Source organism: Gilliamella sp. Nev3-1 (assembly GCF_001690435.1).
GTDB classification, from domain to species: domain Bacteria; phylum Pseudomonadota; class Gammaproteobacteria; order Enterobacterales; family Orbaceae; genus Gilliamella; species Gilliamella apicola_C.
In genome coordinates, this window is the sequence record NZ_LZHN01000018.1 from 1 (window position 1) to 57,671 (window position 57,671).

Annotated in this window: 51 protein-coding genes, 1 tRNA gene, 1 other RNA gene, 3 pseudogenes and 1 riboswitch (1 of these 57 running past the window's edge); of the genes and pseudogenes, 25 read left to right on the top strand and 31 right to left on the bottom strand. The window is 35.8% G+C overall.

The window, feature by feature from the left end:
• The 4 genes and pseudogenes from A9G40_RS03445 to A9G40_RS14150 all read right to left on the bottom strand — a co-directional run.
• Positions 1-230: pseudogene (locus tag A9G40_RS03445) on the bottom strand (IS3 family transposase); the annotation flags it as partial.
• On the bottom strand, positions 230-487 hold the full coding sequence (locus A9G40_RS03450; protein ID WP_065581549.1) for a transposase: 258 nt from the start codon (positions 485-487) through the stop codon (positions 230-232). The pseudogene A9G40_RS03445 and the gene A9G40_RS03450, both read right to left, overlap by 1 nt.
• A gap of 57 nt (positions 488-544) precedes the next feature.
• A complete protein-coding gene (locus A9G40_RS03455) occupies positions 545-826 on the bottom strand; it encodes a hypothetical protein (RefSeq protein ID WP_065581911.1) in 282 nt (93 codons plus the stop codon).
• Positions 826-972: pseudogene (locus A9G40_RS14150) on the bottom strand (transposase); the annotation flags it as partial. The gene A9G40_RS03455 and the pseudogene A9G40_RS14150, both read right to left, overlap by 1 nt.
• Before the next feature lie 285 nt (positions 973-1,257).
• Here A9G40_RS14150 and A9G40_RS03465 point away from each other — a divergent pair.
• From A9G40_RS03465 to A9G40_RS03475, 3 genes are all read left to right on the top strand, one after another.
• Positions 1,258-1,683 carry a hypothetical protein gene (locus A9G40_RS03465; protein WP_065581912.1) on the top strand — a complete coding sequence of 142 codons (426 nt, stop codon included), beginning with the start codon at positions 1,258-1,260 and terminating at the stop codon, positions 1,681-1,683.
• Between the two features lie 31 nt (positions 1,684-1,714).
• The gene (locus A9G40_RS03470; protein WP_141675182.1) at positions 1,715-1,963 is read left to right on the top strand and encodes a hypothetical protein; all 249 of its coding nucleotides are present in this window, start codon (positions 1,715-1,717) and stop codon (positions 1,961-1,963) included.
• A 127-nt stretch (positions 1,964-2,090) separates the two neighbouring features.
• The gene (locus A9G40_RS03475) at positions 2,091-2,366 is read left to right on the top strand and encodes a DUF7710 domain-containing protein (protein WP_065581914.1); all 276 of its coding nucleotides are present in this window, start codon (positions 2,091-2,093) and stop codon (positions 2,364-2,366) included.
• A 340-nt stretch (positions 2,367-2,706) separates the two neighbouring features.
• Here A9G40_RS03475 and pbpC read toward each other — a convergent pair whose 3' ends face one another.
• The 4 genes from pbpC to queD form a co-directional block, all read right to left on the bottom strand.
• On the bottom strand, positions 2,707-5,067 hold the full coding sequence (gene pbpC / locus A9G40_RS03480; protein WP_065581915.1) for a penicillin-binding protein 1C: 2,361 nt from the start codon (positions 5,065-5,067) through the stop codon (positions 2,707-2,709).
• A gap of 76 nt (positions 5,068-5,143) precedes the next feature.
• Positions 5,144-6,877, bottom strand: a complete 1,734-nt coding sequence (gene argS / locus A9G40_RS03485) for an arginine--tRNA ligase (protein WP_065581916.1) — start codon at positions 6,875-6,877, stop codon at positions 5,144-5,146.
• A gap of 501 nt (positions 6,878-7,378) precedes the next feature.
• Entirely contained in the window at positions 7,379-7,993 is a 615-nt protein-coding gene (locus A9G40_RS03490; RefSeq protein ID WP_065581917.1) for a 7-carboxy-7-deazaguanine synthase QueE, read from the bottom strand.
• Positions 7,990-8,418 (bottom strand): 6-carboxytetrahydropterin synthase QueD, encoded by a 429-nt coding sequence (queD, locus tag A9G40_RS03495; protein ID WP_065581918.1) that lies wholly within the window; start codon positions 8,416-8,418, stop codon positions 7,990-7,992. Before queD ends, A9G40_RS03490 begins: the two co-directional genes overlap by 4 nt.
• Positions 8,419-8,421: 3 nt before the next feature.
• Positions 8,422-8,467, bottom strand: a riboswitch (PreQ1 riboswitch).
• 271 nt (positions 8,468-8,738) lie between these two features.
• Between queD and clpB the strand changes: the two genes are divergently transcribed.
• Positions 8,739-11,309 carry an ATP-dependent chaperone ClpB gene (gene clpB / locus A9G40_RS03500; RefSeq protein ID WP_065581919.1) on the top strand — a complete coding sequence of 857 codons (2,571 nt, stop codon included), beginning with the start codon at positions 8,739-8,741 and terminating at the stop codon, positions 11,307-11,309.
• Positions 11,310-11,814: 505 nt separating this feature from the next.
• On the opposite strand, the gene A9G40_RS03505 is transcribed toward clpB, so the two are convergent.
• From A9G40_RS03505 to A9G40_RS03565, 13 genes are all read right to left on the bottom strand, one after another.
• On the bottom strand, positions 11,815-12,360 hold the full coding sequence (locus tag A9G40_RS03505; RefSeq protein ID WP_065581920.1) for a 5-formyltetrahydrofolate cyclo-ligase: 546 nt from the start codon (positions 12,358-12,360) through the stop codon (positions 11,815-11,817).
• Between the two features lie 29 nt (positions 12,361-12,389).
• A non-coding RNA gene (gene ssrS / locus A9G40_RS03510) (6S RNA) lies at positions 12,390-12,571 on the bottom strand.
• Between the two features lie 65 nt (positions 12,572-12,636).
• Positions 12,637-12,921 carry a cell division protein ZapA gene (gene zapA, locus A9G40_RS03515; RefSeq protein WP_065566746.1) on the bottom strand — a complete coding sequence of 95 codons (285 nt, stop codon included), beginning with the start codon at positions 12,919-12,921 and terminating at the stop codon, positions 12,637-12,639.
• Positions 12,922-12,928: 7 nt separating this feature from the next.
• On the bottom strand, positions 12,929-14,785 hold the full coding sequence (gene dxs, locus A9G40_RS03520; RefSeq protein ID WP_065581921.1) for a 1-deoxy-D-xylulose-5-phosphate synthase: 1,857 nt from the start codon (positions 14,783-14,785) through the stop codon (positions 12,929-12,931).
• Positions 14,786-14,807: 22 nt separating this feature from the next.
• The gene (gene ispA / locus A9G40_RS03525; RefSeq protein WP_065581922.1) at positions 14,808-15,686 is read right to left on the bottom strand and encodes a (2E,6E)-farnesyl diphosphate synthase; all 879 of its coding nucleotides are present in this window, start codon (positions 15,684-15,686) and stop codon (positions 14,808-14,810) included.
• Entirely contained in the window at positions 15,670-15,915 is a 246-nt protein-coding gene (gene xseB, locus A9G40_RS03530; RefSeq protein ID WP_065581923.1) for an exodeoxyribonuclease VII small subunit, read from the bottom strand. Before xseB ends, ispA begins: the two co-directional genes overlap by 17 nt.
• Before the next feature lie 100 nt (positions 15,916-16,015).
• Positions 16,016-17,371 carry a DNA recombination protein RmuC gene (gene rmuC / locus A9G40_RS03535; protein WP_065581924.1) on the bottom strand — a complete coding sequence of 452 codons (1,356 nt, stop codon included), beginning with the start codon at positions 17,369-17,371 and terminating at the stop codon, positions 16,016-16,018.
• Between the two features lie 2 nt (positions 17,372-17,373).
• Positions 17,374-18,348 (bottom strand): elongation factor P--(R)-beta-lysine ligase, encoded by a 975-nt coding sequence (gene epmA, locus A9G40_RS03540; protein WP_218057931.1) that lies wholly within the window; start codon positions 18,346-18,348, stop codon positions 17,374-17,376.
• A gap of 63 nt (positions 18,349-18,411) precedes the next feature.
• Positions 18,412-20,772 (bottom strand): glucans biosynthesis glucosyltransferase MdoH, encoded by a 2,361-nt coding sequence (gene mdoH, locus A9G40_RS03545; protein WP_065581926.1) that lies wholly within the window; start codon positions 20,770-20,772, stop codon positions 18,412-18,414.
• 21 nt (positions 20,773-20,793) lie between these two features.
• Complete coding sequence (locus A9G40_RS03550; RefSeq protein ID WP_065581927.1) at positions 20,794-22,296, bottom strand: glucan biosynthesis protein G; 1,503 nt, start codon at positions 22,294-22,296, stop codon at positions 20,794-20,796.
• Positions 22,297-22,370: 74 nt separating this feature from the next.
• Positions 22,371-23,033 (bottom strand): hypothetical protein, encoded by a 663-nt coding sequence (locus tag A9G40_RS03555; RefSeq protein WP_065581928.1) that lies wholly within the window; start codon positions 23,031-23,033, stop codon positions 22,371-22,373.
• A 223-nt stretch (positions 23,034-23,256) separates the two neighbouring features.
• Positions 23,257-23,496, bottom strand: coding sequence for a YecH family metal-binding protein (locus A9G40_RS03560; RefSeq protein WP_065581929.1), 240 nt, complete (start codon positions 23,494-23,496; stop codon positions 23,257-23,259).
• Between the two features lie 203 nt (positions 23,497-23,699).
• Positions 23,700-25,643: an exoribonuclease II gene (locus A9G40_RS03565; RefSeq protein ID WP_065581930.1), complete on the bottom strand. Its 1,944-nt coding sequence runs from the start codon at positions 25,641-25,643 to the stop codon at positions 23,700-23,702.
• Positions 25,644-25,779: 136 nt separating this feature from the next.
• Between A9G40_RS03565 and A9G40_RS03570 the strand changes: the two genes are divergently transcribed.
• On the top strand, positions 25,780-26,529 hold the full coding sequence (locus tag A9G40_RS03570) for an alpha/beta fold hydrolase (protein WP_065581931.1): 750 nt from the start codon (positions 25,780-25,782) through the stop codon (positions 26,527-26,529).
• A gap of 21 nt (positions 26,530-26,550) precedes the next feature.
• On the opposite strand, the gene A9G40_RS03575 is transcribed toward A9G40_RS03570, so the two are convergent.
• The 4 genes from A9G40_RS03575 to A9G40_RS03590 are packed head-to-tail and all read right to left on the bottom strand — an operon-like array spanning position 26,551 to position 28,324.
• Positions 26,551-26,880, bottom strand: coding sequence for a prepilin-type N-terminal cleavage/methylation domain-containing protein (locus A9G40_RS03575; protein WP_065581932.1), 330 nt, complete (start codon positions 26,878-26,880; stop codon positions 26,551-26,553).
• The gene (locus A9G40_RS03580; protein WP_065581933.1) at positions 26,873-27,307 is read right to left on the bottom strand and encodes a DUF2509 family protein; all 435 of its coding nucleotides are present in this window, start codon (positions 27,305-27,307) and stop codon (positions 26,873-26,875) included. Before A9G40_RS03580 ends, A9G40_RS03575 begins: the two co-directional genes overlap by 8 nt.
• Positions 27,291-27,854, bottom strand: a complete 564-nt coding sequence (locus A9G40_RS03585) for a prepilin peptidase-dependent protein (protein ID WP_065581934.1) — start codon at positions 27,852-27,854, stop codon at positions 27,291-27,293. Before A9G40_RS03585 ends, A9G40_RS03580 begins: the two co-directional genes overlap by 17 nt.
• Entirely contained in the window at positions 27,848-28,324 is a 477-nt protein-coding gene (locus A9G40_RS03590; RefSeq protein WP_065581935.1) for a prepilin-type N-terminal cleavage/methylation domain-containing protein, read from the bottom strand. Before A9G40_RS03590 ends, A9G40_RS03585 begins: the two co-directional genes overlap by 7 nt.
• Positions 28,325-28,659: 335 nt before the next feature.
• On the opposite strand from A9G40_RS03590, the gene dapD reads away from it, so the two are divergent.
• From dapD to yqfB, 5 genes and pseudogenes are all read left to right on the top strand, one after another.
• Positions 28,660-29,484, top strand: coding sequence for a 2,3,4,5-tetrahydropyridine-2,6-dicarboxylate N-succinyltransferase (gene dapD / locus A9G40_RS03595; protein WP_065581936.1), 825 nt, complete (start codon positions 28,660-28,662; stop codon positions 29,482-29,484).
• Positions 29,485-29,587: 103 nt separating this feature from the next.
• Positions 29,588-30,079: a YajQ family cyclic di-GMP-binding protein gene (locus A9G40_RS03600; RefSeq protein ID WP_065581937.1), complete on the top strand. Its 492-nt coding sequence runs from the start codon at positions 29,588-29,590 to the stop codon at positions 30,077-30,079.
• 236 nt (positions 30,080-30,315) lie between these two features.
• The gene (gene bglX, locus A9G40_RS03605) at positions 30,316-32,589 is read left to right on the top strand and encodes a beta-glucosidase BglX (RefSeq protein WP_081302139.1); all 2,274 of its coding nucleotides are present in this window, start codon (positions 30,316-30,318) and stop codon (positions 32,587-32,589) included.
• A gap of 62 nt (positions 32,590-32,651) precedes the next feature.
• Positions 32,652-32,834, top strand: a pseudogene (locus A9G40_RS15705) (hypothetical protein); the annotation flags it as partial.
• 736 nt (positions 32,835-33,570) lie between these two features.
• Positions 33,571-33,879 carry a N(4)-acetylcytidine aminohydrolase gene (yqfB, locus tag A9G40_RS03610; protein ID WP_065581938.1) on the top strand — a complete coding sequence of 103 codons (309 nt, stop codon included), beginning with the start codon at positions 33,571-33,573 and terminating at the stop codon, positions 33,877-33,879.
• Positions 33,880-33,937: 58 nt separating this feature from the next.
• Here yqfB and A9G40_RS03615 read toward each other — a convergent pair whose 3' ends face one another.
• Both A9G40_RS03615 and A9G40_RS03620 read right to left on the bottom strand, forming a co-directional pair.
• Entirely contained in the window at positions 33,938-34,405 is a 468-nt protein-coding gene (locus A9G40_RS03615) for an NfeD family protein (protein WP_218057933.1), read from the bottom strand.
• A gap of 105 nt (positions 34,406-34,510) precedes the next feature.
• Positions 34,511-35,419, bottom strand: coding sequence for an SPFH domain-containing protein (locus tag A9G40_RS03620; protein ID WP_065581939.1), 909 nt, complete (start codon positions 35,417-35,419; stop codon positions 34,511-34,513).
• A 612-nt stretch (positions 35,420-36,031) separates the two neighbouring features.
• Here A9G40_RS03620 and A9G40_RS03630 point away from each other — a divergent pair.
• The 11 genes from A9G40_RS03630 (at position 36,032) to truB (ending at position 49,135) form a co-directional block, all read left to right on the top strand.
• A complete protein-coding gene (locus tag A9G40_RS03630) occupies positions 36,032-37,594 on the top strand; it encodes an anthranilate synthase component 1 (RefSeq protein WP_065581941.1) in 1,563 nt (520 codons plus the stop codon).
• Complete coding sequence (gene trpD / locus A9G40_RS03635; protein WP_065581942.1) at positions 37,594-39,225, top strand: bifunctional anthranilate synthase glutamate amidotransferase component TrpG/anthranilate phosphoribosyltransferase TrpD; 1,632 nt, start codon at positions 37,594-37,596, stop codon at positions 39,223-39,225. The genes A9G40_RS03630 and trpD overlap by 1 nt, the downstream gene beginning before the upstream one ends.
• A gap of 15 nt (positions 39,226-39,240) precedes the next feature.
• Positions 39,241-40,656 carry a bifunctional indole-3-glycerol-phosphate synthase TrpC/phosphoribosylanthranilate isomerase TrpF gene (gene trpCF, locus A9G40_RS03640; protein ID WP_065581943.1) on the top strand — a complete coding sequence of 472 codons (1,416 nt, stop codon included), beginning with the start codon at positions 39,241-39,243 and terminating at the stop codon, positions 40,654-40,656.
• Positions 40,649-41,842, top strand: coding sequence for a tryptophan synthase subunit beta (gene trpB, locus A9G40_RS03645; RefSeq protein WP_065581944.1), 1,194 nt, complete (start codon positions 40,649-40,651; stop codon positions 41,840-41,842). Before trpCF ends, trpB begins: the two co-directional genes overlap by 8 nt.
• On the top strand, positions 41,839-42,651 hold the full coding sequence (gene trpA / locus A9G40_RS03650; RefSeq protein WP_065581945.1) for a tryptophan synthase subunit alpha: 813 nt from the start codon (positions 41,839-41,841) through the stop codon (positions 42,649-42,651). Before trpB ends, trpA begins: the two co-directional genes overlap by 4 nt.
• 201 nt (positions 42,652-42,852) lie before the next feature.
• Positions 42,853-42,929, top strand: a tRNA-Met gene (locus A9G40_RS03655).
• Positions 42,930-43,120: 191 nt separating this feature from the next.
• Positions 43,121-43,582 carry a ribosome maturation factor RimP gene (gene rimP / locus A9G40_RS03660; RefSeq protein WP_065581946.1) on the top strand — a complete coding sequence of 154 codons (462 nt, stop codon included), beginning with the start codon at positions 43,121-43,123 and terminating at the stop codon, positions 43,580-43,582.
• A gap of 16 nt (positions 43,583-43,598) precedes the next feature.
• Positions 43,599-45,074 (top strand): transcription termination factor NusA, encoded by a 1,476-nt coding sequence (gene nusA, locus A9G40_RS03665; RefSeq protein ID WP_065581947.1) that lies wholly within the window; start codon positions 43,599-43,601, stop codon positions 45,072-45,074.
• A 17-nt stretch (positions 45,075-45,091) separates the two neighbouring features.
• Positions 45,092-47,728 carry a translation initiation factor IF-2 gene (gene infB, locus A9G40_RS03670; RefSeq protein WP_065581948.1) on the top strand — a complete coding sequence of 879 codons (2,637 nt, stop codon included), beginning with the start codon at positions 45,092-45,094 and terminating at the stop codon, positions 47,726-47,728.
• 65 nt (positions 47,729-47,793) lie between these two features.
• On the top strand, positions 47,794-48,171 hold the full coding sequence (gene rbfA / locus A9G40_RS03675) for a 30S ribosome-binding factor RbfA (protein ID WP_065566718.1): 378 nt from the start codon (positions 47,794-47,796) through the stop codon (positions 48,169-48,171).
• Between the two features lie 61 nt (positions 48,172-48,232).
• Positions 48,233-49,135, top strand: a complete 903-nt coding sequence (truB, locus tag A9G40_RS03680) for a tRNA pseudouridine(55) synthase TruB (RefSeq protein ID WP_065581949.1) — start codon at positions 48,233-48,235, stop codon at positions 49,133-49,135.
• A gap of 78 nt (positions 49,136-49,213) precedes the next feature.
• On the opposite strand, the gene A9G40_RS03685 is transcribed toward truB, so the two are convergent.
• The gene (locus A9G40_RS03685; protein ID WP_065581950.1) at positions 49,214-50,260 is read right to left on the bottom strand and encodes a LacI family DNA-binding transcriptional regulator; all 1,047 of its coding nucleotides are present in this window, start codon (positions 50,258-50,260) and stop codon (positions 49,214-49,216) included.
• A 391-nt stretch (positions 50,261-50,651) separates the two neighbouring features.
• Here A9G40_RS03685 and A9G40_RS03690 point away from each other — a divergent pair, with 391 nt between their 5' ends.
• The 4 genes from A9G40_RS03690 (at position 50,652) to dnaB (ending at position 55,205) form a co-directional block, all read left to right on the top strand.
• On the top strand, positions 50,652-51,662 hold the full coding sequence (locus A9G40_RS03690; protein ID WP_065581951.1) for a hypothetical protein: 1,011 nt from the start codon (positions 50,652-50,654) through the stop codon (positions 51,660-51,662).
• A 266-nt stretch (positions 51,663-51,928) separates the two neighbouring features.
• On the top strand, positions 51,929-52,948 hold the full coding sequence (locus A9G40_RS03695; RefSeq protein WP_065581952.1) for an aspartate-semialdehyde dehydrogenase: 1,020 nt from the start codon (positions 51,929-51,931) through the stop codon (positions 52,946-52,948).
• Positions 52,935-53,726, top strand: coding sequence for a tRNA pseudouridine(38-40) synthase TruA (gene truA / locus A9G40_RS03700; protein WP_065581953.1), 792 nt, complete (start codon positions 52,935-52,937; stop codon positions 53,724-53,726). The genes A9G40_RS03695 and truA overlap by 14 nt, the downstream gene beginning before the upstream one ends.
• A 54-nt stretch (positions 53,727-53,780) precedes the next feature.
• Positions 53,781-55,205: a replicative DNA helicase gene (dnaB, locus tag A9G40_RS03705; RefSeq protein ID WP_065582005.1), complete on the top strand. Its 1,425-nt coding sequence runs from the start codon at positions 53,781-53,783 to the stop codon at positions 55,203-55,205.
• A 97-nt stretch (positions 55,206-55,302) separates the two neighbouring features.
• On the opposite strand, the gene A9G40_RS03710 is transcribed toward dnaB, so the two are convergent.
• The 3 genes in view from A9G40_RS03710 to A9G40_RS03720 are tightly spaced (at most 3 nt apart) and all read right to left on the bottom strand, a layout consistent with a single transcriptional unit that may run on beyond the window.
• A complete protein-coding gene (locus A9G40_RS03710) occupies positions 55,303-56,139 on the bottom strand; it encodes a metal ABC transporter permease (protein ID WP_065581954.1) in 837 nt (278 codons plus the stop codon).
• Positions 56,136-57,002: a metal ABC transporter permease gene (locus A9G40_RS03715; protein ID WP_065581955.1), complete on the bottom strand. Its 867-nt coding sequence runs from the start codon at positions 57,000-57,002 to the stop codon at positions 56,136-56,138. Before A9G40_RS03715 ends, A9G40_RS03710 begins: the two co-directional genes overlap by 4 nt.
• A 3-nt stretch (positions 57,003-57,005) precedes the next feature.
• On the bottom strand, positions 57,006-57,671 hold the 3' portion of the coding sequence (locus A9G40_RS03720; RefSeq protein ID WP_065581956.1) for a manganese/iron ABC transporter ATP-binding protein. The gene runs 228 nt beyond the window's last position; 666 of the gene's 894 nt are visible here — the last part of the coding sequence; the start codon falls outside the window, past its right edge; it ends in the stop codon at positions 57,006-57,008.

Genomic DNA, 57,671 nt, shown 5'->3' on the forward strand with positions numbered 1-57,671 from the left:
CATTGATAGCCAAGCTTTCTGATGCGATTAAAACATTTGGGAAAGCCCCAGCGTAAATGCCGGTCTGTGATAGCATTCAACACCGAAATAATCACCGAATCATCCAGTAACTTAGGTTGATAATAGTAAGCACAACGGCTTAAGCCAACAATGGCACAACTCATAGCAATAGTAACTGAATGATTTTGTTGTAGTTGCTGTGCCCACGTTTTACGTGCTTTTGTGGGCACTAAAGCTTTTTTATGATTTCTTCCTGAAGCTGGGATTTTAAGCTCAGTTCGGCAAACATCTGTTTAAGCTTACGGTTTTCAGCCTCAAGCTCCTTTAAACGTTTAATATCAGAGGTTTCCATACCACCGTATTTATCACGCCATTTATAGAAAGTTGAATTTGCCATGCCATATTTACGGCACAGTTCTTTAACGGGAATACCCGCTTCAGCTTCTTTTAAAATAGCGACGATTTGATGTTCAGTCATTTTTTTCATAATTAAATCCCCTTTACTTTTATCATAGAGAATTTTCTACTTTTTTGCTGTACTATTTTAGGGGATAGTTACAAATTCACAATACACCCGATATACCCGTTTATGATTCCATTGATAGCCGAGCTTTCTGATACGATTAAAAAATTTAGGAAAGCCCCAGCGTAAATGCCGGTCTGTGATAGCATTCAACACCGAAATAATCACCGAATCATCCAGTAACTTAGGTTGATAATAGTAAGCACAACGGCTTAAGCCAACAATGGCACAACTCATAGCAATAGTAACTGAATGATTTTGTTGTAGTTGCTGTGCCCACGTTTTACGTGCCCCAGTTGGCACTAAAGCTTTTTTATGATTTCTTCCTGAAGCTGGGATTTTAAGCTCAGTTCGGCAAACATCTGCTTAAGCTTACGATTTTCAGCCTCAAGCTCCTTTAAGCGTTTGATATCCGACGTTTCCATACCGCCATATTTTCCCCGCCATTTATAAAAAGTTGAATTACCATGCCATCTTTACGACAGAGCTCCTTGACGGAATACCCGCTTCAGCTTCTTTTAAAATAGCGACGATTTGATGTTCAGTCATTTTTTTCATAATTGAATCCTCTTTTACTTTTATCATAGAGAATTTTCTACTTTTTTGCTGTACTATTTTAGGGGGTAGCTACATGCTACATATAGAAGAAATACAGCTCAGAAGTGCGAATAATAAGCTCTGAAGTTATATTAAACATGGCGCTTTTGGAGGCAAATAGTTTAGGAGATAAATATATGACTGAATGGACAGGTGTTATGTATGGGTTTTATACTAATAAGACGATAGATGATGTGTTTTCTTCATTGATCAAAAAAATAGCATCTATTAATTATAAATATAAACGAGATAGTTTTCGAGATGAAGAGTTTCTATTTTTCTATAAAAATGATGAAATGCAAGATTCTCATCTTGAGAATGGCTATAATTTGGATATTAATGGTGAAGGTTGCTTTGGAATCGAGGCAAAAAATACAACGTTGAATGGGATCGCTACACTATTTGAATTCGATAATGATTCGGATTTTGAGCCTTATGATATAAATTTGCATTTTGATAATGTATTTTATTATGTACTTGTATTACCTGAACTAATTGAAAATTCAGTTTTTTGCCAGAATATACATAATTTATTTATTAATATTCTTCATGAGAAAAAATAGAATAAATACCTATCTAGCTACAGGTTTTACCTTGTTAATCTCGATTGGGCTGTTAGATGGATTTAATCTGTATCAGTATGCGTCTAATGGATTGACTTTAGTCGATCCGTGGAGGTTACATGCTAGCTCAACTTTTCCTTCTACTATAATAGTTAAAGATAGTGATATTATCATTGAGTACTATTATCATGGTAGGGGGCACCCTCTAGCACATGCTCACGTAAAAGGTGAAGGTGGAATGATAAGGGTTAGAGCTAATCAGAAACCAGTAAAAAGCTAACCTGAGTTAAATAAACAACGGCGCAGTGTTGTTGATCGAAATATATCAAAATTGGAAAGGGTTTAAATACAATTAAACGTTGGCTTAAATATAAAAATCATCGTAGTAGGGTATGAGGGAAAAAATAATGCAATCGTTTATATGGATTTTTCATGGAAATGAAGCTCAGTTTTGCTCAGGTGTTTATGAGGAGTTAAAACAGGCAGAAGACTTTATAAAAAGATATTGTTTAAGTGGGATTTTAACAAAGATGCCTCTAAATAAAAGTGTATATGAATGGACTATTGAAAAAGGTTTTTTTGAACCTAAAAAGCATTATCAACATAGTGGCAAGTTTATTCAAAATTTTACTAGTGCTTATTTGGTTCATTACCATTATCAAAATGGCGAGAGGATGGAATAAAAATGCTAATGACTTTGGGCTTTGTGTATTCAATATCTTCTCGATTAAGTAAAAACTCATACAGCTTATTGAACTCACGCCAAAGAAAACGACATAAGTTTAAAAGCCCTGCCTCCTTTTATTCTAAGGCGTTAAGACCAATTGCACTTCATGGTGTAATCTAGGTGGGCTTAGTTGTAGGCAGTTGATCCGCATAATGCGGTATTTTATTTTATTGAATTTGTCAACTAAACTAAAAATCATATTAATGAATTAGTAATTAATACAGTTAAATAATTAATATAATTTAAATTCCCATTATGATCCTACGCCATTTAAAGTTAGCTATCATCATAATCGATTAATCAAAAAGTTCGATTTTAATTTTTCTAGAATTGCTTCGTCCCAAATCATCCATCACTAATATTTTGAATGTGCCACTTTGTGTTGGGATCCAGTTAATTGCATTTCTTGGATCTGTTTGCCCAATAAAATTATTATTAACAAACCAGTAAAGTGTTTTTACATTGCCATCACTGGTAGCAGTAAAACTGATTTGTTCATTTTTTTGTTTTGTTGATCTAAATTGATAAACCACATTTTTAAGTGGTGAAGTTATTTTGGGTGGTTCACCTAAATAGTTTTGCGATGAACGGCAATGCTTGGTTGATGGTGGTGTTTTTTTAGGAATGCCTGCGCTTGCAAAAATAGCAGCTAAATCTGAAGGCCAGTATTCAAAAACGGCTAAGTGAGACGTTGTTAAGTCATAAGGCGGGCAAACTGCTTTACCTGTTTGGTTATCGATCATAACGGGTCTAAAAATAGTATCGGGGTTAATTGGTGACACACCCGGAATAAACCACGTTTTACCTTTTGCCTTGCACCATTGAGTAAAAAGATTACCACTGGTTAGGCAAATATCAATACGCTTTAAATTAGGCGGTAATGGGCGATTCGGTTTATGCAAGTTAGGATAATAAGCATTTATACTATCAACAATATTAAAAAAAAGTGGCGTAGCAGCATCTACACCTACAAAAGCATTATTGCCACTACCATCAAAATTACCAAGCCAAACGACCATAGCGTAATGGCCAAAAGTTCCTGCTGTCCAAGCATCACGAAATCCCCATGATGTACCCGTCTTCCATGCAACAGGAATTATTTTATTTTGCATTTTACTAAGAACATCTTGTGGGCGAGTATTTTGTTTCAGCATATCAATTGTCATAAATGCCGCTTGAGGGCTTAACAATTGTTGCGGTTCGGGTAACGTATGTTGTGGCTTGGGTAATATCGTTGGTTCCGTAAATTTTAATGGTTGCCAACGCCCTTCATTAGCTAACATGGCATACAGTCCAACTAATTCTTGCGCACTAATTTCACCGCCGCCGAGAACTAGAGATAAACCATAATGTGATTCATCAGCAAGTTTTTGAATGTGGGCATTAACTAAGAATTGATAAAAAGAGGGATTATGTAATTTAGAAGCAACCGTTACTGCAGGTATATTACGGCTATGAATTAATGCATCGGTTGCTGAGATAGGACCACGAAAGTTACGATCAAAATTTTCAGGAGTATATGCCCCAAAATCGGTGGCAACATCCTTTAGAATAGTACGAGGATGCAAAACGCCTTGATCAATGCCTAGCGCATAAATAAACGGTTTAAGTGTAGAGCCAGGTGAGCGTTTGGCAAGCGTGCCGTTAACTTGACCTTGAATAGAATTACCAAAGTAATTTGCCGATCCTAACAGCGCCTTAACCTGCATGGTTTGTGTATCAACCAAAATCACCGATGCATTATTAATGTTTTTTAAACGGCTTCGTTCAATAAACAAATTAACTTGCCGACTAATGATTTTTTGCAAATTACTATCTAACGTCGTTTTAACTTCTTGAGCATCGCTATGGTGTTGTTGAATTATCTGATTAACAAAATGAGGCGCACCAAAAGGCATTTGTTCAGGTTGACGTAAAACTAATTTTTGCAAAAAAAGAGCGGCAATATTGCTATCTACATCATATTTTTCTTGCCAGCGTTCAAATAATTGATTTCTGGCTTTTACTAATGCTTTACCTGCAAATCCCGTTTTACGATCAATACGGTATGTTGGAGATTGAGGTAGAACCACTAGCGTTAATGCTTCAGGTAAATTCACTTGCAATGGCGGCTTATTAAAATAGATTAACGATGCTGCACCAATACTCTCAATATTGCGCCCGAAAGGCGCATAATTTAAATAAGCCTCTAAAATATCATGCTTAGAATACATCAACTCTAATTGTATCGCTCGGGCAATTTGATGCAATTTACCGCCAATATTTTTAGTATTTAACTGCCAACGCATTCGTGCTAACTGCATGGTAATGGTTGATGCACCTTGACGGTTACCCCCACCCAAATAGGTTGCGCCAAAAGCTCTAGCTAAACTAAATGGATTAATACCGATATGATAATAAAACCACTGATCTTCGTGTAATAGTAATCCATTAATAATATCGGGTGAAACATCCTCTAAAGGTGTCCATAAACGATACCGATCATCCTTGGCTAATGTCATTCGAATGAGTTGGTTATTGTCATCATAATAGCGTTTTGAAAAAGTTAGTGGTTCACAAAGAGGTGGATGTGGATACAAACGAATCACAAGGATAGCAATAAATAATAGCAACAAAGCCATTAGCTTATTTTGATGACGAACAATAAATCCAATCATATTTAGTTATAAAAATTAAAATGTAATATATTTAAGCAAAAATGCCACTTATGCATTAGCATAGGTGGCGACTTAACTACATTTTATCAACCGTCTTAATACCCAACATGTCAAGACCAGTTTTAAGTGTTTTCGCTGTTAAAGAGGCTAATTTTAAACGGCTTTGTTTTAAACTTTCGCTTTCGGCTGCTAAAATAGGGCAGTTTTCATAAAAGCTTGAAAACAGCGTTGCAATTTCATAAAGATAAGCACAAAGCACATGAGGTGTTCCTTCACTAGCTACAATTGAAATAGTTTCATCAAACTGAATTAAACGCATTGCTAAAGCTCGTTCTTTGTCTGTGTCTAAACTAATTTTGCCTGTTAAACTGTCTTCGTTAATATTTTCTTTTTTAAATATGGACAGTACTCGAGTGTAAGCATATTGCAAATAAGGTGCGGTATTACCTTCAAATGACAACATATTATCCCAATCAAACACATAATCGGTAGTACGATTTTTTGAAAGATCGGCATATTTAACAGCACCAATAGCGACAGCATCAACTATTTGGGCAAGCTCACTGTCAGATAATTCAGGATTTTTGCTACGAATTAACGTTGTTGCACGTTCACACGCTTCATCTAACAAATCATTTAATTTAACGGTATCACCAGAGCGAGTTTTAAATGGCTTGCCATCTTTACCCAACATCATACCAAACATATGGTGTTCTAGTTTTAATGATTCAGGCACATACTTCGCTTTATGAACAATTGTCCAAACTTGCTCTAAATGTTGATGTTGGCGGGAATCAGTATAATAAAGTACACGATCGGCATGTAATGTTTCGTAACGGTATTTAGCGCAAGCAATATCGGTCGTTGCATAAAGGTAGCCACCATCACGTTTTTGGATAATAACACCCATTGGTTCGCCTTCTTTGTTTTTATACTCATCAAGAAAAACAACAATCGCCCCTTCACTTTCAACCGCAAGTCCTTTCTGTTTTAAATCGGCAACGATATTAGGTAGCATGCTGTTATAGATGCTTTCACCCATGGTGTCTTCAAGCGATAAGGTAACATTTAAACGTTGATAAGTGGCAATATTTTGCGTCATGGTAATATCAACTAGCTTGCGCCACATATCACGACAATATTCATCGCCACCTTGTAATTTCACTACATAATTACGCGCTTTTTCGGCAAATACTTCGTCTTCGTCATAATGTTTTTTAGCTGCGCGATAGAAAGATTCTAAATCTGATAGCGCCATGTCATTAGCATGCTCATTTTGCATTTTTTCAAGATAAGCAATTAACATACCAAACTGAGTGCCCCAGTCTCCAACATGGTTAGCACGGATAACGTGATGACCTAAAAAAGATAAAACACGAACACTGGCATCGCCAATAATTGTTGAGCGCAAATGTCCAACATGCATCTCTTTTGCCACATTAGGCGCAGAATAATCAACCACAATGGTTTGAGGTTTTGCAGGTAAAGTAATGTTAAGTTTATCACTGCTTAAAGCAACTTCATTTTGCTCAGCAATCCAACTATTTTTTAAAAAGATATTGATAAACCCAGGACCTGCAATCTCAACTTTTTCAGCAATATCATCAACATCAAGATGTTGTAAAACTGTCTGAGCAAGTTCCCGAGGTGGCATGCCTAGCTTTTTGGCAATTGACATAACGCCATTAGCTTGATAATCGCCAAATTGCACTTTAGTTGATTGCTTAATTAGCGCATCGCAGTTCTTATCTGCACCCGCCATAATCATTGCTTGCGAAACACGTTGTGTTAATAATTGTTGAATATTCACACTAAACCTAACTAATTATAATAAAATGACCAATATAATACCGACAAAGTCGATAATTGTCACTGATTGCATAAGTGGCTCGATGGTTTTTGCTTAAAGAAAAAGTGAAAAATTTAAGTAAAATCGATATTCTACTTTATGATTTATTATAAATAACCCTATTTGATTATTTGTCAGTATATTTAGGGTGTTAAAAAACTCCAGTAAAATCAATGGCTTTTCTGAATAATTTTTAAACGAAAAAATAAATTTATTTTATGGATTATGTGTTTGGAGAGCATTGGTGATTATCAATAACCCTTTTTACTAGCAAAGCTTAAAGAATCGAAATAAAGCCACTTCATACCAACAAAAACCACTAAAAAATGGAACAAAATGAAGTTATTTTATTAATTTAAGCAAATAGTGACTTATCTAATTAACTTTCATTATCTTTTTATTTAAAATTTTCTATTCAATCTCATTCTCCAATATTTAACGAGTTAGATTAAAAAATAGACACTATTCAATATCTGCAAGTTTATGACTTTGTATATTCAATAACCATTTATTATCTAATCGATTTTCGTTAATTTTTCCCAGTAGTTTTATGGTATCAAATATATTGAATGCACCATCTTTTTCACAAGGTGAAAGATAATAGCGTTTTGCCTGTATCTGAGTTTCGATATATTGGCAAAAAGCAATAAAATCACGGTGGTTTTCGGTAACAATTCGCACTTCATTGGCTGTTGGTTGGACTATTTTTTGATAGTGCGACTGGTAGCAAAATTTCGGGCTGAGGGCAATATAATCAATAAGCGCATCGACTTTGCCAAGACCGTTACTTTCAATAGCAATAAAATAACCAGCATTTTTTAATGACAAAAGTAGCTGTGGTAACGCTTTAACCCTAGTGGGTTCACCCCCTGTAATAATAATGTTTTTACTTTTGTATTCGTTTACTTTTGCTATTAATGCCTCTAAGGTAAATCGAGTAAATTGGCGAAAGTTAGTATCACACCAAGCACAATTTAAATTACAGCCTGCAAAGCGGATAAAAATAGCAGGCATTCCCGTATTATAACCTTCGCCTTGTAAAGATTCGAAGATTTCAACTATGCGAAATTCGATCATTTTGGGCTCCGATAATATTCACAATATGAAGTCGGTGTTTCCCATAATTTGATCATCGAAACAGGCAAATATCTAGATAAGCAATCAAAAATAAATTTACTCATCCCTTCGGCAGTTGTTCGGCACGGTAAGGCAAAGACTTTGCGATCCATTTCTTGCAATAATGTAGCAATACGGCACTCATTTCTATTATTTTGATTATAAAGGTAAGCGTGATCAAAAGGATCGACAATATACTTTTTAACAATCATTTTTAGATCGGCATAATCCATTACCATATCTTGACTTGAACCATTATCGATAAGATCACCGCTAATTTCGACTAATAAGCGGTAAGTATGACCATGCAGGTTATGACACTTTTTATTGTGCCCATCTAGCATATGACAAGCATCAAATTGAAACTCTTTGGCTATTTTGAACATGTTGTATTCCTAGTTTTTTTACGTGGGATGGGTTACGAACCACGGTTAGCACGCCTAACAAAATAAAGGCGTTAATATAATGGATAAAAGTTGATTTGTCATCTTTCAATACTTGTTGAAAGTGTATTTATGTATTGCAAACAATTTGATTTTGATGCTAATTAAGTTTTTAAATACTCGCTAATTTACTGTACAAATTTTATAAAAAATATTTTAAATTTGCTCTTGAAATTTAGGTTGCGACACTCATTTAGATATCATGCAAATGGGTTGAATGTATACACGTTTAACTCAAATCTATTGCTCAGGAGATAAATACGATGAGGTTAGATAAATTAACAAACAAGTTTCAACAAGCTTTAGCTGATGCGCAGTCAATGGCATTAGGTAAAGACAATCAATATATAGAGCCTGTGCATGTCCTATCAGCCATGCTTAATCAAGAAGGCAGCAGTGTAGCGCCATTGTTAGCTTCAGCGGGTGCAAATGTAGCTATTTTACAACAAGAATTAACTCAGGCGATTGATCGATTACCGCAAGTTCAGGGTGTGGGCGGGGAGGTTATTCCATCACAAGAGTTTATCCGTACACTTAATTTGTGCGATAAATTATCGCAAAAAAATGGTGATAGTTATATATCATCAGAGCTCTTTATCTTAGCTGCTTTAGAAGATAAAGGGAGCCTAAGTGATATTCTTAAAAAATCAGGTGTCAATAAAGACAAGTTTAGCCAAGCCGTCAATCAAGTAAGAGGTAGCGATAACGTGAATGATCCTAATGCAGAAGATCAACGTGGTGCGTTGAAAAAATATACCATTGATTTAACGCAACGGGCAGAACAAGGCAAACTTGATCCTGTTATTGGACGTGATGAAGAAATTCGTCGAACTATTCAGGTATTACAACGTCGTACTAAAAATAATCCCGTATTAATTGGTGAGCCAGGTGTAGGTAAAACCGCTATTGTTGAAGGATTAGCACAACGTATCGTTAACCGTGAAGTACCTGAAGGATTGCGTAATAAACGCGTTTTATCATTAGATATGGGGGCCTTGATTGCAGGTGCAAAATATCGTGGCGAATTTGAAGAACGTTTAAAGGCCGTACTTAAAGATTTAGCGAAAGAAGAAGGCCGTATTATATTATTTATTGACGAAATCCATACCATGGTTGGTGCAGGGAAAAGCGATGGTGCAATGGATGCTGGTAATATGTTAAAACCAGCATTGGCTCGAGGGGAATTACATTGCGTTGGTGCAACAACGTTAGACGAATATCGCCAATATATTGAAAAAGATCCTGCGTTAGAGCGTCGTTTTCAAAAAGTGTATGTTGCCGAGCCAACTGTTGAAGATACGATTGCTATTTTGCGAGGATTAAAAGAACGTTACGAATTGCATCATCATGTGCAAATTACCGATCCAGCCATTGTCGCTGCGGCAACGTTATCGCATCGTTATATTTCTGATCGCATGTTACCTGACAAAGCGATTGATTTAATTGATGAAGCGGCATCAAGTATTCGTATGCAAATGGATTCAAAACCAGAATCTTTAGATCGACTTGAAAGGCGTATTATTCAACTCAAACTTGAGCAACAAGCGCTTAAAAAAGAGTCTGACGATGCTAGTAAAAAACGTCTTGAGATGCTAAATGATGAACTTGCTGAAAAAGAAAAAGAATATGCATCACTTGAAGAAGAATGGAAGTCAGAAAAAGCGGCTGTTTCGGGTACGCAAAGCATTAAAGCTGAACTTGAAAAAGCGCGTACTGAAATAGAGCAAGCACGCCGCGCTGGTGATCTGAATAAAATGTCTGAATTACAATACGGTAAAATTCCAGAACTCGAAAAGAAACTTGCTTCAGCAACACAGTTAGAAGGCAAAACAATGAAGTTATTGCGCAACAAAGTGACTGATAACGAAATTGCTGAAGTGTTGTCTAAAGCGACTGGTATTCCGGTTTCTAGAATGCTTGAGAGCGAAAAAGACAAATTATTACATATGGAAGATGCCTTACATAAACGTGTCATCGGTCAAAATGAAGCGGTTGTTGCCGTAGCTAATGCGATTCGTCGTAGTCGTGCTGGGCTTTCTGATCCTAATAAACCAATTGGATCATTCCTATTTTTGGGACCAACAGGGGTCGGTAAAACCGAACTTTGCAAATCACTGGCTAACTTTATGTTTGACAGCGAAGATGCCATGGTACGTATTGATATGTCAGAGTTTATGGAAAAACACTCAGTTGCTCGCTTGATTGGCGCACCTCCTGGCTATGTCGGTTATGAAGAAGGGGGTTATTTAACCGAAGCAGTAAGGCGTCGTCCATACTCAGTGATATTACTTGATGAAGTTGAAAAAGCGCACCCAGATGTCTTTAATATCTTACTGCAAGTATTAGATGATGGGCGTTTAACGGATGGTCAAGGTCGCACGGTTGATTTTCGTAATACCGTCATAATTATGACATCAAACTTAGGATCTGACTTAATTCAAGGTCAAGTTGATCTAAGTTATGACGAAATGAAAGCCCTAGTGATGACAGTTGTAACTAAACATTTTAGACCAGAATTTATTAATCGTATTGACGAAACAGTGGTATTCCACCCATTAGGTCAAGAAAACATCAAAGCGATTGCAAAAATTCAGTTGGCGCATGTTGAAAAACGCTTAGATGAACGTGGTTACCAAATGGATATTACTGATGCAGCGCTTGAACATCTTGCTAAAGTGGGCTTCGATCCAATTTATGGTGCAAGACCGTTAAAACGCGCAATTCAACAAGAAATTGAAAATCCATTAGCGCAACAAATACTGTCAGGCAAATTAGTCCCAGGTAAAACCATTCATTTGGATTTAGTTGGTGATAATATCGAAGCTAAACAGTAAGCAAACATAAATTTACAAACCGACCTATTAGGGTCGGTTTTTTTATATTAGAATGGCGTTATCGTTTAGCAAAAAATCTTGAATTTTTTGTATAAAGAATAATAGCGTCACCCTATAATTTATGACGTTTTACATTATCAGACAAGTTAACGGTGCTTGTTGAATTACGTAGCGAGTGGCGTTTTTTATCTGTAACCGATTGATCAATTACCGCTAATCCCTTGTTATTCACTTGATTAATAAAACCTTGTTTCTTAAATTTAATTTATCAATAGCATGTATGCCTATAGCCGCCCCTAGTTTATTAGCAATGCTTGAGTAAATGAAATATTCAATTAATTTTTTGTATATTAAATAACTAAAATATACATGTTTGATGATAGTGCATAGTAAAAAGGCAAAGTAAACTTTTTATACTTAAAAAATATGTTTAGAGGTTTAAGAATAATATTATTGTTTAGTAGTAAGTTATTTTTATATCTAAAAATAAGATATATTAATAAATTTAAGCATAAATAATTTCTGGCAGCCGAATATCCCACGGCTTGTTATCAATATGCTGTACTTTTTGGCAAGCAAAAGCAAGCCCAATAGGTAAAATTTGTTGAGCTTGATAATTTGCTAGTAATCGGTCGTAAAATCCGCCACCCATCCCCATACGATAACCTCGTTGATCAAAAGCCACGAGTGGTGTAAATACGACATCAAGTTGATGGTAAGGCAGTATCTTTGATTGATTTAATTCAGGCTCTAATATACCAAATTTATTTTTAATAAGTGAAGTTTGTTTAGTATATTGCAAAAAAAGCAAATCTGTAGGTATCAAAGGATTGATAATGGGTAAGTAAACAGATTTATTTTGTTCCCATAAATATTCAATAATGGGCTTAGTTTCAACTTCGCCATCAAATGATAAAAATATAGCAATATTGTTTGCTGTTTTTATCGCTTGATGATGGGCGATTTTTTGGTATATAGCTTGTTGCGCAATGTCGCGTTCAGTAGGGGGTAATTGCCGTCTTTTTTGACGGATAATTTGCCTAATATTCATCGGTTTTTACAGTAGCTGAAAGGTCGAAGAAGCACTCCAAGATGCCGTTAGGGTCGTAACCCTTGAACCCAAGGTTCAAGGTGAACATCGTGTTTTAATTTTTAGGTTTCCTTACAAGTAAGGCATACACACCAACTAAAAGTCACTTCGTTCTAAAGATAAGAATATCGGCTCAGGGGACTAACCCATATCGCGAGCATCTCAGAGATAGATATCATAATACAAAATTTGACGGATCATACAAGACTATTTGTATTAAATTTACAATTAACTACATTAATTGTTGGTATTTAGGGCAGAATCAAGTAATTGTTGTAACATTTTTAGTCGATCGCTAAATTCATTACTTTTTTCTTTTTCTTTTGTAAGTTCATAAGAAATATTCAGTGCTGCCGTCATAATAAGTTGATCACTGGTAATCTGTGGCGATTTTTCTCGTAAATTTGTTAAACGCGTATCGAGATCTTTTGCAGCACTATTAAGTGCGTTAACTTCATCAATCGGGCAATTAAATTTTAATGTTCGTCCAAAAATTTGAATAGTGACAGCTTGAGTTTCCATATTTAACCTATTGATTCATAAAATTATTAATTTTATCGATAATGTGCTTTGGATCTAACCCTATTTCTTGCCTTATTTCGTTTTGAGATCCTTGAGAAATAAATTTATCGGGCAACCCAATATTTAAAATATCACATTTTATTTTTTTCGATAATAAATATTCACCGATGCCGCTACCGGCTCCGCCTTTAATACTGTTTTCTTCAATGGTGACTAGTATATTATGTGTTTGGCTAATGTGCAAAAGGACTTTTTCATCTAATGGTTTTACAAAACGCATATCAACGACTGTAGCATCGATTTGCTCTGCTGCTTGTAATACTTCGGTTAGTAAAGTGCCAAAATTAAGTAAAGCAATATTTTTTCCTTCTCGACATAATTTCGATTGCCCTAACGGGATTACTTCTAATGGTTTTAATTGTGCTCCAGTACCTTCACCACGAGGATAACGCACTGCCACAGGTCCGTTATGAAAATAACCGGTATAAAGCATTTGTCGACACTCGTTTTCATCACTTGGCGTCATAATGACCATATTGGGCACGCAACGTAAATAACTTAAGTCAAATGCTCCTTGGTGAGTTTCGCCATCCGCACCAACAATCCCTGCACGATCTATGGCAAACAATACCGGTAAGTTTTGAATAGCGACATCGTGGATGACTTGATCGTAAGCACGTTGTAAAAAAGTTGAGTAGATGGCAACAATAGGTTTTAAGCCACTAATTGCAAACCCAGCAGCTAATGTAACCGCGTGTTGTTCTGCTATTGCAACATCAAAAAATTGATCTGGATAACGATTGGCAAACTTTGTCATGCCTGAACCTTCACCCATAGCAGGTGTTATCGCCATTAAACGGTTATCATTTTTCGCCATTTCACATAGCCAATCGCCAAAAATTTGCGAATACGTTGGAATTGCTCTTGTGGTGACAGGTAATATGCCATCATTAGGGTTGAATTTAGGTACTCCATGCCATAGTGTCGGATCTTTTTCAGCTGGCTCATAGCCTTTACCTTTTTGCGTAATCACATGAAGCAACTGTGGACCTTTTAATTGGCGAACTTTTTGTAAAGTCGTAACTAAACTATCTATATCGTGTCCATCAACAGGACCAATATAATTAAAACCAAGCTCTTCAAATAAGGTTGCAGGCGTGACTAAGCCTTTTAAGTGTTCTTCCGTTTTTTTAAAGAGCTCTTTTAGAGGGGGAATATTGGCTAATACACGTTTGCCACTTTCTCGAAAAGATGTATAGGCTTTGCTTGATAAAATTTGAGTAAGATGTTGGTTAAGTGCTCCAGTGTTTGCGGAAATCGACATATCATTATCATTAACAATCACTAGCATATCGGGTTTGATATGGCCTGCATGATTCATTGCTTCAAATGCCATACCTGCTGTTAATGCACCATCGCCAATAACCGCGACTACTTGTTTTCCCGATTGTTTTTTTTGTTCGCTAATGGCAATTCCTAGCGCTGCACTAATTGAAGTTGAAGAGTGCCCTGTAGTTAGCACATCATATTCACTCTCATTACGATGAGGAAATGGATGAAGCCCCCCTTTTTGGCGAATAGTGAGCATCTGATCTCTGCGACCAGTCAAAATTTTGTGAGGATAAGCCTGATGCCCTACGTCCCAAATAATTTTATCAAAAGGGGTGTAATAGACATAATGTAGTGCGGTAGTTAATTCAACCACACCTAATCCCGATGCTAAATGACCACTTGATTGACTAACACATGTTAGTAAATATTGCCTAAGCTCTAGGCAAATAGAGGATAACTGCGACTGAGGAAAACATCTTAAATCCTCGGGCGAGTTGATTTGTTTTAACAAAGGGTAATTATTTAAATTCATTATGTGATATTTTAATTAGTTACTAATTATTGCGATTAATAATAAAACCAGCAAGGTCATGTAAAGGTTGCGTATTATAAGGTATTTGCTTAAGACTATCGATAGCTTGTTGATAAAGTTGTTGAGTTAGCTTTATCGCATTATCCAGCCCAATTAATGCTGGATATGTGCTTTTTTCATGAATGAGATCTGAACCTTTTGGTTTACCCATTATTGATTGTTCGCCAATGACATCTAAAATGTCATCTTGAATTTGAAATGCTAGACCAATTGATTCGGCGTAGTTATCAAGCATTAGTTGATAAGGCTGCGCTATTTCGCCACTAGCAAATGCACCCAAACGGATCGCTGTTTTGATTAAAGCACCTGTTTTATAGCAATGAATATTTTGCAAATGTTCCACACTAATTGACTGATGTGTAGCCAGCAAATCCAGCGATTGACCTAGGCACATGCCAGTAGCGCCACTAGCATGTGCAAGTTCGGTTATCATATTAATCTTGGCATTTGAATTAATGCGTTCACTTTTTGCTAATAATAAAAAGGCAAAACTTTGTAAGGCATCACCGGCAAGGATTGCCTGAGCTTCACCGAATTGGATATGGCAAGTTGGTTTGCCTCGGCGTAAATCGTCATTATCCATTGCCGGTAGATCATCATGAATTAATGAATAAGTATGAATAGACTCAATAGCAGCAGCAGCCTCATCTAATTTAGAAAGAGGGCAATTGAATAATTGACCTGTTAAGTAGACTAAAATTGGTCGAATTCGTTTACCTCCAGCCAGCAAGCTATAACTCATTGCTTGTTGGAGTTTTGAGCTTTCAATTTGCGCAATGCATGTAGCTAAAAACGAATCAATTCGTTCTTGTAACGGTTTTAAACTATTCATTATCATCATTTGTAAATTCTGACAGTTCGGCATCACTATTTTCAGATAATAAAATGTCAATGCGCTGTTCCGCTTTCTGTAACTGCTTTTGACCTGCTTTTGCTAATTTTATTCCTTTTTCGAACTCATTTAGAGCCTCATCTAAAGGCAGATCGCCGTTTTCTAGTTGATTTACAATGGTTTCAAGTTGTTTAAGTGTTTCCTCGAAACTTAATTCTTTATCTTGTTTTTTTGCCATATTCAATTCCTCGTTACGTTCGATGAGTATACACTTATTTCAAATAATCGTGAATCTAGGTTTTGTTTATTTATAATGTCACAAGTATTGTTAAAGCCTGTTAGGTTTCAATTTCATCTTTGTTATTCGATTCCTCTATTGCCAGTGAAGCAATATCTGAGTTTATCGGTTTTTTTACTTCGATACCCATTTCACGAAACCGTTCTATTTGTCCAATTACATTGCCACGACCCTTCGATAATTTGTTCATAGAATTTTGATAGGTCTGTTGAGCTTTATCTAAACAGTTACCTAAGTTTTCCATATCTTCAACAAAACCGCGCATTTTGTCGTACAATTTGCTTGCCCTATCGGCAATAAGTTCAGCATTACGGTTCTGATACTCAAATCGCCATAAATTATGAATAGTCCTTAATGCAACTAGCAAAGTGGTTGGGCTTACTATCATAATATTATTTTTCATAGCATCATTGATTAATGTAGGATCGTTGTCTATAGCACTAAGAAATGCAGGTTCTACAGGTATAAACATCAAAATATAATCTAGTGAATTAATACCAATAAGTTTATGATAATCTTTTTGGCTAAGTTGTTTTAAGTGATTACGAACAGAGGCTAAATGTTCGCTCATCGCTTTTGTTTTCACTGTTTCGTCATCGCTATTGAAATGGCGCTCATAGGCAACTAAAGTCACTTTTGAATCGATGACTACATCTCCCCCTTGTGGTAAGTGAACAATGACATCGGGTTGTAATCGTTGATTGCTTTCGTTTGTTAAGTTGACTTGAGTTTCATATTCATAACCTGATCGTAATCCAGAATTATCTAGAATTTGGCTTAGGATAAATTCGCCCCAGTTTCCTTGGGTTTTATTATTGCCTTTTAGTGCATTAGTTAGGTTATTTGCCTCTTTGCTCATTTGCTCATTAAGCTGTTGTAAATTACGAATTTCATGCGTTAATGTGTGACGCTCTTTTGCTTCTTGACCAAAGCTATCTTGTACTTGTTTTTTGAAACCTTCTAGTTGCTCTTTGAGTGGCGAGAGTAAAAAATCAAGACTTTGTTTATTTTGTTGTTCAATTTTTTTACCACTGTGTTCAAAAATACGGTTAGCTAAATTTTCAAATTGAGTCGTAAGTCGTTGTTCACTATGTTCTAGTATACTTTGACGTTCTTGTGTTGCTCTTAGCGTTTCTTCTAAACGTGTTTTGAGTTCACTAATTTTAACGTTTTGCGCTAGATTTTGTTGTCGATAGTCATCTAACTCGTGTTCCAGTTGTTTTATTTGGGTTATTAATGATCGATTTTCTTCATTTTTCTGGTTTAGTTGTAACTCAAATAATTGGTGTAGATTATTAATTAATAATTTAGATTTTATTAAAATCACAAGTAGAATTAAGGCAACTATGCCAATAATTATGGCGAGCCATTCGGTTAGTCCCAAAGCGTTGAACATAATTAAGCCCTTTCAAAAGTAAATGACATGACTTCATTTAAGTTATTGCCATCTAGAGCGAGCATAATTAAACGGTCTAACCCTACAGCAACACCAGCACAGTCTGGTAGCCCTGCTTCCATTGCGGCAAGGAGTTCAATGTCAATATTTTGCGTAGGTAGATTTAGCTTGGTGCGATCTAAATTATTTTGTTCAAAACGCATTCGTTGTTCTTGTGGGTTTGTAAGTTCTTTAAAGCCGTTAGCAAGTTCAACACCTTTGTAATAGAACTCAAAACGACTCGCTACGCGATGATCTTCTGAGCTGATAGCAGCTAATGCTGCCTGTGATGCTGGGAAGTGATACACTGCAATAGGTTTATCTTGACCAATATATGGTTCAATACCAAAAGTGAACAAGCATTGTAGTAATCCATCCTTATCATAACTTTCGGTATTAATGCCAATATCCAACTGGTTTGCCGCATTGATTAATGTTGTATGATCAGCTTCTAATGGGTCAATATTCAAATAGCGTTGAAATACTTTTTGATAAGAAATACGCTCAGCAGATTCACAATCCAAAATAGTTTGCAGTAAATCATCGACTTCGTTGATCATTTGCATCATGTCAAATTGGATGCGATACCATTCAAGCATGGTAAATTCTGGGTTATGGTAACGACTGACTTCTTCATGATTACGAAAGCACTTACACATTTGGTAAATAGGGCCACTACCTGCAGCAAGTAAACGCTTCATGTGATATTCAGGGCTGGTAATTAATGACATCTTTTGCCCTTGCTGTTCATTAAATTCACCGGGTTTTAAAAAAGTAGAATGAAAAGAGCTTAAATGCACATCGGTAACTGCATATTGGCTTAAGGTTGGTGTTTCAACTTCTAAAATACAACGATCAGCAAAAAATTGACGTATTTGAGAAATAATTTTTGCACGTTTAAGTAAATTATTAATAGATGCGGAAGGTTGCCAAGTCATAAAAATATCCATGGATTTGATTAGTTACTAAAAAGAAGAAAAATAGGGCATAGGCCCTATTTTTTATTGTTGGCGTTCATTTTGCCACAAAGCAAATAAGTTGTCGTATTTTTCTTGCTGTTGCCAAATATGGTGATGTAATGCAGAAAGAATAATTGGATCTTCTAAAATTGCTAACTGTTGTTCTTTATTGATTTTTTCTAAATCAGTTTGCAGATATTGTTCAATAAGCTCAATACGTTTTTGCTGATTTTTAGTATTAGGTAAATGTCGAGAAGTGGATAATGCACAAGCAAGTGCGTTATAGATAGGATCGACTAATGCTATAATAAAGCCATGCTCAACAAATGCCGCTTCGGTTTTAACTAAATATTCTCCAGTGAGTGTGACGGCTCTTGCTGGATGTGTTTCTTCTGGTGTTAAGAATAATCCCATTTTCTTTGCTTTCATACCAATGCTTGAAAGCCCGGATACTCTAATCACTAAAGGAGAAATGGTTAAAGGTATCAATATGGCTATATACCAATAAGTAAATTGTGGGTTTAACCAGATAATCACAGCTAACCATACAATACCTAATAATGATAATGGCCAACAAAAATAAAATGATTCCCCCCACGTTAGCGCATCATCACTTCGGGACGGAGATTTCCATTGGATTTTACTGCCCATCCAAGCTTTAAGTACAAATTTACTGTGGAAGATCATCCGGATTGGAGCTAAGATCATTGACCAAATCATTTCAACAAATATCGATAGAGTTAATTTAAGAATACCACCAACATCTTTTGCTCTCGTTCTCGCTATTATAATGCCATAGCTGAAGAATTTAGGTGCAAACAATAAAACCATCGTGGTTGAAAGTAGTTGAATAGCCAATTGCTCATCCCACCTTGGCCAAGTTGGGTAAAATTGGTTAGGTTGGAAGAAATATTGAGGTTCGGAAATATTAAACACTAATAATAATAAGGTTGAGAATATTAAAAACACCAACCACAATAATGATGAAATATAGGCCATGCCACTGGTTGCAAACATTATGCGGTGTGTCAATTTAATCCCACTTTTGAAAATTAATCTTAAATTAATCAAGTTTCCCATACACCAGCGATTGTCTCGTTTTAGATCTTCTATCATATTACCTGGTAGTTCTTCGTAACTACCATTCATATTATAAGCGATCCAAACGCCATAGCCAGCACGACGCATAAGCGTCGCCTCAACTAGATCATGTGATAAGATATGGATTGGACCATTACGTTTTTGCAATGGTGATAATATGCAATGCTCAATAAAAGGTTTTAAACGAATCATTGCATTATGTCCCCAATATTGTGCTTCACTTAATTGCCAAAAGTGTGTACCAGAGCAAAATATATCGCTATAAATCTGGTTGGCAAATTGTTGAATACGACCATAAAGCGTCGTCATTCTTACTGATTTTGGTGGTGATTGTAAAATACCTGCTTTAGGCGTCATTTCCATCATGGCGATCATTTTTAAAATACAGTCACCAGTCATAATGCTGTCGGCATCAAGGATCATCATATATTCATATTGATGGCCCCAACGACGGCAAAAATCATCAATATTACCGCTTTTACGTTTTACTCGGCGTTTGCGGTGGCGATAAAAAACGTTACAACCATTGTTTTGTTTTGTTGCATTAAATTCAGCCCAAGCTTTAAGTTCGTTAACATACAGATCGGGATCGTTAGTATCACTTAATATATAAAAATCACAACAAGCTGCGTGGCCTGTTTCAGCTAAAGATTGATAAGTTGCTTGTAACCCAGCAAATACTCGAGCAACATCTTCATTACAAATTGGCATGACTAATGCGGTTCGATGCTTGCTATCAATATGCGCTGCTGGATCTGTGGGAATTTGGATAGTATAACGATCTTTACCCATTACAGCTAAAATTAACCCCATAATACTGGTCCAAAATCCAATAGAGATCCAGCAAAATAAAATCGCGAATAAGGTAATAATCGCGCCTTGAATAATATAAGGTATTATGCTGTAAACAGCTAATTCAGGATTGATATCCCAATTAGCCATGAAATTGATTTTTTGCCAGCTTTGATAAGGCAATAACGATGATAGATAAGTGGTTCCGTAGTATGTTTGTACTACAATGAGTGTAAACATAATAAAACGGCGAATTAAAGCAAGGATATTAGTACCATGCTTTGCTTTGGTAATAAAGCGTTGGTTCCAGATCTGGGGTTGAATTGAAACGCGATCCATTTCAGGGTAACTTGGTTGTTGTTGCCGCTCATCAATAAAAGAACAAGTATCGCCAACCTGATTTAAACGATATTTTAAAAATTCGACATCGTCAGGTGGAATCACATTGTTTTCAAATTTCTGACGCCAAATTTTAGCGCCAGAAAGATTTGCAAAGTAATCTTTTTTCATATTTTTAGCTTATTATAATAATTATTGTGCGGGGTATTGCCCACTCCACGTTTCAGAAATCACTTCATTGGTTGCTTGCGAAGCAAGTTGTATACGAATATCTGTTGCTTTTTTATTATCTTCAACGTTGAATCGAACAATGACTCTCCAACCTTTAATTATTGGATTGTATTGCACGTCACAACTTACAATAGCACCATTATTAATGCTTGAAATCACTTTAACTGGATCTTTTTCTGATAATTCAGGGCCTGCGAAATCAATTACGTATGCATTAGAGCCATCAAGTTTACGAATTAAATTAGCTTGTTTTATATCGCCTAGCGATAAGCGTGTACTAATTGCTTGTGCAACATTATTGGGATAACGCTGTTTTTCGTTTAAGGTATAATGTAATCGATATTTAGTATCAAGCACATCACCAGCTTGGTATTGTTTTTCTGGCACCCAAAATGCAACGATATTGTCGTTAGTCTCATCAGCTGTTGGGATTTCAACTAATTCAACACGGCCTTTTTGCCAGTTGTTTAGTATTTCTACCCAAACACTTGGTCGTTGTTCATAGTGATCATCAAGATCTTGATAATCATCAAAACCTTTATCACGCTGAATTAACCCAAATGCTTTCGGGTTTTCTAAACTATAAGATGAAAACGATAAACGTTTAGGGTTATTTAATGGACGCCATATCCACTCATTATTGCTAGCTAAGATCGAAAGGCCATTAGAATCATGCATTGCAGGGCGGTAATTTAGCAATGGTGATGGATAATTAGGGCCAAATAAGAACATGCTAGTCAATGGTGCAATACCTAATTTTTTTACTGAATTGCGGAAAAATACTCTTGCTTGTACGGTGATCGTCGTATCAATACTTGGTACAAGCGTAATTTTATAAGCACCAGTTACACTAGGCGAATCGAGTAATGCATAGATAACCAAGTGTTTTTGATTAGGTTCAGGCCTTTCAATCCAATATTCTTTAAAACGCGGAAACTCCTCCCCAGACATTTCACCTGTGTCAATGGCAAGGCCTCTAGCTGAAAGACCATAATGTTGATCTTTTCCCACGGCACGAAAATAGCTGCCACCAAGAGCCGAAAAAATTTCATCATCAGTTTTTGTTGGATTATTAATCGGATAATGGACTTTAAAACCAGCAAACCCAAGATTTTTACTGCTTAGTTTATCGAGATTGATTGGGCTTAAATCAAAATAATTTGGATCATATTCGATTGGGTTAACTTTATTATCGACAATTTCATTGATTTTTATTGGAACATCAAAGTACATCCCTTCATGATAAAACTCAAGTTTGAAACGATTTTTTCGATCGCCCCAATAGGCTTTTTGATGATTGAATAGGATTTTTTGATAATCAGCAAATTGTAAAGATGCTAATTCATTTGGAATATTTTTAGATGGTTGAACATAAGCCTTTTTGGATAGTTTTTCTGCTTTTTCAGCTACATCATCAAATGAGAAAGCCCACGAAGAAAAACTAATGCAAGAAACGCAAGCCATGCAAAGCACCTTGCTAATTAGCTTTTTACTAAAAGGGGTATTGGGTAATAAGTTGTACATACAGACTCGCATTATTATCTAAAAATATTGAAGTAATTGATAATATTTTTTTTTGGATCACTCAAGCATTTTTCAACATAATCTACTTTGATCTCTTGAAGAATGCTAGGATTTTCATCGATCAGGAAGTAAGAATAGTTATCTTTGGCAATCTTTGTTTGTAAGGATAAGATATCTTGTTCAGACATTTTGAATTGTGGCTGAAAGTATTGCTTTATTTTAGTGGTATCTTTGGTATAAATTGCAGTAACAAAATCAGCCGAATACTGGCAATAATTTTTAATATTGTTTTCGGTTGCTTTTATTTTGCTTAATTCAATATTATGTTCAGCTTGATTTTCTTCAACTACTTTTTTAAGTTGCATATCATATTTTAACTTATAATTTTCGTTCAGATAAAAACTTAATACACAAGATGATGGGGTATTGTCACTTTTACAATTTAAGATGCCACGTTTAATAACATAGTTGTCGAAATTTTTATCGCCAATAATTTGCAGCAATTGAGTTTTAGCATCAACGACATAGGGGTCATTAGCTTCTGTTTGCTGTTTTAATAAAGATAGTTGCTCTGTCTTTGAAATTGCCTCGCTATTTTTTGTAGGCAAATTTTTTTTTGCACAGCCTGCGGCAAGAATAGAAATAATGGTGCATATAAGGATTTTACTTACTTTCATTTATCAAATTCCATGAGCATATTTTTAGTTATTTCGGTTAATTTCAATTCGGTTAATTTCAAAGGGAGTAACAGTATTACTCATTTAGTTGCATTTTTATAACAAAAATCACTTATAACAATTATTAATATAGCCAGAAATTATATACTCTTATTTTTTTAAATAATACCAGTAGATTAAATTAAATTTATAAAAAGCCTACATTAGATATAATTACTTCTTCCTAATATTTGCATATTTTTTTATTATCGACGGTAAATTCAGATTTATGAGCAACAGAAGGCTTAAATTTACCCTTTGCTTTTAGAAAAGCAATAAGTTGCTCGGCATTCATATTAGATTTAGAGCAGGTGTGAAATACGGCGTTTTCACCAAACTTATTTTTGATAGCACTAAATAAGGAAGATTCTGTGTAATTGTTTCCTTCCATCATATGCAATACTTCATGCCCGTGAATTGACATTAAAACCTCCTCTGCAAATTGTTGTTTATTTAATGTATAATATTCGCCATTTAGAATGGCGAAAGATAGCAAATATTATGAGTAAAAAAAAGTGGTTAGATATTAAAAATATTGTCAATTTTATTTATTGCTTCCCCCTGATTTATATCAGGGGCGTAACTAATACAAATGAGGCAAAATATTCAATCGAGAATAATCTTATTTTACTCTTTATTATTAGCTAATTTTACAATAATTGATTGATTTTCGCTTTTAACTTGGTGAATTACAACTGAGATAATATCAGCAAGTTTGTAGCCAACTTTATTTTCGATTTTGATTATTCCTTCATCGGGTAGGGCAGTGATTTCTTCCTTGACTGAATGAATCATTGAAAGCGGTACAAATGCAAAAGCGCCTATATCACATAAACGAACTCGAGCTCCACCACGATTGATATCAATAATTTCAGCTGTGTAACTTTCGCCAATTTTATCTGATAAGTATTGAGCATAAAGGTTTTCAGCCATATCACGCTCAGCAAAGCGTAACATCTTTCGCCTTTCATTCATGGTTTTTAGTTGTTCTTTATCTGGTGGAATTAGTTCTTGTAAGCGAATATATGCTTTGATTAGCCGATGGTTGATCATGTCGCCATATTTACGTATTGGGGATGTCCATGTTGCATAAGCATCGAATCCTAAACCAAAATGAGGCTTTGGCTCAATTGAAAAATCTGCAGGGCTTTGAAACTTGCGAAGCCTTGTGGCTAAAAATGGGATGTTGTCGATCATCCGACGCAACTTTACGTAGCCATCAAAAGATAATAGAGATTCTTTATCAAATTCAGTAATCCCATTATCGTTGAGAAAATTTAGCACTTGTTCGATATATTTATTATCAAAACCCGAATGAATATTAAAAACTCCAAAGCCAATTTTATTTTGTAATTGTAATGTTAAAGCTTGATTTGCTAGAATCATGACTTCCTCAACGATATGATTGGCAATTCGACGAGTTTCTTTAATGATTGATTTAACTTGGCGGTTTTCATTTAGAGCAAAACGATAATCGCCATTATCTTTAAAAACGAGTGCATGAGTTTGCCGCCATACTGTGCGAATATTAGCTAAGTCAGCTAACCAGCTAAGTTGTTTTTTAATATTAGGGTTATTATTTGCTAATTCACTACTATTTTCTAGAAAATCGGAAACATTACGATAAGTTAGTTTAGCTTTTGACTCAACCCAAGCCGGCATAAAGGTGATGTCATCGGTAATAATATCGCCTGCTTGGTCAATATTTATTTTGCATATCATAGCAGGTCGTTTTTGATTCGCTTTTAATGAACATAGCTCATTAGCAAGCTCTTTGGGTAGCATGGGAATATTAAAATCTGGCAAATAAGTTGTAAAATTCCTGATCTTGGCAATATTATCCAATTCGCTATCTTGTAATATATAAGCGGTGGGGTCAGCAATAGCAACCATAAGTTGATAATGGTCATGTTCATTTTTAGAAACCGTAATTGCATCATCCATATCTTCGGTATCTTCGCTATCAATAGTGAAAAAATTAACATCAGTTAAATCTTGGCGATTATTAAGCTCTGCATCGTTAATTCCTAATACTTCGGTGTGTGGCGGGATCGTTTCTAAATCATAACGAGCTAATGTTTTTAGCCAAAGTTGGTAAGGAGAATTACTGTCAGCAACAAAACGAGTAATTTCAGCAAAAAAATGGTTACTTTTTTCTTGTAACGGGTGAGAAGTGAGCATTGCAACAACCCAATCATTTTCTTTTAGCTTTTCGCTAACTTGATTGTGTACTTTACAACGAATGGCAAAATTAGCGGGCATATTTTCAGGATAAATAACCATTGCACGATCTTGAAAACCTATTTTGCCAATAAATTTTTGTAATGCACTCTCGATTAGACATTCAGGTTCAAAAGTTTCTTTACCGTTATTACTGATTACAGCCCCAGAAACCTTATCGCCATTACAAACCTTTTTCATTTTAGCAACAGGGATGAAATAGCTTTTTTTATTATCTACATCTAAAAAACCAAATCCTTTTTCATGTGCTCGAACAATGCCTTCAACGCGTGGGGTTTGTTCATGAAGCTCTTGCTTTAATTGTGCCAGTAGAGGGTTATTTTGAAACATATGCCTTAACACTATTTAAAAAATTTGGGTTAAATTCTATCATAGTTATGCAAGTTTTGGTTATTGAATTAATCGGTAATAGCGCTGAAAATAGACGTATAATAATGCCACTTAAAATAATGGATTAAATTAGTCTATGAAATTAAATTACAAATTACAGGGTGATGGGCAGCCGATAGTGCTTTTGCATGGCGTTTTTGGCAGTTTAGATAATTTGAATATGCTAGCAAAAGATTTTGTGCAACATTATCAAACAATTCAAGTTGATTTACGTAATCATGGAAATTCACCTTGGTCTGATCAGATAAGTTATCAAGTTATGGCTGAAGATGTTGCCGAGCTTTGTCATGATTTACGCTTAAATGATGTGATATTAATTGGTCACTCTATGGGCGGCAAAGTTGCTTTGCAACTGTCACAAGTGATATCAGATACTATCCAAAAAATTGTTGCAATTGATATTGCGCCGATAAAGTATCACCGCTCAGCTAATGCTACTATTTTAAGAGTATTAGTTTATTGTCTCAAAAATCATATTACCGATAAAAAACAGATCATGAATTTAATGGAACAAGCAGGTATTAACATGCCAACCATACTTTTTTTATTAAAATCTTTTAAAAATGAAAAATGGTCATTTAATATTCAAGCAATTAATGATCAGTATGGTCATATTTGTGATTGGCAAACAATACCACCTTGGTTAAAACCCACTCTATTTATTCGTGGTGGCAATTCTTCTTACATTATTGATGAATTTTACCCAGCCATTTTTTCGCAATTTCCAGATTCAAAAATTGAGTTGATTGAAGGTGCAGGTCACAATGTTCATGCTGAAAAAACACAGCAAGTACTGAAAATTTTACATAGCTGGTTAGGGAATTAAATGGCATGAAGCCTATAAATATTAAGGTGAATTACAAAAAAGGCGTTGCTGTTGGATGGTTTGCTTATTGGATGTTTTAATCGTTATAAAAACCATTTTACATTGAGCATTATATATTTGAGTGTTGATGTTATATTGCCAACCAGAAGGGATTATTTGGCTGATAGTATAAGGATAGCTATCAAGTAGCTGAAAAGCAATTTTATTAGCACGTAAGTTGTTGGCAAAATAGCGATGTTTGTTGAACAATGTTTGTTGATAATTGATAAAACCAAGCATGATCATTGAAAATAGTAATATTGCTATCATTACTTCAATTAGACTAAAGCCAGTTATATTTTTATTATTCACAATAAATAGCCTTTTTTTCTGGGCAATAATCGAGCCAATGTCCTTTTTCCACAATCAATCGATTATTGTCAAAATGTGCAAGTGTATACAAAAAAAAGTCATCGGCCTCGCCTCTTATTAATACGTAATCATCTATTTTTAATAAAGATTGTTTTATGCATGCTTTTAAGTGATAAGTTGGTTCAGTCATACATTGCCAATTGGCTTTAGGTGGTTGCCAATTTTGGCTTATTGCCCAAGTTAAAGATGAACTGGAATGATTAAATTTTTGATAGTATTTAATTTCTATCAAGATTGTTTTTTGCCATGAGGTTATAAGTAAATTAAAACCAATTAATCCCCCCAATCCCACAGTCATTAACATCATCATCATTAAAATAGTGCTAAATCCAGATGATGGAGAATTTTTTCTAAAATAGGTTTTCATTTTTGATAATTTCAGTTACATAGTATTTAATCTGTTTGTTTTTTCTTAATTCAGCATTGATTGATAAACTAATAGCATTTGGTAATTGCCTTATTGCAAAGTGGGTTATTTTGATTTCATTTGAATCGAATAAGTTTTCCCATTTACTTCCAAAACAATCTAACGATCCTGTTCTATAGGCTATGTTGTTTTCTTTATAGCGATAAGTAAAGACATCTGACTTTGTTGGGTTGGCTCTGTTCCAAACCCAAGAATTTCGAATTTCGCTATCATATCGAAGGATAATACATTTTGCCCGTTCCTTAATTTCAATAGCTTTATCTGTCATTTTTTTTGGATCATTAGCAATAAAACCAGCTCTTTTTATATCTTTTTTCAAACCAGCTAACCCAAAATCGATGGCTTGTTGTAAGCGAATTTTTTGATAATATTGCATGATGTTTGTTTGCAATTTGATGTAAAAAGCAGTCATGCCAATAACTATTAAACTTGATAGTACCAAACCAATGAGCATTTCTAGCAAGGAATATCCAGATACTTTTAACATGGTGGTAAACTAGCTATATAACAGTTTTCCGCACAAAATCGAATGCGCCCAAGCAAAGAAACAAAAATTCTACTGGTACCTATTTTATTTTTTAATTGAAAAGACATGGTTTGTGCCATGTTGCGACGCCCTAGAATAAAAGCACTTTTATTGTTTGATAGCTCACTAATTTGAACAGAATTATTGGGCTTGACAAAATAAAGTATGCCTTCACTGCATGTAGGTGGTTTGTCAGCCTTGGTAATTGAGATACACCAAGGTGATGAAAATTGATGAATAATATAGTTTTCGTTTTTACTTGATGCTTTTATTTGTGCTTCGTATATAAAATAGGCCAATTGCTTAGTTGTAGATGCTAATTCATTTTGCAGTTGTTGTTCTTTCCAATGCTCAATACCGATAGAGGCTAAAATAGCACTGATACAAACAGTTATTAACAATTCTAATAATGAGAATCCCAAATCATGCATAGTATGTCTTTTGTAAATATTGTGAGAGTTCGAGCATATATTTGAATAAAATAACTAGTTATTTAAAGATCTGAATTTGTGATCCACTATCCAAATAAATTACGATTTTTAATAAAAAAGGTTGAATAAGGTTTTATCAAGAATACTAGCGATATTATTGGCTTTATTTATAGTGGAGTTTTAGTTTTTTACGCAAATGATAATTATAAAAAATGATAGAGAATGTGCTGAATTTAGTGATCTGCTTAAACCACTTAAAAAGCAAAGCGGATTATATTATACTGTTTATCCATTTATTATTTGCTAACGGACTTAAACGTTAAAGGAAACGAGAGATGCAACAATTACAAACTATTATTGAAGCAGCATTTGAACGTCGTGCTGAAGTAACACCATCTAATGTAGATGTAGTAACACGCGATGCAATTAACCAATGTATCCATTTATTAGATAGCGGTAAGATGCGTGTGGCCGAAAAGATTAATGGGGATTGGGTTACTCACCAATGGTTAAAAAAAGCAGTTTTGCTCTCTTTCCGAATCAATGAAAACCAACTGATTGATGGTGGTCCGACTAACTATTATGACAAAGTTCCATTAAAATTTGCTGAGTATGATGAAGCAAGATTCCAACAAGAAGGGTTCCGTGTTGTTCCGTCCGCAATTGCACGTAAAGGGGCATATGTTGCGCGTAATACTGTATTAATGCCTTCTTATGTTAATATCGGCGCATACGTTGATGAAGGTACAATGGTTGATACATGGGTAACTGTTGGCTCATGTGCGCAAATTGGTAAAAATGTTCATTTATCAGGTGGTGTCGGTATTGGTGGTGTTTTAGAGCCGTTACAAGCTAATCCAACGATCATTGAAGATAATTGTTTTATTGGTGCTCGTAGTGAAATCGTGGAAGGCGTGATTGTCGAAGAAGGCAGTGTCATTTCAATGGGTGTATTTATTGGTCAAAGCACTAAAATTTACGATAGAGCAACCGGTGAAGTACATTATGGGCGAGTGCCAGCAGGTTCTGTCGTTGTTTCTGGTAACTTACCAACCAAAGATGGCAAGTATAGCCTTTATTGTGCGGTTATTGTGAAAAAAGTAGATGCTAAAACTTTAGGTAAAGTGGGCATTAATGAGTTACTTCGTACTATTGATTAATTTACGTTTACATGTTGAAGCCGCCTAAATTATTAGGCGACAATGATTTTATTTACAATTAGTGGTTTAATTGAGAATCCTAACCATTGGAAGAGGAGAATTTATGCCTTCTTTTGATATTGTGTCAGAAATCCAAATGCCAGAAGTTAAAAATGGGGTTGAAAATGCGACCCGAGAGCTAACGACCCGTTGGGATTTTAAAAATGTTGAAGCATCGTTTGAATTAAATGAAAAAAGTGAAACGATCAAAGTTACAAGCCAATCAGATTTCCAAGTACAACAATTACTTGATATTTTACGCGACAAATTAGCTAAGCGAGGTATTGATGGTGGATCGCTTGAAATCCCTGAAGAAATGGAGCATAGCGGCAAACTCTATAGTGTTACAGTTAAACTAAAACAGGGTATTGATAAAGAGTTAGCTAAAAAGATTGTAAAAGCAATCAAAGATAGCAAAATTAAAGTACAAGCTCAAGTTCAAGGCGAACAGGTTCGCGTTACTGGTAAATCGCGTGATGATTTACAAGCTACTATAGCGTTAGTTAAAAATGGCGAATTTGGTCAACCGTTTCAGTTTACTAATTTTAGAGACTAACCTTTTATTGAATTCATATTGTCGGCAAATGTCGACAATATTGTCCTTTAAACATTACAATTTATTTTGGTAAAAAATTTCTAGGAAAAGCTATGTTTGGGCATGGAATTATTAGGTAATCACAGAAATGATTTCTTAAACACTAATGTAAGTAGCGTAAAGAGCAAGATTTTTTTTTATGAATACGTTATGCTATCTACTTGTCTACCCTCTTAATTATAACAATATTTATTATGATGAAAAAATTAGCTCTATTTTTACTTTCTCTTATCTTTTCTGGATATCTATCTGCACAAGAGCTCAATAGCGAAGCAAAGAAAGTTTTTATTGATAATTTATTATCAAAAATGACGATTCAAGAGAAAGCAGGCCAATTACGTTTGATTAGTGTTGGGGGCGATTTAACTTTAGATAAAGTGCTTGATAACATTGAAGTGGGTGAAGTTGGTGGTATTTTTAATACCATTGTCGAGCCTGATCTGTCGCAAATGCAAGAACGAGCTTTAAAATCTCCGAATAAAATCCCGCTATTTTTTGGGTTTGATGTCATTCATGGGCACCGAACCATATTCCCTATTAATTTAGGTATTGCATCAAGTTGGGATCGTAGTGTAATAGCTAAAGTGGCAGAAATATCTGCTGAAGAAGCCACGGCCGATGGATTGAACATCACTTGGGCTCCAATGGTTGATATTACTCGCGATCCAAGATGGGGGCGTGTGTCAGAAGGTTTTGGCGAAGATCCTTATTTAACATCCGAAGCGGGGCGTATTTTTGTTGAGAGAATGCAAAAACAGTCGCTTGCTGATAAAAAATCGCTTGCAACGGCTGTAAAACATTTTGCGCTTTATGGTGCAGTTGAAGGTGGGCGTGAATATAACAGCACAGATATGAGTGAACGAAAAATGTTCCAAGAATATCTTGTCCCTTATAAAGCAGCAATTGATGCTGGTAGCCGTGCAGTCATGGTTTCTCTGGTCAGTGTTAATGGTATTCCTGCAACAGCTAACCATTGGTTATTGACCGAAGTGTTGCGCAATCAATGGCATTTTGATGGTGTTGTGGTTAGTGATCATGGCGCTATTCGGGAGCTAATTAACCATGGTGTGGCTAGCGATGCGAAAGATGCGGTTCGCGTTGCGATTAAAGCTGGTATTGATATGAGTATGAATGATGAATATTTCTTACAATTTTTGCCTGAATTAGTGAAAGAAGGGGCTATTACCGAAGATCAATTAAATCAAGCTTGCCGCCGAGTTCTTGAGCTTAAATATGATATGGGGCTATTTAGTGATCCTAATCGCTATTTAGATCCAAAATTAGATATCGAGACAATGTTTTCAAATAACCGCCTACATCGTGAAGAAGCGCGAGATGTGGCTCGTCGTAGCATTGTGCTATTAAAAAATGAGAATAAGATCTTACCGCTAGCCAGAAATAAGAAAATTGCGGTAATAGGTCCATTAGCTAATTCAAAACGAGATATTTTAGGTAGTTGGTCGGGTGCTGGGCGTACTAATTTGGCGGTAACACCATTAGAAGGCATCAAAAACACAGTTAAGAACCCAAAATCAGTTAGCTACGCATTTGGTGCTAATCTTTCTGATGATGTAAATTTATATCGTTTTTTAAATTTATATGGAGAAAACACTAAATTTGATGATAGGCCAGCGGATAAAATCATTGCCGAAGCTGTTAATATAGCGAAGAAATCTGATGTTGTTATTGCCTTTGTTGGCGAAGCCGAAGGCATGGCTCATGAATCATCAAGTCGAACAGATCTATCTTTACAAGCAAGCCAAAAACGATTGCTCAAAGCATTAAAAGAAACTGGAAAACCATTGGTTATTGTATTAATGAATGGCCGCCCATTAACATTAACTGAAGAATATGCTCAAGCTGATGCAATGCTTGAAACTTGGTTTTTAGGAACTGAGGGGGGTAATGCTATTGCTGATGTATTATTTGGTCAGCATAACCCTTCTGGTAAGCTGCCGATGTCTTTTCCTAATAATGTAGGGCAGATACCTGTTTATTACAGCCATTTAAATACTGGCCGTCCACGTGGAACCGAAAATATGGGGAAATATACAACTTCGTATTTTGATAGTCCAAACGAGCCATTATTTCCATTTGGTTTTGGTTTAAGTTATACCGACTTTGCTATGGATTTTTCTTTATCTAGCTCTGAAATGGACAAAGAGGGTGAAATTGTTGTTACAGTCAATGTTGAAAATATTGGGGATAAGGAAGGTATGCAAACAGTTCAACTTTACTTGCAAGATGTTACAGCTTCAGTTAGTCGCCCTGTTAAAGAGTTGATGGGTTTTGAAAATATCACCTTAAAACCACATGAAAAAGGTAAAGTAAAATTTACTATTAAATATGACATGTTAAAATTCTGGAATGACAAAATGCAATACGTTGCAGAGCCAGGTAAATTTAATGTGTTTATTGGTAGTGACTCTACAACACAAGATAAGCAAACTTTCACTTTGCTTGATAAATAAATTTTTAATTTTTCGTCGACATCTGTCGACGTTTTTATTTCTGCGGTCAGTATTGTGTTTGAATTCGATCTTGTCCTACACTTCTTCAACAAATTGTGTTTTTGGTGATTGCTTATTAACTCAGTAAAACACCAATTATTCCCCCTCTTATGCAAGTGACTGTTCATTTGTCTCATAAATTAGTCTGTTACTGCATTTTTTCGTTGTTTGGTATTATGATTAGTAGCTATTTTGGCTTACATATTTAGGAGAAATTACCGTTGAGGTTTGTATACTGCCTACAATTTTGATTGGATTGATTAGCGGATTATTGCATTATTATTTCTGATGAAAAATGGCAAGCTGATTTTATCAATAACCCTAACCTAATATCTGGGTAACTACCATTCCGGCTATCTGGTTGTTAATTTGTACCACTTGGGTACTAGTATTGAGACTATTCAATTAGGATCCTCAACTAAAAGAATTCTTTTATTTAGCGGAGGAATATAATTGCCCGTATTGTAGAAGATAGAAGTTTTACAGTACAACAAATCGATAATATGTATCATATTATTAATCATTATACTCATGCTGGTTTAAGTATTTTATTCTTATTCGTTGTGTACGATATTATCTTCTTTGATGTTAAAACCGTGCTGAAAGTACGCAATAATAAGCAAAGGACTGATAAAAAAATCGCTTATGTACCAATTCCGAAAGGTGCATTAAAATGTCAATGTCACACTAAGTATTGGTAGGATGCTATTCATGATAGCATCCTAGTTTAGCCGCCCTCAAAATAGGACTGCAAAAAATAGAAAATTCTTTATGATAAAACTAAAAATCCCATAAACCTTTTTTAGAATATCTTTTTGTAAAAGATATTCATTAGTTGATACTGTTTTAAATTTGCAAATAATTTATTACATAAAATTCAAATTACACCTAGCGTAAATAAGGAGAGTAACTGTAGAATGGCTAACTACAAGGAGAATTACTATGCAAAATGATATTACTTTTTACCAACGCTTTAAGTCTGATATTTTGGCTGGTTTAAAAATTATTACTATTCGCGATAGGAGTGAATCACACTTTAAAGTTGGTGATGAGTTACGTGTTGGTACTTTTGAAAATAATGAATACTTTTGTAACATAAAAATAATGAGTGTTACACCAATCACTCTTGAACAATTAACTGAAGAACATGCCAAACAAGAGAATATGACATTGAGTGATTTAAAAAAGGTGATTTTAGATATTTACCCAGATGAAAGACATTTTTTTGTAATTCGTTTTTCTCTTTTATGATCATAAAAAAATACGCGTTTGAACGCGTACTTTTATTTTTGATAAAAACAATCTAATGTCATGATCTATTTAACGGTTGCACATATAAAGTTAAACCATCAACAGAAATAACCTCAACATGCTGGCCCGCGTTAAGATCTTGATTACATTTTGCTGGCCAAGTTCCATCTTTGATTTTTACTCTTCCCGAACCATTAACAATAGGGACAGTGACAATAGTTTTTATACCAATTAAATCTTGTTGAGGCTGATTGATTTCACTTTTGCTGGATTTACCTTGTCCATTCCTTCGAAGCCAAAACCACCAAAGATAAGCAGATATCACAGTCAGAATTGCAAATAAGATCCATAAAGTTGACCAAGAAAGTGGTAATGCCCAAGCCATTAAACCAACAATTATGGCTGCACACCCAGCCCAAAGCCCATACCCACTTGTGCCAATTAATTCAGCAATCAGTAAAGTACCACCTAAAGCGATAAACACCCAATGAGGTGAATTATAAAAAACCATAAAAAAATTAGTCATTACGCTACCTTCAAAATCGATTAAGTTAAAAAACTCAAACATATAATCCATGACTTTTATCAAAAAGTTTTAGGAAATATTGTGTTTAAGTATAAAGTTCGATTTCTATTTCGTATTTTTAAGCAATTCAGCAATACCCCCAATACTGCCCATTAAACTTGACGCATCAAGAGGCACCATAATAACTTTACTGTTATCAGCTGAACCAATTTGTTGTAGCGCTTCAGTATATTTTTGTGCAACAAAGTAGTTAATGGCATTTATATTACCTGCTGCAATGGCATCTGATACCATTTGGGTTGCTCTAGCTTCAGCTTCGGCAGCACGTTCACGCGCTTCGGCTTGTAAAAAGGCTGATTGTTTTTCACCTTCAGCTTTTAAAATTTCAGATTGTTTTTCACCTTCTGAGCGTAAAATTGCTGCTTGACGAATACCTTCCGCTTCAAGAATTTCCGCACGTTTATTACGTTCAGCCTTCATTTGTGCGTTCATCGCAGCAATGAGTTCTGCCGGTGGACGAACATCTCGAATTTCGATGCGCGTGATTTTTATTCCCCAAGGACTTGTTGCATCATCAACAATATTTAGTAACTTAGAATTAATGTGATCACGTTGGGATAACATTTCATCTAATTCCATACTACCTAAAACGGTACGAATATTGGTCATCATTAAATTAATCACAGCACGTTCTAATTGATTAACTTGATATGCTGCCCTGGCAGCTTCTTGCACTTGAATAAAACACACGGCATCAATTTGTACATTGGCGTTATCTTTCGATATCACTTCTTGTGATGGAATATCAAGAACTTGTTCCATCATATTAATTTTACGACCAACACCATCCATAAAAGGGATAATGATGTTTAAACCTGGTTCAAGTGTATGTGTATATTTACCAAAACGCTCAATAGTATATTGATAACCTTGGGGAACAATAGTAATGCCTTTCAAAACGGTGATTAAAGCAAGTAAAACAATAACACAGATGGCGATATAAAATACTGGCATAGTTTAATTTCCTTATATTTATAATTAAATATGACTAGTTATTCTAAGCATTATTTTATTATTTGACTAGTTATAATTGATTTTTATAATGAAATTTATGATTGTTCGAATTTGTTAATACCTATAATTCATGCGTTGATAAGTTGCAAAATGTTAAATCTCAAAATTTACCATGGGATAAGCAAAGTAAATTAGAACAAGAAATTAAAAAAAGCTATCCTTGCAGTCAAGTGCGAGACGCTTACGTTAAAAGAGGGATGGGATATTGTCGATTTGATCAAAAAATTGAAGAATAATTGAATCTTTGTTTTTTATCTCGTTTATTAATTAGGAAGTGATAAATTTTTATATGTTATTATTTACTTGACATAGAATCAATGAACTAGTTTAATAGTACAAAATTTACTTTAAACAGATAACATAATGAAACGTCAATATTTCTTTTCTCACCTTTGTCAAGTCGCTAGCTTTGGTTGGTGGTGCATTGCTTTTTGTGGGTAATGTAGTGAAGTATTGTCTTAATTTACAAAACCCGCACTAGGCGGGTTTTTTTGTTTTAAGCAAAGTAAAAATCGGTATGAATTAAAATTAAACATAAATAGAGAGACAACAATGAACAAGCACGTACTAACGCAGATCACCAAAACGATTGATTATTATCAAAATCCCGCCCAAGTGTTTTATCAATTATGTGATAGTAGACCTGCAACATTGTTGCTTGAATCTGCTGAAATAGATAATAAGCAAGGAATTAAAAGTGTCATGATTGTTGATAGTGCCTTACGTATTTCAGCAATTAACAATGAAGTAACTGTTAAGGCTTTGACTAAAAATGGCGAAAAACTATTACCTTTATTACAAAAAAACTTTTTAGATAAGTTAGATAATATCCAACTGAATGAACAAACGCTTAAATTGGTATTTCCTACTATTAATAATATGCAAGATGAAGATTCAAGGTTAAAGTCATTATCCGTCTTTGATGTATTAAGAACCTTATTAACTATTGTAGATAATACCGAACAATATGGGCAAGATGCAATTTTTGTTGGCGGCCTATTTTGTTATGACCTTGTCGCTAGTTTTGAACAGCTTCCTATTTTGCCCTGTGAGCAACGTTGCCAAGATTTCTGTTTTTATTTAGCAGAAACATTATTAGAAATAAATCATCAGGATCATGTGTCAATTTTAAAATCAACAGCCTTTACGTCTGATGCACTAGAAATTGAACGGTTGACATTAAGATTAGCTGACCTACAAGCAACGTTAAATCAACCAATGAAGCCCATTTATACAAAATCGTTTGCTAATATTAATGTGACTTGTAATAAAAGTGATGATGATTTCAACACGATGGTGAAAAAGATGCAAGATGCTATTCAGCAGGGGGAGATCTTTCAAGCTGTACCATCACGGCGTTTTTCACTACCTTGCCCTGAGCCGTTATCTGCTTATCAGGTATTAAAAATCCATAACCCAAGCCCTTACATGTTTTATATGCAAGATCAAGATTTTGTCTTATTTGGCGCATCACCTGAAAGCGCACTTAAATATACTAAAGCAACCAACCAAGTTGAAATCTATCCAATTGCCGGTACTCGTCCACGTGGATTAACCACAAATGGTGAAATTGATTTTGATTTAGATAGTAGGTTAGAACTTGAAATGCGCACCGATAAAAAAGAACTAGCCGAACATTTAATGTTAGTTGATTTAGCGCGCAACGATTTAGCACGTATTTGTAAACCCGGAACCCGTTATACCAAAGATTTGCTAAAAGTGGATCGTTACTCTTTTGTGATGCATTTAGTTTCGCGTGTGGTTGGTCAGTTACGAAGTGATTTAGATGCGCTTCATGCTTATCAAGCCACTATGAATATGGGAACATTAACAGGAGCCCCTAAAGTTCGTGCGATGCAATTAATTGCTGAATCAGAAAAAGTTAAACGTGGTAGCTATGGTGGTGCTGTTGGCTATTTTACCGCAAATGGCGATCTTGATACCTGTATTGTGATTCGTAGTGCCTATGTCGAAGATGGCATAGCGACAGTACAAGCTGGTAGTGGTGTGGTGCTAGATTCTGAACCACAATCAGAATCTGATGAATCACGTAATAAAGCACGTGCAGTTATTCGAGCTATCATGGCAGCACATAATGTAGAAGGTGTATTCTAATGGCTAATATCTTATTTATTGATAATATTGATTCTTTTACTTATAACTTGGTCGATCAATTACGCAATAGTAAGCATTGTGTGACGATTTATCGAAATACTATTCCTGCAAATGTAATTATTGAAAAATTATCACAAATGCAAAACCCTATTTTAATGTTATCACCAGGTCCAGGAGCACCAAGTGATGCTGGATGCATGCCAGAACTGTTAAAACGTTTAAAAGGTAAATTGCCCATTATTGGTATCTGCCTTGGTCATCAAGCTATTGTGGAATCCTATGGGGGATCGATTGTGCCAGCTGGCGATATTTTGCATGGTAAGGCATCTTTAATTGAGCATGATGAGCAAGCAATGTTTACAGGATTACCAAACCCACTACCTGTTGCGCGTTATCACTCTTTAAAAGGAGAAAATATCCCAAAAAATCTGACTATTAATGCGATTTTCAATAATATTGTCATGGCGGTACGTAATGATGAAGATCGGGTTTGTGGTTTTCAGTTTCACCCTGAATCGATTTTAACTATTCAAGGGGGAAAATTACTAGAACAAACTATTGATTGGGCGCTTAATTCATCAGAGAAAAAAGGAAAGTCAAAACAAGAAGCTATAGTCGATAAGCAAGAGTACAACATTCAACCTGTGCTAAATAAATTATATTTAGGGCAATTGCTCACACAAGAAGAAAGTAAAATATTATTCAATTTAGTTATTCAAGGTAAGATAGAACCAACAGTATTAGCTACTGCAATTATTAGTATGAAAGTGCGCGGTGAAACACCTGATGAAATTGCCGGTGCAACGCAGGCCTTGCTTGAAAATGCAGATGCTTTTGACGTGCCAGATTATGATTTTACCGACATTGTTGGCACTGGTGGCGATGGCTCTAATAGTATTAATATCTCAACGGCAAGTGCCTTTGTGGCAGCTGCATTAGGTTATAAAGTGGCTAAGCATGGTAATCGTGGTGTATCAAGCAAATCGGGATCCTCAGATGTGCTTTCCGCTTTGGGTATTAAATTGAATATGTCTGCACAAGCATCTCGGCAGGCATTAGACAATCTTGGCGTATGCTTCTTGTTTGCTCAGCAATATCATTCAGGTTTTCGCCATGCAGCGTTAGTTCGTCAGCAGTTAAAAACACGAACTATTTTTAATGTGTTAGGGCCGTTGATTAACCCATCTCGTCCAAAACGGATTTTATTAGGCGTATATCATCCAGATTTGATTAAACCGATTGCTGAAACATTAAAAATGCTTAACTACAAACATGCTTATGTGGTGCATGGTGCGGGTATGGACGAAGTTGCTATTCATGGTGAAACTCAAGTAGCCGAAGTTAAGGAGGGTCAAATTGACTATTTTACGCTGACTCCAGATGATTTTGGGTTGCCGACATTTACCTTAAAAGATATTGAAGGTGGGACACCTGAACAGAATCGTGATATGTTAATTGCTATTTTACAAGGTCATGGTAAACCCGCACATGAATCAGCAATTGCCGCTAATGTCGCGATGTTAATGAGCTTGTTTGGCGATTCAGATTTAAAACAAAATGCTCAGCGAGCAATCGAAATGATGCATAGTGGTAAAGCTTATTTGCTATTACAACAATTAGCCGCAAGATAACAAATGGAGAATAACATGACAATTGCAGCCTTAGCAAAAGATGTTGAAATGGCAACAGTATTAAAAAAGATCATTAAAGATAAACAGATATGGCTCGTTGAACAACAAGCCATAAGACCACTTGATACATTTAAATCAATGGTAATGCCAAGTGATCGTGATTTTTATCAGGCACTAAATCAACGCAAAAATGTGTTTATTTTAGAGTGTAAAAAAGCATCACCATCAAAGGGATTGATTCGAAATGGTTTTGATCCAGCCCATATCGCTAGAGTGTACAAAAATTATGCTTCGGCAATATCGGTGCTGACTGATGAAAAATATTTCCAAGGTAGTTTTGAATTTTTGCCGTTAGTTCGTAATCAAGTCACACAACCAGTGCTTTGTAAAGACTTTATTATCGACGAATACCAAATCTATTTAGCTCGTTATTATCAAGCCGATGCGATACTATTAATGCTATCTGTATTGACTGATGATGAATATCGGCACTTAAGCCATATTGCTCATCAACTTAACATGGGGATATTAACTGAAGCTAGCACTGAAGATGAAGTCGAGCGAGCTATTCAACTTGGTGCTAAAGTAATCGGCATTAATAATCGTAATTTAAGGGATCTGACGGTTGATCTAAATCGGGTAAAAGTGTTATCTAAATCCATTCCTGATAATCGCATAATTATTAGTGAATCGGGCATTTATACTCACAATCAGGTTAAAGAGCTCAGTACTTACGCTAATGGCTTTTTAATCGGCAGTGCATTGATGTCTGAACCTAATTTAGAACTGGCAATTCGTAAAGTGATGTTGGGTGAAAATAAAGTCTGTGGTTTAACCCGTGTCGAAGATGCTGTAAGTGCTTATCAAGCGGGTGCGGTCTATGGCGGTTTGATTTTTGCTCCAAATTCTGCTCGTTATATACAACCAGTTAAAGCTCGAACAGTGATTGCAGGAGCACCACTTAATTGGGTAGGGGTCTTTCAAAATGAAGAGATCGAAATTGTGTGCCAAATAGCAAAACAACTATCTCTATATGCAGTTCAACTGCATGGCGATGAAGATGACAATTATATACAAAAATTACGTTACCAGTTACCAAAAGATTGCCAAATATGGAAAGCATTGAGTATTGGTGATGTTATGCCCAAATATAGTAATTCATTAGTTTCTCGTTACGTATTTGATAATGGAGCTGGTGGTACGGGCAAACATTTTGATTGGTCTATACTTACTGATCATAATTTAAATAATGTCATCTTAGCTGGTGGCATTAACCCACAAAATATAAAATCAGCTATAGCAACGGGTGTCATTGGTGTTGATCTTAACTCAGGCGTTGAAGTTTTACCCGGAATAAAAGATAAACAAAAAATCCAAGCTGTATTTGAACAAATTAAATTTTTATCTAAAAAAAGGAATAGTTATGTCTAAGTTAAACCCTTACTTTGGCGAATTTGGTGGGCAATATGTTCCCCAAATATTAATGCCAGTGCTTGAACAACTTGAAGATGCTTTTATCTCTGCAATCAACGATCCAAACTTTAAGAAAGAGTTTAACGATTTATTAGTTAACTATGCAGGTAGACCAACAGCATTAACTTTATGTAAAAATCTAACGGCAGGCACCAAAACCAAGCTTTACTTAAAAAGAGAAGATTTAGTGCATGGTGGTGCGCACAAAACTAACCAAGTTTTAGGACAAGCATTGCTTGCTAAAAGAATGGGCAAAACTGAAATTATAGCCGAAACAGGTGCAGGGCAACATGGTGTTGCTTCGGCTTTAGCCTGCGCACTACTTGGCTTAAAATGCCGAATTTATATGGGTGCAAAAGATGTTAAACGCCAAGCACCTAACGTATTTAGAATGCGATTGATGGGCGCAACAGTAATTCCCGTTGAAACAGGATCTGCAACCTTAAAAGATGCCTGTAACGAAGCATTGCGTGATTGGTCTGGAAGTTATGAAAAAGCCCATTATATGCTTGGTACGGCAGCGGGTCCGCATCCTTTCCCAACAATTGTACGTGAATTTCAACAGATGATCAGCCGTGAAGCTAAACAACAAATCCTTGAAAAAGAAGGGCGCCTACCTGATGCAGTAATTGCTTGCGTTGGTGGTGGTTCAAATGCAATTGGTATGTTTGCTAATTTTATTGAAGAAAAAACGGTCAGATTAATTGGTGTTGAACCTGGCGGACATGGTATTGAAAGTGGTGAACATGGTGCTTCGTTAAAACATGGTAAGCTTGGCATCTACTTTGGTATGAAATCACCTATGATGCAGACTGATGAAGGACAGATTGAAGAATCCTACTCAATATCAGCTGGATTAGATTTTCCATCAGTTGGTCCTCAGCATGCTTACTTAGATAGCATTGGTCGAGCAGATTACGTTTCAATTACTGATGATGAAGCATTAGACGCTTTTAAGGCTTTATCACGTAGTGAAGGTATTATCCCAGCATTAGAGTCATCTCATGCTTTGGCCTATGCTATTAAAATGATCAAAGAAAACCCAAACAAAGAACAATTATTGATTGTGAACTTATCAGGCCGTGGCGATAAAGATATCTTTACCGTTTATGACATTTTAAGAGCAAAAGGAGAAGTTGAATGAGCCGTTATCAAAAACTGTTTGCAACATTGACAGCCGAAAAAAGAGGTGCTTTTGTTCCTTTTGTATCTGTTGGTGATCCAACGCCAGAACTGTCTTTTAAAATCATCCAAACCTTGATTGAATCAGGCGCTGATGCTTTAGAATTAGGCATCCCATTTTCAGATCCAATGGCTGATGGGCCAACGATTCAAAATGCCAATATACGTGCATTTAAAAGAGGAATAACCGTTGAAAAGTGTTTTGAGATTTTAGGTAATGTTAGAGCACATTACGCTAATATTCCAATAGGGTTACTTATTTATGCTAATTTAGTTTTCAAAAATGGTATCGACAATTTTTATGCCAAGTGCACCAAAGCGGGAATTGATTCGGTATTGATTGCCGATTTACCTGTTGAATATGCAAAAGAATTTACAGTGGCGGCCGAAAAATACAATATAGCGCCAATTTTTATTTGTCCACCTAATGCTAATGATGAAGTCATTAAAAATATTGCTAAGCATGGTAAAGGTTATACCTATTTAGTCTCACGTGCTGGAGTTACAGGCACGGAAAATCGTGCTAATAAACCCCTTACTCATTTATTACAAAAATTGACGGAGTTTGGTGCTCCTCCTGCTATCCAAGGGTTTGGTATTTCCGAACCAGATCAAGTTAGCGAAGCGATTAAATCAGGTGCGGCAGGAGCCATTAGTGGTTCGGCAACGGTTAAAATTATTGAGAAAAATCTTGATAATCCTGAACAAATGCTTAGCCAGTTAGCGCATTTTGTTCAAACAATGAAAAAGGCAACTAGTCAGTCATTATAGTAATAAGTAATGGTCGCAATAATAGACTTGAAAAAACGGTTATTGCGCCAATATTCATTTCATTGTTATGCTTAAATTTATTGATACCCACATCTAAAGTAACAGGTGATATTGTTTGATAACTTCAAGCATATTTAATAAAATTAATGGGATTTTAAGTTGCATTTTATTCAAAATACGGTATAATTCTCATTCATCTATCGCGGGGTGGAGCAGCTTGGTAGCTCGTCGGGCTCATAACCCGAAGGTCGTTGGTTCAAATCCAGCCCCCGCAACCACTTGAATTTTCATTCATAAACCATCTATTCTGTTATTGTTTGGAAGTTAAAATAAAGTGGCTTCATTAATAGTTAGTTTTTAAATGTAAGCCTCGCATGTCGAGGTTTTTTTGCGTGTTGAGATTTAAGCGTAAGTTTAAAAAGAATGTTGGGCTTCATGCCCTTTTTTATTTTCTGCAGTGGAGGTTTGTTTGGCTAATATAGAACAGCAATTGACCGATATCATTCAAGAACCTGTGAATGCACTAGGCTTTGAATTAGTTGGTGTTGAATACATTCGTGGCCGTTATCCTGTGTTACGTGTTTATATTGATAATGAAAATGGTATAACTGTTGATAATTGTGCTGATGTTAGCCGACAAATTAGCTCAGTGCTTGATGTCGAAGACCCTATCAAGGATGCTTATAATCTTGAAGTTTCATCGCCTGGTATGGATAGGCCTTTGTTTACGATAGAACACTATCAACGTTTTGTTGGTGAAGAAGTCGCAATTAGTTTACGTATTGCTGTTGCTAACCAGCGTAAGTGGAAAGGACGTATTAAGTCTATTGATAATGAGATGATTACATTAACTGTGGATGATAATGATGAAGTGTTTGCTTTTAGTAACATTCAAAAAGCGAATATAGTACCTAATTTTAACCTTAAATAGAGTACGGGTGTAAAGGATGAATAAAGAAATTTTAGCTGTTGTTGAAGCGGTATCAAACGAAAAAGCGCTTACGCGCGATAAAATTTTCGAAGCATTAGAAACCGCATTAGCAACGGCCACTAAAAAGAAGCACGCTGTTGATATTGATGTTATAGTAAAAATTGATCATAAAACAGGTGATTACGACACTTTCCGCCGTTGGCTTGTGGTTAATGAAGTTACGCAACCAACTAAAGAAATGACGTTGGATGCAGCACAATATGAAGATGCATCTGTCAAACTGGGTGATTATGTTGAAGAGCAAATTGAATCGGTAGCTTTTGACCGTATTACCACACAAACAGCGAAACAAGTCATTGTGCAAAAAGTACGTGAAGCTGAACGTGCCATGGTAATTGACATGTTTAGAAATCGTATTGGTGATATTGTGACTGGTATTGTCAAAAAAACCAATCGCGACAGTGTGATCCTAGATTTAGGCAATAATGCAGATGCCATGATGTCGCGTCATGATATGTTACCGCGTGAAAACTTCCGAATTGGTGACCGTGTACGTGGTATTTTATATCTAATTGAGCAAAACAATAAACCCGCACAACTTTGCGTTAGTCGTTCAAATCCAGAAATGATGGAAGAGCTATTCCGTATTGAAGTACCAGAAATTGGTGAAGAAATGATTGACATTAAAGGCGTGGCTCGTGATCCTGGTTCCCGTGCTAAAATTGCGGTGAGTAGTAATGACCGTCGTATTGACCCTGTCGGTGCTTGTGTGGGAATGCGTGGTGCACGAGTTCAAGCTGTTTCGAATGAATTTGGTGGTGAGCGTGTTGATATTGTTTTATGGGATGATAATCCAGCACAATATGTAATTAACGCCATGGCACCAGCTGATGTTGTTTCGATTGTTGTTGATGAAGATAAGCACACCATGGATGTAGCTGTCAATGCCGAAACTTTACCGCAGGCTATTGGTCGAAATGGTCAAAATATTCGTTTAGCTTCTCAGCTTACTGGTTGGACACTAAATGTGATGACTACCGAAGAGTTGCAAGAAAAACACCATGCAGAATCTTTTGCTGCAATCAATAATTTAATTAAACATCTTGATATTGATGAAGGACTTGCACAGTTATTAGTTGAAGAGGGCTTTACTTCGCTCGAAGAGCTTGCCTATGTGCCAGTTGACGAGTTGCTTGAAATTGATGAATTGGATGAAGATTTGGTTCAAGCATTGAGAAGCCGAGCAAAAGACGCATTGACAACAATGGCTCTAGCAAATAGTGGTGATAAACAACCTGCGCAAGATTTACTCGAATTGCCAGGTATGACACAAGAATTAGCCTATCAACTAGCGCAACATGACATCATTACTTTGGAAGATTTAGCAGAACAAGGTACCGATGATCTAAATGATATTGAAGGCTTAACAAGCGAACAAGCTGGCGATTTTATTATGGCTGCACGTAATATTTGTTGGTTTGCAGATGAATAATTGAGGGAAAGTAATACATGACCAAAGTATCAATCGAAACACTGGCTCAAGAGATAAACACTCCAGTGCAAACACTTTTGCAACAGTTTGCCGATGCAGGTATGAATAAATCAGCATCTGATACTGTGACACAAAAGGAAAAAGAAGCTTTGCTTGCTTATTTAAAACCTCAGCAAGGCCCAACAAAGTTAACATTGCAACGTAAAACGCACTCAACCTTAAATGTGTCGAGCGGTGGTGGCAAAAGCAAGGAAATCAAAGTAGAAGTTCGTAAAAAAAGAACTTTTGTCAAACGCGATCCAGCCGAAATTGCTGCAGAGCAAGAAAAGGCTCGTCTTGAAGCTGAGCAAAAAGCGAAGGAAGAAGCCGAATTAAAAGCCCGCAAAGAAGCTGAGGAAAAAGAAAAGAAAGCTGCGCAAGAAGCGAAAAAACGTGCTCAAGAAGAAAAAGCTAAAGCTGCGCAAGAACACTCAGTTGATCCAAAAGTGAAAAAAGCCCAAGAAGAAAAAGCACGTTTAGAGGCAGAAGCTAACGAAATTAAACGTAAAGCTGAAGAAGAAAATCGCCGAAAATTAGAGGAAGATGCTAAACGCATGGCAGAGGAAGCTCGTAAGCTAGCTGAACAATATAACGCTGTTGAAGATAATGATAATACCGAAGATGAAGATTATCATGTGACGACCTCTAAATACGCCAGAGCAGCTGAAGACGATACCGATCGTGAAGTTGAAAGTGCTCGTGGTCGAGGTCGTAACACTAAACAGACCAAGCAGAAAAAAGGTAGCAAATTATCAGAAGGTAAAGCAGAGCGAGAAGAAGCTCGCGCAGCAACACGTAGTGGTCATAAAAAGAAAGGCAAAAGTACCTTACAACAGGGCTTTAATAAACCAGTTCAAGCGGTTAATCGTGATGTTGTTATTGGTGAAACCATCACTGTGGCTGAACTAGCTAATAAGATGGCAGTAAAAGGTTCAGAAGTAATCAAAACTATGATGAAAATGGGTGCGATGGCAACCATCAATCAGGTCATTGATCAAGAGACAGCGCAACTTGTTGCTGAAGAAATGGGGCATAAAGTTGTTCTTCGTCGTGAAAATGAACTAGAAGAATTACTAATGAGTGATCGTGATACTGGTGCAGAAAAAGTCTCTCGTGCCCCTGTTGTAACCATTATGGGACACGTTGACCACGGGAAAACTTCATTACTTGATTATATTCGTAAAGCAAAAGTTGCTTCAGGCGAAGCGGGGGGGATCACTCAGCACATTGGTGCTTACCATGTGAAAACCGCTAATGGTGAAATTACGTTCTTAGATACTCCAGGTCATGCGGCTTTTACATCAATGCGTGCTCGTGGTGCTAAAGCAACTGATATAGTCGTGCTCGTTGTTGCAGCTGATGATGGCGTTATGCCACAAACCATTGAAGCTATCCAACATGCTAAAGCGGCAAATGTGCCAATGGTTGTTGCGGTAAACAAAATTGATAAACCAGAAGCCGATCCCGAGCGTGTAAAAGGTGAACTAGCCCAATATGGTGTCATGTCAGAAGATTGGGGCGGAGATACTCAGTTCGTTCATGTTTCGGCAAAAGCGGGAACTGGTATTGATCAACTTCTTGAAGCTATTTTATTACAAGCTGAAGTGCTTGAACTGACTGCATACGAATCAGGTATGGCAAGTGGCGTAGTTATTGAGTCGTTCCTTGATAAAGGTCGAGGCTCTGTTGCAACAGTACTTGTCCAATCAGGAACTTTACGTAAAGGCGACATTGTTCTTTGTGGCTTTGAATATGGGCGCATTCGAGCTATGCGCAATGAACTTGGTAAAGAAGTAACAGAAGCGGGCCCATCGATACCGGTTGAAATCCTCGGCTTGTCTGGTGTGCCATCTGCTGGTGATGAAGCCACCGTTGTACGTGACGAAAAGAAAGCGCGTGAAGTTGCTCTTTATCGACAAGGCAAATTCCGTGATGTAAAACTTGCTCGTCAGCAAAAAGCGAAACTTGAAAACATGTTTACTAACATGACAGAAGGCGATGTTTCTGAACTCAATATCGTATTAAAAGCGGACGTTCAAGGTTCTGCTGAAGCGATTTCTGACTCATTACTTAAACTTTCAACAGATGAAGTTAAAGTTAAAATTATCGGATCAGGAGTGGGGGGGATCACAGAAACTGATGCCTCTCTAGCTGCTGCATCAAATGCGATTATTTTGGGCTTTAATGTTCGTGCTGATGCATCCGCACGTAAAGTAATTGAATCAGAAAACTTAGATCTTCGTTACTATTCAGTAATTTATGATCTGATTGACGAAGTTAAACAAGCCATGAGCGGTATGCTTGCACCAGAATACAAACAAGAAATTATTGGTCTTGCTGAAGTGCGTGATGTATTTAAATCACCTAAATTTGGTGCAATTGCCGGTTGTATGGTAACCGAAGGTGTGGTTAAACGTCACAACCCAATTCGTGTTCTACGTGATAACGTGGTTATCTATGAAGGTGAACTCGAATCATTACGTCGCTTTAAAGATGATGTTAACGAAGTGCGTAACGGAACAGAATGTGGTATTGGTGTGCGTAACTACAACGATGTTCGTGTTGGCGATACGATTGAAGTCTTTGAAACTATCGAAATCAAACGTACGATCTAATTACAACATATTAATGTTATAAGCAAGGTTTAGCCTTGCTTATTCATTTTTTAAGGGAAATAGATATGGCAAAAGCATTTAATCGTTCATCTCGGGTTGGACATGAATTACAAAAAGAGATTGCAATTATCCTACAACGTGAAATTAAAGATCCACGTTTAGGCATGGTAACCGTTTCAGGTGTTGATATTTCGCGTGATCTTTCGTACGCTAAAGTTTTTGTGACGTTCTTAAATGATGATGATCCACAAGTTATCGAACAAGGTTTAACAGTCCTTAATGAAGCTAAAGGTTATATTCGTACCTTAATTGGCAAAGCTATGAGCTTGCGAATCATTCCTGAAATCAAATTCTTTTATGATGAGTCATTAGTTAAAGGTATGCAGATGTCGAGTTTGGTTGCGGATGTGATTAAACAAGATAATGAGCGTCACAAAGATTAATATTAAAAACAACCCTGATATTTGTCAAAATTTTCAGGTAAACATGTGTTTCAATATAAAAATGATGAATATAAAAAAAGCCCGCCGTGATATTCACGGCGTTTTGTTGCTAGATAAGTCACAAGGTATGACATCAAACGACGCACTGCAAAAGGTGAAAAAACTATTTAATGCCAAAAAAGCAGGGCATACAGGGGCACTTGATCCATTAGCGACAGGCATGCTGCCTATCTGTTTTGGTGAAGCGACCAAATTTTCACAGTATTTATTGGATTCAGACAAACGTTATCGAGTAATAGCTAAACTCGGCGAGCGTACTGATACCTCTGATGCTGATGGTCAAATTATTTGTAGCAAACCCGTTAACATAAGCGAGTCGCAAATTAATGAAGCATTAACGCATTTTCGCGGTGACATTTTACAAGTGCCAACCATGTTTTCGGCATTGAAATATCAAGGTAAACCACTTTACGAATATGCTCGCCAAGGTATTGTTATTGAGCGAGAGGCAAGACCTATTACCGTTTATGACAATCAATTTATCCAATTTGATACCATAAAAAACGAATTAACGTTAGAGATACATTGCTCTAAAGGAACCTATATTCGAACCATTATTGATGATTTAGGTGAGCTACTGGATTGTGGGGCACATGTTATTTATTTAAGACGATTACAAGTTGCCAATTACCCAATTGAAAAAATGGTCACTTTAGATGATTTACAAAATATGGTGTTGCAAGATGAGTTGCTAATGCCAATTGATAGCCCCTTACAAGATTGCCAAAAAGTGACATTAACTGATGAGCAAGGTAAAGACATTTTATTCGGGCGGAGTATTGAACTTGATAATAGCATACCAGTTGAAACGCAAGTAAGAATCTATCAAGGCAAACAATTTATTGGCGTAGGAACGCAACGATTTAGGCAACTGTCACCAAAACGCTTAGTATCAATCTCTTAATATACCATTGTATTGTATATAGTTTTTAGTGTTATTGGCTAAAACAAAGTTAGTAAAAAGACTATTTAAATGTATGGCTTAATAAAATATTGATTCAGCTTCAATAATATGGCATTGTTTGATTGTTTTCTTGTTATTGTGTATGCGTTTGCAAAGTAAAGTTGCAGACGCTTTCCCCATTTCATACAAAGGCTTATTTATTCGGCTTAACCTATCTAATTCATTATATTGCCTATTTTGTGAGTGACTAAGATAAGTAATGATTAATGGCTGCATAAGTTGAGCTTCACTTTCATTGGCCTGATGTAAAGCTCCTAAAACGACACTATAAGGCGATAGGTAATGTTGTTCGTTGTGGTAATTTTCATCCAAATAATTTAAATTTGTATTATCACAGCAGACAATAGCTGTTGGGGGATTATTACTATCGATTAGCCTTTTAATTGCTGATCTGCCATGCTCATAAGTAATGCAATTTGGAATAAGATAATTTGTATTAATCGTTATATTTTTTCTTAACAAAGCTTGTTTATAGCCTTGCAAAAAAAGTATGGAGCTATGATTATTGTTATCATTAAATAAAACTGCGATTTTAGTATGTGAATTATTTAGCAAATATTGCGTTATTTGGTAGCCAATGACTAAATGGTCAAAATAGACACATGCATAATTAAGCGAAAAATGATTAGCTAGGACAAAGGGCGGTAAGATTTTTTTAAAATGTCTTAATTCTGATAAATAGGGTGCATCATTAATGATTAAAATGCCTGCAAAATTGTTTTGATTAATATATTTAATTAAATAATAAATATCTTTTTTAGTTTGATAAGGAAAGCGAAAATAAAAAATGATATAACCTGCCTGTTTCAAGGTTTGTTCTAAACCACAATTTATTAAAGTTCGAGTGATAAATTGATTATCAAGTACAAGTATTTTATTTGAGCCATTAGCATTCATCGATGATTTAAAATTGTCATGAATGTCAATATTTAGTTCTTCAATGGCCTTATACACTTTAGATTGCGTCATTGGCGAGGTTAAATGGGGTTTATTTAAAACCCTTGATACTGAGGCTATTGATAAATTAGCTTGTTTTGCAATGGTTGATAGTGTGCTTTTTGCCATAATGAATAATCTTAAGTGATAACTATGGTTGATTACTTTAGCGGTAAGCTTCCAATTTGTAATCCGATAGCATTTATTTTTTGGATCTGTGTTCCAAAACATCCATCATAATTTATTTAATAAAGCTCAAATTAATATGTTTGATTGAAAATTATGGAAGCAACCATATTTTCACCTTAATACATGACCAAATAGAGTGTAATGTCAGCTTGGTAATTAAAAATATGAGTAAATAATTAATCAACAGCTAGGGATTAATGTATAGTGAATATAGCGTTAGTTATAGATATGGCATTGTGCACTATAAACAGATAAAGAGCGTGTTTTACTCAATTGACAAAAAATATATAATTGAATTACTTCGCTAATAATAAGGTAGTAATAATTATATATGAAACTAATACATTTCTTTAATGCAATGCTATTGATACTGAGTTTTTTTACTTATGGTCATACTCTTGATATTAATCCAAAATATCGTGGTGAGCCATTCTTTGCTAGGGTTGATTTATATCAATTAGAACAGGATTGTTTAAGGAACGAAGATGAATATCAAAAACTTGATAAAAAAGAAAAGATAAAATATAACAGTCGTTGCCCATTGCATAATTTAAAATTTGATTTTAAAAAATTAGATGATTTAATCAATGATAATTCTTTTGTTTATAATGGTAACGATTTTCAACTGAAATTGGGCATTGCTCTAGCTAACCCTGATAGCAAAAATCAAGAATATTTACCTAATTTAGGAAGAAATATTACATTATCTTTGATCAACAAAAATCAGGTAAGTGATAAACTATTATTAGCAAATAACGCTTTTTCTGATAATCCAGATCTTTGGCATGGTTTTCAATATTACTATATAGCACCAAGTGGCGATATTTATACATTATTGTCTATAAAATCAGAACCAGTAGAATCTCAGTCTGGAATATTTCCTCGATTGTGGAAACATTACAATATTGATACAAGTAATATGAAATTTATGCTTAAAGAAGTATTAATTGGAGCGCCAGAAGCAACTTACCAAATCATTTACCCAAATCAATTTAATACCTATTTTCATGAAGGCGCTGTTGAGTACGGTATAACATTAGAACAGTCAATTGAACTTTTTAATCAATTGCCTAATACTGGTTCTTCTGATTATAGCCTTGGTTTTAGAGTATATAATTATTATCAAGATCAGCTAAAAAAGAAAATAAAATTGCTTGATAACAAAAAACATCAGCAAGAATCGTTTTCACTGTTAAATGATAATATGAATAAAGCTTGTTTAACAACGCTAGCGCCAATTTACGAACGGGATATTGATCCTTATTTAAACAAAGTGTTGACTTGTTTAATTGAACAGCAACGACAAGCAATAAAACACATAGAAAGTGAATTAGCCAATTAGTATGGGAGGTAATAACCTATACTCATTGGTTATCATAAAATTTATTTGCAAAAGATACATTAGTTCATGCAGATTTGAATAAGACTAAATCATTGAAAGGTTAAAACAATAAAGTAAATTTAACACAATGAATTATTTATATATTTATATAAACTACTCGATAAGATATAATCATCTATTGCTACTACCAAATATCTTTTTCCGCTATATTGAACAATATAGTGGTATAATTATCGCTAAATTTTTTTATTAGTTGGGTTATAAATATGTCTGCATGGAATATTGCTATTGTTGGTGCGACAGGACAAGTGGGTTCTGCGCTAGTTGAATTATTACAACAACGTAGTTTACAAGAGAATAGTTTAAAAATTGACAACCTCTATTTAGTTGGTAGTGATAATAGTGCTGGCGAAGTTGTTCGTTATGCTGGCAAAAATTTAACTGTCACCGATAGCGCACAAATGGACTGGAGCCAGTGTCATTTTTCCTTTTTTGTGGCTAGCGCTAAAGTTAGTGAAAATTACGCGCAAATTGCGGCAGAATCGGGTTGTGTGGTTATTGATGCAAGTGGTTATTTTGCCGAGCAAGACCACATTCCATTAGTCGTGCCAAAAGTTAATAATAGTGTGTTAACCGAATATCGTAATGAAAACATTATAGCGGTAGCAAGTGCGACTGTATGCCAATTGTTGCGATGTGTTGCGTCTTTAACTGACATTGAATTATTAACTAATTTACATGCTACCAGTTTTATTCCTGCATCTTTGTATGGTAAGCCTGGTGTTGATGAGCTTGCTGGACAAAGTGCTCGTTTACTAAATGGTATGCCAGTTGATAATGAATTATTTGACAAACAATTGGCATTTAACTTATTACCTATATCGCACGAACATCATGACTCAATGTTAGGTGAAAAGTCACAAGTTAACCAAATTCGTAAAGTACTTAGTAATTATGATTTACCGGTCTCGATTGAGTCAGTTATTGTGCCGGTGTTTTATGGCGTGTCACAAGCCATTAATGTATCAAGCAGCTTGCCAATTGAATTAGATATGACCCGTTTTGGTGAGTTTGGTGTTGAGGTGCAAAACGATAACTTACCAACTCCGGTAACTGAAGTCAGCGCTGAATCAGAAAATCAGCTAACTATTAAATTATCGAATTTAAGACACAGTTATGGTCATTATGAACAAATTCAATTTTGGTCTGTTGCTGATAATATCCGTTATTTGGGTGCGCTAATGCTAATTGAGACACTTGAGATCCTCATTAATGACTACCTGTAAAATTGCTCTGGGTATTGAATATGATGGTAGTGATTACTTTGGCTGGCAACGGCAACGCGCTGTTGACTCCATCCAAGAGCGGCTGGAATCTGCGCTATCGATTATTGCTAATTCACCAATAAACGTATTTTGCGCTGGTCGAACCGATGCCGGTGTACATGCAACAGGGCAAGTTATTCATTTTGAAACCCAAACAGTGCGATCACCTAGTGCTTGGACAATGGGAGTTAATTCGCATTTACCTAATAATATTGCAGTGCGCTGGTCACAAATGGTTGATGATAACTTTCATGCTAGATTTAGCGCAACGGCTCGGCGTTACCGTTATGTGATCTATAATCACCGTTATAGACCGGCGATTTTAGCTAAAGGAGTATCACATTATTATTTGCCACTGGACGAAACCTTAATGCATCAAGCTGCACAATATTTATTAGGTGAAAATGATTTTACCTCGTTTAGAGCGGCGCAGTGTCAATCATTAACCCCATGGCGTAATATTCACCATATTGAAGTTTGGCGACAAGGTGAATATATTGTTGTTGATATTAAAGCCAATGCATTTGTTCACCACATGGTGCGCAATATTGTAGGCAGTTTACTTGAAGTAGGTGCTGGTAATAAGCATCCAAAATGGATTGATGAGTTATTACAAGCTAAAGACAGAACGCAAGCTGCTGCAACGGCAAAACCTGACGGGTTATACTTGGTTCAGGTGGATTACCCATCTGAATATCAAATACCAACACAGGATTTAGGCCCCTTGTTTCTAAAATAACTGATTAGATAAATTAGATTATTTAAAAATGAATGAATTAAAAAGATGAATGTAATGAACACTAATGAAACAAGCATAAACAAAGATTATAAAAATCAAGAAGCGAAAAAATCAAATTTACATAATATTAAGCTTCCACCGCACTCAATCGAAGCTGAACAAGCGGTGCTGGGTAGCTTGATGCTTGATAATCAACGTTGGGATGCGGTATCTGAAATGATCACTGAGCGGGATTTTTACTCGCGTCATCATCAATTGATTTTTTCTGAAATGCATACCTTGGTCAGCAAAGGGACACCAATAGATTTAATTACCCTTTCAGAAAGTCTTGAAAGTAAAGACCTATTAGCCGATGTAGGTGGTTTTGCTTATTTAGCGGAGCTTTCTAAAAACACCCCAAGTGCGATTAATGTTGTTGCTTATAGCGATATTATTCGCCAACAAGCCATTTTGCGTGAGCTTATCAGCGCTTCTAACGAAATTGCTGATAACTGTTACGCTACTCAGGGGCGAGATAGCACTGAAATTTTAGACTTTGCAGAAAGTAAAATCTTTCAGATTGCCGAAAGCCGAACGAAACAAGGCGAAGGCCCTAAAAGTATTACCGAAGTATTAGAGGCCACTGTCGCTAAAATTGAAGAGCTGTTCCAACGCCCACATGATGGCGTGACAGGTGTTTCAACGGGTTATATTGATTTAGACAAAAAAACGGCAGGGTTACAGCGTTCCGATTTAATTATCATTGCGGCAAGGCCATCAATGGGTAAAACCACTTTTGCTATGAATTTGTGCGAAAATGCCGCACTAGAACAAGAAAAACCAGTATTAATATTCAGTTTAGAAATGCCTTCAGAACAAATCATGATGCGTATGCTAGCTTCGCTTTCACGTGTTGACCAAACGAAAATTCGAACAGGACAACTGCAAGATGATGATTGGGCAAGAATTTCAAGCACAATGGGACTATTGCTCGAAAAGAAAAATATCTATATTGATGACTCATCAGGTTTAACGCCAATGGAGTTACGCTCAAGAGCAAGACGTATTTATCGTGAACATAAAGGCTTAAGTATGATAATGGTTGATTACTTACAGCTTATGCGTGTACCGAATATTTCTGAAAATCGTACTTTAGAAATTGCTGAAATATCGCGTTCATTAAAAGCCTTGGCTAAAGAATTACAAGTTCCTGTTGTTGCGCTATCTCAGCTTAATCGTAGTTTGGAGCAACGTGCTGATAAAAGACCAGTTAACTCAGACTTACGTGAATCAGGATCGATCGAACAAGATGCCGATGTGATTATGTTTATCTATCGTGATGAGGTTTATAATGAAGCATCTGAACATAAAGGCATTGCAGAAATTATTTTAGGTAAACAGCGTAATGGTCCAATTGGTAAAGTACGATTAAAATTCCAAGGTCAATTTTCGCGTTTTGATAATTATGCTGATTCCAGTAAATATTTTGATGATGAATAACGATTAAACTTAATAAACATTAGGAGCAGCGTAAAAAATATAAAAGATATATTTTACGCTGTTATTTTTTGTTAAAACAACCACTTTAGAAACACGGTTAACGGTGAGTTTTTTTGCTAGCAATAAACTGATAAATTTGAGCAATCAAAAAGATAGTTGCTTGTAAAATAACAATGCAGGCACTGGTTGACGCATTAGCATAATAGCTTATTAAAGTACCCATAACAGTTGAAAATGCCGAAACCAATACGGCAACCATTAACATTCGTTCAAAGCGTTTTGTTAGCGAAAAAGCAATTATGCCTGGAGCGATTAGCATCGCAATCACTAAAATCATTCCAGCCACTTTCAGCGATCCTACAATAGTTAAAGCCAACACACTCAATAAACCATAATGCAGTAGCTTAACGGGCAGCCCAACAACTTTGGCTTGCACAGGATCGAAGCAGTAAAGCATGAGATCACGACGTTTAATAATAACTAAAATTGATACTATAACGGCAATGAAAATAATTTGTTTAAGTTCGTCATAACTCGTACCAAGCACATTACCAAATAAGATATGATTTAAATGTTGTGAAGTATCTACTTTTGAAAAAAGCACTAATCCAAAGGCAAACATGCCTGAAAAGACAATACCCATGACGGTATCTTCTTTTATTCGGCTATTTTCCTTAATGTAACCTGTTGCAACCGAGCAAAACAAGCCCGAAGCAAAAGCGCCTATGATGATGGGAATGCCAGCTAAATAGGCTAGCACAATGCCAGGTAAAACTGCATGCGAAACCGCATCGCCCATTAACGACCAGCCTTTTAACACTAAAAAACAAGATAGTAGGGCACACACAATACCGGTTGCTAACGAAGCGAAAATTGCGCGCTGAATAAGAGGAAGAGTAAGCGGATAATAGATATATTCCCAAAACTCTGTCATACCTGCCTCCTTTTATTTAAACGGCTTTGGTGTATCCTAAAGCGATTCACAATTAACCCTTGCTTTGGTGCAAATAAAAAGGCAGCAATAAAGATTAGCGTTTGCAATGTCACAATAACGCCACCAGTTTCGCCATTTAAAAAGTAACTGATCCAAGCGCCAATAGCACTTGTTATAGCGCCAATTAAAACTGAAATAATCAATAAGTGCGAAAATCGATTAGTCAATAAGTAAGCGGTTGCACCAGGTGTAACAACCATAGCAATTACTAAAATCGCTCCAACTGTTTGTAGTGCTGCAACGGTACAGGCGCTTAAAATGGTAAAAAATAGGATTTTTAACGGTAGTGGTTTTAATCCAATGGATCGGGCATGGGTTTCATCAAAAAAAACCACTAACAAATCTTTCCAAAAAAACAGTAATAAGATAAATGAAATTAAGATAATAATTTGGACTTGCCACATATCATTATCATCAATCCCAAGGATATTTCCAAATATAATGGTTTGAGCATTAACCGAGGTTGGGTTGAGCGAAATAATTAATAATCCAATCGCAAAAAAAGTTGAAAAAATAAAGCCAATAATGGCGTCTTCTTTTAATCGCGTAAAGGCACGAACTAAAGTAATGGCGAGCGCAGCAAGTAAACCAGTAAAAAAGGCGCCAATTGAATAAGGCAAGCACAGTGCATATGCGCCAGCAACACCTGGCACGACAGAATGCGAAAGCGCATCGCCCATCAGTGACCAACCTTTTAACATTAAAAAAGCCGATAAAAAAGCACAGGCAGCACCGACAATACTACTTACCCAAATTGCTTTTAACATAAAACCGTAGGTGAATGGTTCAAGTAACAGTTCCATTTATTATTGCCCTTTTGGTTCATTATCGTGAGGGTCAACCAGCAAATCTCGATGGGGTGAATCATGCTTACCTTCCCCGTAAAAAATTGCAGCACGTTCATCGTCGGTTAAGATCGATACTTTACGAGGATCTTCATCTTCATGCAATTTATCGCCTGACAAGCTAAGATAACGCAATGCACCACCAAAAGTGGTCATTAAATTTTGTGGTGTAAAAGTGGTTTTCGTTGGACCAAAAGCCAAAACAGTTTGGTTAATTAATACCACTTGATCACAAAATTCAGGCACACTACCTAAGTTATGGGTTGAAACTAAAATTAAATGACCTTCTTTACGCAGATCTTTCAAAAGATCAATAATGGCATTTTCAGTTTTAACATCAACGCCAGTAAAAGGCTCGTCTAGCAATAGTACTTTGCCTTGTTGCGCTAAGGCGCGCGCTAAAAAAACGCGTTTTTTTTGTCCGCCAGAAAGTTCGCCAATTTGCCGATGTTTAAAATCCAACATATTAACTTTTTCAAGTGCCATATTGACTTGCTTTTGGTCTTCTTTACTTGGAATACGTAAAAAAGACATATGGCCGTATCGTCCCATCATCACCACGTCAGAAACTAACACAGGAAAATCCCAATCAACTTCTTCGGTTTGTGGCACATAGGCAATAATATT

Coding starts and splice junctions, on each gene's coding strand:
- A9G40_RS03450 (WP_065581549.1), bottom strand. CDS start 487: ATGAAAAAAATGACTGAACATCAAATCGTCGCTATTTTAAAAGAAGCT.
- A9G40_RS03465 (WP_065581912.1), top strand. CDS start 1,258: ATGACTGAATGGACAGGTGTTATGTATGGGTTTTATACTAATAAGACG.
- A9G40_RS03475 (WP_065581914.1), top strand. CDS start 2,091: ATGCAATCGTTTATATGGATTTTTCATGGAAATGAAGCTCAGTTTTGC.
- pbpC (WP_065581915.1), bottom strand. CDS start 5,067: ATGATTGGATTTATTGTTCGTCATCAAAATAAGCTAATGGCTTTGTTG.
- A9G40_RS03490 (WP_065581917.1), bottom strand. CDS start 7,993: ATGATCGAATTTCGCATAGTTGAAATCTTCGAATCTTTACAAGGCGAA.
- queD (WP_065581918.1), bottom strand. CDS start 8,418: ATGTTCAAAATAGCCAAAGAGTTTCAATTTGATGCTTGTCATATGCTA.
- clpB (WP_065581919.1), top strand. CDS start 8,739: ATGAGGTTAGATAAATTAACAAACAAGTTTCAACAAGCTTTAGCTGAT.
- A9G40_RS03505 (WP_065581920.1), bottom strand. CDS start 12,360: ATGAATATTAGGCAAATTATCCGTCAAAAAAGACGGCAATTACCCCCT.
- zapA (WP_065566746.1), bottom strand. CDS start 12,921: ATGGAAACTCAAGCTGTCACTATTCAAATTTTTGGACGAACATTAAAA.
- dxs (WP_065581921.1), bottom strand. CDS start 14,785: ATGAATTTAAATAATTACCCTTTGTTAAAACAAATCAACTCGCCCGAG.
- ispA (WP_065581922.1), bottom strand. CDS start 15,686: ATGATGATAATGAATAGTTTAAAACCGTTACAAGAACGAATTGATTCG.
- xseB (WP_065581923.1), bottom strand. CDS start 15,915: ATGGCAAAAAAACAAGATAAAGAATTAAGTTTCGAGGAAACACTTAAA.
- rmuC (WP_065581924.1), bottom strand. CDS start 17,371: ATGTTCAACGCTTTGGGACTAACCGAATGGCTCGCCATAATTATTGGC.
- epmA (WP_218057931.1), bottom strand. CDS start 18,348: ATGACTTGGCAACCTTCCGCATCTATTAATAATTTACTTAAACGTGCA.
- mdoH (WP_065581926.1), bottom strand. CDS start 20,772: ATGAAAAAAGATTACTTTGCAAATCTTTCTGGCGCTAAAATTTGGCGT.
- A9G40_RS03550 (WP_065581927.1), bottom strand. CDS start 22,296: ATGGCTTGCGTTTCTTGCATTAGTTTTTCTTCGTGGGCTTTCTCATTT.
- A9G40_RS03555 (WP_065581928.1), bottom strand. CDS start 23,033: ATGAAAGTAAGTAAAATCCTTATATGCACCATTATTTCTATTCTTGCC.
- A9G40_RS03560 (WP_065581929.1), bottom strand. CDS start 23,496: ATGTCAATTCACGGGCATGAAGTATTGCATATGATGGAAGGAAACAAT.
- A9G40_RS03565 (WP_065581930.1), bottom strand. CDS start 25,643: ATGTTTCAAAATAACCCTCTACTGGCACAATTAAAGCAAGAGCTTCAT.
- A9G40_RS03570 (WP_065581931.1), top strand. CDS start 25,780: ATGAAATTAAATTACAAATTACAGGGTGATGGGCAGCCGATAGTGCTT.
- A9G40_RS03580 (WP_065581933.1), bottom strand. CDS start 27,307: ATGAAAACCTATTTTAGAAAAAATTCTCCATCATCTGGATTTAGCACT.
- A9G40_RS03585 (WP_065581934.1), bottom strand. CDS start 27,854: ATGTTAAAAGTATCTGGATATTCCTTGCTAGAAATGCTCATTGGTTTG.
- A9G40_RS03590 (WP_065581935.1), bottom strand. CDS start 28,324: ATGCATGATTTGGGATTCTCATTATTAGAATTGTTAATAACTGTTTGT.
- dapD (WP_065581936.1), top strand. CDS start 28,660: ATGCAACAATTACAAACTATTATTGAAGCAGCATTTGAACGTCGTGCT.
- A9G40_RS03600 (WP_065581937.1), top strand. CDS start 29,588: ATGCCTTCTTTTGATATTGTGTCAGAAATCCAAATGCCAGAAGTTAAA.
- bglX (WP_081302139.1), top strand. CDS start 30,316: ATGAAAAAATTAGCTCTATTTTTACTTTCTCTTATCTTTTCTGGATAT.
- yqfB (WP_065581938.1), top strand. CDS start 33,571: ATGCAAAATGATATTACTTTTTACCAACGCTTTAAGTCTGATATTTTG.
- A9G40_RS03615 (WP_218057933.1), bottom strand. CDS start 34,405: ATGACTAATTTTTTTATGGTTTTTTATAATTCACCTCATTGGGTGTTT.
- A9G40_RS03620 (WP_065581939.1), bottom strand. CDS start 35,419: ATGCCAGTATTTTATATCGCCATCTGTGTTATTGTTTTACTTGCTTTA.
- A9G40_RS03630 (WP_065581941.1), top strand. CDS start 36,032: ATGAACAAGCACGTACTAACGCAGATCACCAAAACGATTGATTATTAT.
- trpD (WP_065581942.1), top strand. CDS start 37,594: ATGGCTAATATCTTATTTATTGATAATATTGATTCTTTTACTTATAAC.
- trpCF (WP_065581943.1), top strand. CDS start 39,241: ATGACAATTGCAGCCTTAGCAAAAGATGTTGAAATGGCAACAGTATTA.
- trpB (WP_065581944.1), top strand. CDS start 40,649: ATGTCTAAGTTAAACCCTTACTTTGGCGAATTTGGTGGGCAATATGTT.
- trpA (WP_065581945.1), top strand. CDS start 41,839: ATGAGCCGTTATCAAAAACTGTTTGCAACATTGACAGCCGAAAAAAGA.
- nusA (WP_065581947.1), top strand. CDS start 43,599: ATGAATAAAGAAATTTTAGCTGTTGTTGAAGCGGTATCAAACGAAAAA.
- infB (WP_065581948.1), top strand. CDS start 45,092: ATGACCAAAGTATCAATCGAAACACTGGCTCAAGAGATAAACACTCCA.
- rbfA (WP_065566718.1), top strand. CDS start 47,794: ATGGCAAAAGCATTTAATCGTTCATCTCGGGTTGGACATGAATTACAA.
- truB (WP_065581949.1), top strand. CDS start 48,233: ATGATGAATATAAAAAAAGCCCGCCGTGATATTCACGGCGTTTTGTTG.
- A9G40_RS03685 (WP_065581950.1), bottom strand. CDS start 50,260: ATGGCAAAAAGCACACTATCAACCATTGCAAAACAAGCTAATTTATCA.
- A9G40_RS03690 (WP_065581951.1), top strand. CDS start 50,652: ATGAAACTAATACATTTCTTTAATGCAATGCTATTGATACTGAGTTTT.
- A9G40_RS03695 (WP_065581952.1), top strand. CDS start 51,929: ATGTCTGCATGGAATATTGCTATTGTTGGTGCGACAGGACAAGTGGGT.
- truA (WP_065581953.1), top strand. CDS start 52,935: ATGACTACCTGTAAAATTGCTCTGGGTATTGAATATGATGGTAGTGAT.
- dnaB (WP_065582005.1), top strand. CDS start 53,781: ATGAACACTAATGAAACAAGCATAAACAAAGATTATAAAAATCAAGAA.
- A9G40_RS03710 (WP_065581954.1), bottom strand. CDS start 56,139: ATGACAGAGTTTTGGGAATATATCTATTATCCGCTTACTCTTCCTCTT.
- A9G40_RS03715 (WP_065581955.1), bottom strand. CDS start 57,002: ATGGAACTGTTACTTGAACCATTCACCTACGGTTTTATGTTAAAAGCA.